The following is a 50,374-nucleotide window of genomic DNA, read 5'->3' on the forward strand; positions in this document are numbered from 1 at the left end:
CGCGTAGTTGGTCTGGCCGCGATTGCCCGCGATGCCGCCGATCGACGACACCGCGACGATGCGCCCGCCGTCGCGCAAGATGCCGCCCGCGAGCAGCGCGTCGTCGATGCGTTCCTGCGCGCTCAGGTTGATGTCGATCACGCTTTGCCAGACGGCGTCGGTCATCTTCGCGATGGTCTTGTCCTTCGTGATGCCGGCGTTGTGCACGACGATGTCGACGCCGAGCTCGTCGAGCGCGGCGGCGATCTGCGCGGGCGCTTCGGGCGCGGCGATGTCGAACGCGAGCGGGCTGCCGTTCAGCCGCCGCATCGTCGCATCGAGCGCGTCGCGCGCGGACGGAATGTCGAGGCCGATCACATGCGCGCCCTCGGCCGCGAGCACGCTCGCGATCGCCGCGCCGATGCCGCGGGCCGCGCCCGTGACCAGCGCGCGCCGGCCGGCGAGCGGCTGGCGCCAGTCGAACGCGGGCGCGTCGTGCGGCAGCGCGCCATGTGCCGCAATCCGCACCACCTGACCGGACACATAGGCCGAGCGCGGTGACAGGAAAAAGCGCAGCGTCGCCTCGATGGCGTTTTCAGCGCCTTCCTCCACGTACACGAGATTCGCGGTGATGCCGCGCCGCGCTTCCTTGCCGAGCGAGCGCACGAGCCCTTCGAGCGCGCGCTGGGCAGTCCACTGACGCGGGCTCGCGCAGGCCTCGGGCGGCCGGCCCAGCACGACGATGCGCCCACACTTGCCGAGCGAGCGCAGCGTGTCGTGGAAAAAGCCGTGCAGCGGTTCGAGCAGGCTGCTGTCGTCGATACCGCTCGCGTCGAACGTCAACGCGGCAAGCTTGCCCGGCGCACCGGCTTCGGCCGGCTCGAAGCGGCCGGTCATCAGGCCGTGGCGATGGGCGAGCGGCACCCAGAGCCCGGCGCTTTCGTGCGCGACGCTCGTCATGCCGATGGTGGCGATCAGACTCGCGAGCGCGTCGAACAGGCGCGGCTCGCGGCCCGCGCCGATCGCGATCAGTCCGTCGAACTCGGGCCGATCCGCGCGATAGCGTCGCAGCACCTCGGGCTTCGGCAGCCCGAGCGAGCGCGCGAGACGGCCGCCGAACGGCGAGTTGACGAACTTCAGGTAGGAGTCGTTCATGTTATCGGTTGCTCCGCTGGACGCGCCGCGGGCAGCCCCGTGATTTTCAAGGGCGCCGGACGTGTGTCAGTGTGCCTTGAGTTGCGTGACTCGGGTACGGTTTGCCGCGCCGGGTCGGTAGTTTTTTCTGCGTGAGCGCGGGCATCAGGCCACCAGCTCCAGCGCCTTTTCGAGCGCCTGCTTGCGCTGTTGCAAGCTCGCGAGCAGGTCGAAGTCGGCGGGGAAATCGTCGACCTTGACGACCTGCGCGCTGTAGCGCGCGTAGTCGTCGAGCACGCGCCGCTCGTCCGCGTCGACGAGGCCCTGGCGTTGCGCCGCATCGGTCCATGCGGCGAACTGCGGCAGGCTTTGCGGCAGCGGATCGAGCAGACCCTGCTTCACCGCCTCGCGCAGCTTCTGCTCGATCCGCGTGAACTGCGGATTGAGCGCGAACGCGAGCTCGCCATAGCCGAGCGCATCGACGTCGGGGTGCGGCACGTACGAGTCGGCGACGAGCCGCTCGCGCGCGGCGCCGGGCGTTTGCATCAGTTCGGCGATCTCGCTGCCGAGCCGGTCCGACGGCTCGCGATGCGGCAGGCCGAACGGGAATGCGAGCACACGCACGAGCGTCGCGGCGACCCGGTTCGGGTAGTTCGCGAGCACGCCGTCGAGCGCGTGCTGCGCCTTGTACAGCGCATCCTCGACGCCCCACCGCACGAGCGGCAGATCGTCGTGCTGTCGGCCTTCGTCTTCGAAACGCTTCAGCGTCGCCGAGATCAGGAACAGCTGCGACACTACGTCCCCGAGGCGTCCCGAGATGCGTTCGCGACGCTTCAGATCGCCGCCAAGCACGAACATCGACACGTCGGCGAGCAACGCCAACACGGTCGACAGACGCGTCGCCGCGCGATAGTACGCATGGAGCGGCGCATACGCGCGGCGCGGCTTGGCGATCAGCGCGCCGCCGCTCAGCCCATACACGGCGCTGCGCACTACGTTCGACACCGTGAAATTCAGGTGGCCGAAGAACGCCGCGTCGAACTCGCGCAAGGCTTTCGCGCGATCGGGCTCGCGCGTTGCCGTCATTTCCTTCAACACGTACGGATGGCAGCGAATCGCGCCCTGGCCAAAGATGATCAGACAGCGCGTCAGAATGTTCGCGCCTTCGACGGTGATCGAGATCGGCAGCTGCTGATACACGCGCGCCAGAAAGTTCGACGGCCCCATGCAAATACCCTTGCCGGCGACGACGTCCATGCCGTCGTTGATGACCATGCGCGCGCGCTCGGTGATGTGATATTTGGCGATCGCCGAAACGACGGACGGCTTTTCGCCGAGGTCGACCGCCTGAGCGGACAGGCGGCGCGCGGCGTCCATCACGTACAGGTTGCCGCCCATGCGGCCGAGCGCTTCCTGCACGCCCTCGAACTTGCCGACGGCGGTGCGGAACTGGCGCCGAATCGCGGCATATGCGCCGGTGCCGCGCACCGCGAGCTTCGCCATCCCGACGTTCGACGACGGCAGCGAGATCGCGCGGCCCGCCGCCAGACACTCCATCAGCATGCGCCAGCCGTTGCCGACCTGGGCGCGTCCGCCGATCACCCAGTCGAGCGGAATGAACACGTCCTTGCCCGAGTTCGGGCCGTTCTGGAACACCGCGTTCAACGGCCAGTGACGGCGGCCGATGTCGACGCCAGGGTGGTCGGTCGGAATCAGCGCGCAGGTGATGCCGGGTTCGTCGTTCGCGCCGAGCAGATGGTCGGGGTCGAGCGCGCGGAACGCGAGGCCGAGTACGGTCGCGATCGGCCCGAGCGTGATGTAGCGCTTGTCCCACGTGACGCGAAAGCCGAGCGTCTCGCGGCCCTCGTGCAGGCCCTGGCAAGCGATGCCGACATCGGGAATCGCGGCGGCGTCGGACCCGGCATACGGGCTCGTCAGCGCGAAGCAGGGGAGTTCCTCGCCGCGCGCGAGACGCGGCAGATAGTAGTTCTTCTGCGCGTCGGTGCCGTAGTGCATCAGCAACTCGGCCGGGCCTAGCGAGTTCGGCACCATCACCGACACGGCCGCGGCCGAGCAGCGCGTCGCGAGCTTCATGATCACCTGCGAATGCGCGTACGCGGAGAACTGTTTGCCGCCGTACTGCTTCGGAATGATCATGCCGAGAAAGCCGTGCTGCTTGATGAACTGCCACGTTTGCGGCGACAGGTCCTGCCAGACCATCGTGGTTTCCCAGTCGTTCGCGAGTGCGCACAGCTGCTCGCATTCGACGTCGAGGAACGCCTGCTCTTCGGCGCTGAGCATGGCCGGGCCATAGCCGAGCAGCGTGTCCCAGTGCGGGCGGCCCGAGAATAGCTCCGCGTCCCACCAGACCGTGCCCGCCTCGATCGCGTCGCGCTCGGTCGGCGACATCTGCGGCAGGATCTTGCGGAACGTGTCGAGCACCGGTTTCGTGAGCCATGCGCGGCGCAGCGGTTTGATCGTCAGCACGAGGGCGGGGAGTACGAACACGATCGCGAGCAGTGTCGTCGGCAGCGGGCCGGCCGCGCCGCTCACGAGCGCGGCGGCGACCCAGACGATCAGCGCCGCGAGCCACCATGAGGCGCGGGCCTGAACGTAGACGAGAGCGAATGCGGCGATGACGAGCGCCAGGATGAACCACGGCATGACGTTTCCTCCTCTGTGGTGACGCAATCGCCGGGCCAGCTGCGAGTCGCGCTCTTGCGTCGGGCGTTATCGTGTCTTACCGACTCGACTGACGGGCACGGCGCAGGTGCGCAACGTGGATGTACTGCTCGGGTAAGCGAACTCGTTCGGGTTCCATGTACAACGTGTGGTGGTTACGTCCAGTGATGACGCGATGTCGCCGTGAGATGTCGTCAGGCGGTGCCGTGCAGCCCATGCCGATAGCTTGCCGGCGCCGCTTCGATAGTGCCGCCGCGGCTTTTGCTGTCGAACGTGTCGCGTGCCACTGCGCAACCGGCCGCCTCGCCGCTGTTGTGTTCTTGCGCACTAGCGAACGTGCCATCCACGCCGCCGTCGGTCGCATCGCCGAGCACGGCGGCGAACGCGGCCAGTTGCGAGCCGTCCGGCAGCGGCGCCTTCAGAGCGGAGACCATCAGCGACGCAAGGCGCGCGATGAGCTGCAGATCGTTCATCGACTTGCCTTGCGAGAACTCGGCAATCAGGCTGTCGGGATCGGTGCCGGCGAGCACCCCCGACAGCGCGCCGATCGCGAAATGCAACCGCCAGCCGAGCTCCTCGCGCGGCAGATGCGGCAGCGCCCGCTGGAACGCGTCGAAGAAGCGCATCGCCACCGCTTCGTAGTGCGCGTTCAGAAAGTCGCGGATGAACGACGACGGGTCGGTGTAGGCGCGCCCGAGCAGGCGCAGATACGCTTTGCCGCCGACACGCGGATCGCGCGACAGACGCAGCGCCGGAATGAACATCGCGCCGAGCACGTGCTCGCAGGTCAGGCGCGCGCCGAGCATGACGTCGAAACGGTCGAGCAGCTTCAGGCGCTCGTGGTTGAGCTGATCGAGCCGGCGTGACAGCATCGAGTGAATCAGCGATTCCTTGCTGCCGAAGTGATAGTTGACCGCCGCGAGATTGACTTCGGCGCGCGAAGTGATCTGGCGCAGCGACATCGCCTCATAGCCGGATTCGATGAACAGCGTCTCCGCGGCGTCGAGAATGCGTGACTGCGTATCGCCGGCATGCCGGCCGGTTGTGCGAACTGCCATGTTGCCGTCTCCCAGTTGCCGGGGCTGCCGGCTCGCAAACACGCGATTCAAATCGATATTTGAAACGACCGTTTTTTTTAGGATAAGAAAGGATGGTCGGTGCGATCAAGTGACGGGCTCGACGAACTCCTCTAGAAGACCTGTCGGGGAGCCATGCTGGCGAAGCGCGGCGCGTCGTGCCGCGCGGAAAATAAAAAGACCGTTCCGAACGAATCGGAACGGCCTCGTGTTGTGTTGCGATGTGATCTGGCCTTGCGCTCGGCGACCGGGTTGACCCGGCTCCCGAAAGCCTCAAGCTCTTAAACTCGTCCTCCGACCGCGCCGCCCGTCGATTCCGCGCCGACGACTTCACGCGCGGACTGCGTCATGTCGATGCCGCGGCGCTCGCGGCTGAACGGAATCAGCGCGCAGATCACGAGCGCGACGATGCCGATCACGACCGCCATTACGAGCGCGTAGTCGTTGTTGTGCATTTCGGCGATTTTCGCTTGCAGCGGACCGTTGACCGACGCGATCAGATTACCCAGTTGATACACGAGACCGGGGAAGGTCGCGCGGATTTCATCGGGCGAAATTTCGTTCAGGTGCACCGGGATCACGCCCCAGGCGCCTTGCACCGAGATCTGCATCAGGAACGCGCCGAGCGCGAGCAGCATCGGCGTGGTCGAGAACGCCCACAGCGGCAGCACGGGCAACGCGATCAGCGCGGCGATGAAAATCGCGCGCTTGCGGCCGATCTTCTCCGACGCCCAGCCGAAGAACAGACCCCCGCAGATCGCGCCGATGTTCAGTGTGATCGTGATCCACGACACCGTGTGCGCGTCGAACTGGCGCTGTACGCGCAGGAAGGTCGGATACAGATCCTGCGAGCCGTGCGAGAAGAGGTTGAACGCGGTCATCAGGATGATCGCGTAGATCGACAGGCCGACATTCTTCTTGAGCGTCGCGACGAGGCCGGGCCGTACCTTCTTTTCGAGCGTCTGGAACGCGGGCGACTCCGGCACGTGCGCGCGAATGTACAGCACCAGCAACGCGGGCAGCACGCCGACGAAGAACATGCCGCGCCAGCCGATGTATTGATAGAACAGGCCGAACACGATCGACGCGAGCAGGTAGCCGCTTGGATAACCGGCTTGCAGAAGACCCGAGACGATGCCGCGCGACTTCGGCGGCACGGTTTCCATGGTCAGCGCGCCGCCGACCCCCCATTCGCCGCCCATCGCGATACCGAACAGCGCGCGCAGCACGAGCAGCGTCATCAGGTTCGGCGACAGACCGGACAGCAGTTCGAGCAACGAGAAGCACGCGATGTTGACCATCAGCGTCGGACGGCGGCCGTATTTGTCGGCGAGCCAGCCGAAAATCAATGCGCCGAGCGGGCGCATCATCAAGGTCAGCATGATCGCGACCGCGACGGACGGAATGTCCGTATTGAATTCCTGCGCGATATCTTTCAATACGAACACCATCAGAAAGAAATCGAATGCGTCGAGCGTCCAGCCTAGATAGGCGGCGATCGTGACGTTTCTCTGTTCCCGAGTCCAGCTCATTGATTGTTCTCCTGAGTCTCCACAAACCGCGTTTGATCGCGGACGGCACCGTAGTCCTTGCGCCTTATGGCAAGGCTTCCCGGCGAGTGTACGCCGAGCATTAAGCGCCTGCATGGTTGAAGCCGGTTTTTTCCGTGCTAATCCGGGACAGCAATTTTCGTGCTGAATTCGTATTGCATGTTTAATGTCGGAAAAATGTAATTGCCGGTTCGATTTATGTTTGTGTTTTGTAATGTTTATCGGGATTTCCCCGCGCCCATTTTTTATGAAGTTTATGGCAATGGCGTTTTGACGGGGCGACCCGTGCCGGTCCGCGCGCCGCATCGAACCTTCATGTACAGTTATTTCGCCAACTGATCGACATATCGCTATGTCCTTGACGCCATCGCCTTCGTTGCTCGACGAGATGCTCGACGCTGTCGCGCGTCGCTATCGCCTGCCGGCGCTCGCGGCGGTCTGCGCGCCGATGCAGCAAGCGAGACCCGCCACCGTGCTCGCGCTCGCGATCGAGCAGGCTCGCGAGGCGAGCGCGCGTGGCGAAGCGCCGGATGCGGCGAACCAGCGCTTCTTCGTCGAGGCGCTCGCGCGCATGATTCGGGAGGCGATGCGCGAGGAAGCCGGCGATCCGGTGTTTCAGGCGATGCTGCTACGGCATCGCAGCACGGTGGTGCGCGAGTACGCGTCGCTGGCCGCGCACGCGAGCGTCGATCGCCGGCTGATCTACGCGGCCGTCAATGCGATCGCACATCCGGCCAAACAGCAGCGGCTGCTACCCGGCCCGCAACGCGACGCGCTGGCGCGTCTGCACGCGCTGGCGTTTGCCGAAGCGTGGCCCGAACTGGCCGAAGCCGTGCAAGCTTGCATCGATACGCCGCAAATCGCGCACGACGCGGCGCTGCAACGCGGCCTCGCGCAATTGCTGGAGAGTGCCCCTTTGCAGCGCTTGCGCCGTCTTTACGCGCTCGCGTCCGACGAGCGCGTGCGTCAGTACCAGACGCTGTGGGATCGCCAGGGGCCGCGCCCGGGAAGCTCGACTGCCGTGGCACGAGGCTTGAGCTCGAAGCAGCGCGGCGCCGCGGTCGAGGCATCGGCCGCCGATGCGCTCGACGCGCTCGCGCGGCGCCTCAATGATGCGCAGGGTGCGCTCGCCTCGTACCGTGTCGTGAACTCGATGCGCGTGCCGGCCGCGATACCCGCGAGCCACGAGCGCGCGAAAACCGAATGGGACGTGGTGCTGCTGCGCCAGGCACAGCCCCCGGCCGACGCGGCGGCGTGGGACGTCTGCCTGCTCGTCGAAGCGAAGGCATCGGTCGATGCGGCCACCACCGATCTGCCGCGGCTCGTGCGTGGACTGACGCTGCTTGCGCATGCGGACCCGCACACCGTCTACCCGTTTCGGACGCAGCAGGGGACGGTGGGTTTGAGCGGCGCGTCGCTCGCCGCGCTGACGAGCGACGGGGCCGGTCTTCGCAGGACCGTGCTCTATTGCTGCGACGCACCCGTCGAAGCGGCGCCGCGCGTCCTGAGCCCTGCGAGCCGGATGCAGCTGCTGTCGGCGCACGCCAGCCTCGATTTCGCGGGCGCACTGGCGGACGGGCGCGACGCCGATTGCGCGGTGCTGGAACCGGTGTGGCATCAGTTGCTCGAATCGCCGAGATGGCGGACGGCGCTCGACCAGTACGCGACGCTGCGCGAGGTCCGCGAATTGATGGTTCATCCGGACGACTTGCGGGCCGCCGTCGGCATCGCCGACGCAAGATGGTTGAGCGCGGCGCGCTAGGCCTGCTTCGGTTGTCAGTTCGACGCGCTCAACCCATCGTCGACCGGCAGATTGACGCCCGTGATGAAGCGCGCGTCGTCGCTCGCGAGAAACGCGATTGCATGAGAGGTGGCGCGCGCGTTGCTCGTAGCGATAGATCTTCGAGCAAAAAGGAGTGGTGATGGAAACGCCGTCGAAGCGACTGTCGGACACACAGGTGCAGGTTGCCAGCAAGATCTACGGATTTCGCTCGCCACAGGAGGCGGACCGTTTCGTGCAATGTCTGCGCGACGGCGACGCGAGCCGCTGCGTCGCGGACGTTCCGCCCGAGACAGCAACCGATGCCTATCCCCCCGGAACCCGCACAGGGTCGGGCGCGGGCATGACGATCGGGCCGCCCCCGGGCGGGCTCGATAGCGACGAGTAACGCGTTTGCGCCGGGTCGCCGGCGCGGGCACGGTTCTGACGCCTCGGCGATCAGAAAAACAATCTCGACCCGGGCCATCCGTCGAACCTGCAATCACGACATTTGCGACGTGCGCGTATAGCGACGTGCGCGTCAGCGCACAGGCCCCAGCGACGCCGACAGAGAGCCGCCGCTCAGTGTCCGGTCGATCAGATAGCGGCCCTGTTCGATGCCGGCGCGCAACGCTTCCGCCTCGGTGAGCCATTCCGGCGTCACGGGCTCCACGTTGGCCAGATTGGCGGGTAGCTCCAGCGGCCGACCCTCGCGGGAAATCGACACGTCGGCGATCCAGGCGCCTCGGGAGTTCCGATGCGCGGTCACCGTGATCAGCGCGCCGCGGTGCGCGTCGTGCATCGCGTGGTGGGAGTCGCGCTCGGCGCGCGCGGCCGGCATCGCGCGGCCGTCCGCGGTAGCCATGTCGGAGCCGGTCTCGCCGATGCTGGCGTCGGCGCCGCGGTCAGTGTGATCGGTTGGGGGGAGCGGGGTCATGCTGTCCTCGGGGGGCGAATGATCTGCCTGATTCGAGCAAGACCTGTGCCGCCAAGGCGAACGCGTGCATGCATCCGTCCAGGCACGGGCACGCGGCGTGCGATCGCTCAGCGCGGGCCCGGCCCTTGCGCCGCGTTCAACGCTGGCGTCGCTTTGCTCTGTCGGCCCAGGGGAGAAGTCTTTGCTGATGGCGGCCGGCGCAAATGAATCGTAAGGAGGACGGCATGTCGATCCATGCGAAGGTCACGAGGTGGCGCAACGTCGGGCGATTCTGTGTCGAACGCGTCACCGACTATAGCGAACTGTTCGCGCTGGAAGTCGAGGAGACGCGAAAGCGTCTGGTGCGCGAGTTGAGCGCACTCATGGCGTTGGCAGTCGCGGGCCTGTTCACGCTGTCCTTCTTTTGCATCGCGATCATCGCCACCGCGTGGCAGACGCCTTACTTCCTTGCGGTGGTCTGGGGCGTGGCCGCCGGGTGGCTGCTCGTGTGCATCGTGTCTTTTCTCGTCTTGCGGGCGCAGAAACCGGCGCAATCGCTTCACGTCCTCAAGGCCGAGATTCACTCCGATCTCGACGCTCTCAGGGAGTCGCTCAAATGAGTCAGCCACGTCACGCCAATGAGCTTGCGCGGGTCACCATTCTGGAACGCATGGAGGCATCGCGAGCCGCCTTGCTCGTGGCGAACCGGACCGCCGCGTTGCCGGCGCTGCGGGCAGCCTCGCGGTCCTCCGCCGGCAATGTGCTCGCGTCGCTCGCCGAGGCGCCGCATGTTGCGCTGCTTCTCGCGCTGGTGATCGGCGGCATCGTGTTGGGGCCGCGCCGCACGCTGTCGATCGCGGGCCGTTCCGGTCTTACGGCGTGGATTGCCCGCAATGTGCGGCGGTCGATCGCGCAGTGACGCCCTGAGCGAAAGCAGCGATCGGAGAATGCAAAGCAGAATCGTCTGGTTCGTGAACCCACGGCGAGGACGCACGGGTGCTATCTGATCACGAGCGCCGCCGGTCGTCTCGATTCGGCCAGCAGGCGTTAGTGAGTCGCGGGCATGTTTAGACGTCGGGTCGCTCGCGAGCGTTTTCGGACGACTCTTCGAACCGTGTGCAACCCTTCCAGCCTGCCAGACTGGAAGTTCCCCATGCAAGCCATGGAGGGAGATATGACGACCGTCTACGTCGTAAAGACCGGCGAAAAGTTCCTCTGCACCGCAGAGGACGGCGATATCGGCATGGCACCGGAGATTAAGGAAGCCACGTCCTTTCGCTCGTACGAGGAAGCGAATAAAGTCGCGAACGAGCACGCCGACCCCGGATACGAAATCCTGACCATCGACGTTAACAAACGCTGACGACGTGTTAGCTGTTCGCGCCCAGGCGCTCAGCGAAACGAGGCTGGCAATACAGCAGGCGCCATCCGACATGGCGCTCGGGTCGGGTGCGTCCGAAATCGTCGTCATGACGGCTTCGGGCATTCAGGCGGCGGCAGCCGAAACCACTCTGCAAGCGCGCATAGCACGACACTCCACGCCGTCCCCGGCTGGGCGGACGGCATGCTCTGCATCGTCGATCTGGTCAGACGGGCAGGCTTACGATCCGCCAAAGAACACTGGCTTCATCCCACTCGTGCTGGCCGGGTGACCCATCTGCTGCGTACCGTTGGTCGCAGGGCCGTAGCCGCTGCTCTGGCCTGCGGCAGTGGCGTTGGTGGTCGGCATGTAGGTAGGAAAGTCGACGGTATTCGCATTGGCCGGATTGAAGCCGGCTTGCTCGAGCTGAGCGATTTCTGTCTGCACTTGCGCGTGCGTCAGCGCCCCGTCCGACTGCGCCAGCGATGCAACTGGCACGGCCATGAGCGCGACCGCGCAAGCTGTGTGGACTAACGTCTTCATGATGGCCCGCCTCCTTGTTGGTTACTCCGGCTGACTCGCGCTTCGCTTTTCGCGGTCCAGCTGATCAAAGATTAGGTGAGGAACCGTACAGTGGTCGTTTATTTTTCATGGTAGCGGCCGCGCATCCGATACCGTACCTTCGGACACGAGCCGACATCATCGAAGCGTGGGTCAAGCAGCCGTTCGCGGGTCGTCGTCGAACATCCGCATTCCCGCGGGTGCCGTCGTCAAGAAAGCTCAGGTGCGCGTAATCGAAACCCCGCCGTCCACCAACGAAGCGGTACCCGTCACGAAGGACGAATCGTCGGAAGCAAGGTAGAGCGCCGAGCGGGCAATCTCTTCCGGCTTTGCGACCCGCTTGAGCGCGTGCAGCCCGGTCACAAACGTCTGCGATTCGGCCGTATCGTTCATACCGCGATACATCTCCGTGTCCACCGCGCCCGGGAGGATCGCGTTGACGCGCACGCCTTGCGGGTCGTATTCAGCCGCGAGCGCCTGCGTCAGTCCGATCAGGCCGGCTTTGCTCGCGGCATAGGCGGCGGTCCCCGGGAAGGCGAACGAGTAGCCGACGAACGTCGACGTGAAGGTGATCGACCCACCGCCTTGCTTGATCATTTCAGGAATCTGATGCCTGGCGCCGACAAACGCACTCGTCAGGTTAGTGGCCAGCGTCGCCGACCAGCCCGCTTCCGATACGCCTGTGGACGGTCCCATTTCACCGAGCGTCCCCGCGTTGTTGTAGGCGATGTCGAGGCGGCCGAAGCGGCTGACGGCGAGTTCGACCAGCGCTTTCGCGAATTCTTCGGATTGCACGTCCCCGGCCAGGGAGACAGCCGTACCGCCGTCGCGAGCCGGCGTTTCTGATCGGCGAGGACCTACGCGCAGGCCGGCTCGTCCAGGTATTGCCTGAATATCGTTTGCCGGATATCGATGTGCTCGCGCTGTATCCGAGCCGTTGCCACGTGAGCGCAAAAGTTCGTGCGGCAATCGATTTCCTGGTCAACGCGTTTTCGGGCGTGCCACCGTGGGACGAGACGTGAAGGGATGTCTGATGCGTGTCGGCAATCCGGAAACCGGATGCCTGCAATTATGGAAGAGGCCGCCGGGCACGCCGCGTTCGATAGCATGATTCAACTGGAATTCGGCCTGTCACCGTTCTTTAATGTGCCGTATGGTGCGTCATGCAGGAGACCTGGCACACCCGATGAAAACTGCACATTGAATTGCCGGCACGGTCGCCCTCCAACGAGTTCATGCGGTGGCAGGTCTGGATCAGCGATGTCCCGGAACAAGAACCGACGGGAGACATTCGTGAGAACATCCGACGCCATCATGGCTGGTCTGATCTGCTGTTCATGCGCAGCCGCGGCCTACGCCGCCGACATTAAGGGAGTCGGCAGCACGTTCGCCGCTCCTCTCTACACCCGATGGGCCGCCGACTACCAGAAGTCGGGTGGCAGCAGGGTGATCTATCAGGGCACGGGTTCGTCCGATGGGCTCAAGCAGGTCATCGCCCGGGAAGTCGACTTTGCGGGCTCGGACGCGCCACTGACCGACGATCAACTGACCCGCGACGGCTTGCGGCAATTTCCAACCGTAATCGGCGGCGTGGTACCCGTCGTGAATCTTCCGGGGCTCAAAGCCGGCGAGGTGATGTTGACGGGGCCGGTGATCGCCGAAATCTTTCTCGGCAAGATTCAGTTCTGGGACGACCCGGCAATCGTGCGGTTGAACCCAAATATCAAGATGCCTAACTACCCGATTGCCGTGGTGCGTCGCCAGGATGGCTCGGGCACGACGCTGATCTGGACTCACTACCTCGCGCAGGTCAGTCCGGAATGGAAGCGCAGGGTAGGCGAAGGCACCAGCGTGCGATGGCCGCTCGGCATCGGCGGTAAAGGCAACGAGGGCATTGCCACGTACGTCGGCTATCTGCCCGGCGCAATCGGCTATGTCGCATGGGATTTCACGAAACAGAACCGCTTGAAGTACGTTGCCATGACCAATGCGGCGGGTAATGTCGTTCAGCCCAGCGCCGCGACCTTCAAGGCAGCCGCGGCGAGCGCCGACTGGTCGGGTTCTCTCTCGCAATCGCTGACCAACCAGCCGGGCAAGGATGCCTGGCCGGTCATGGGCGCGACTTATGTGTTGCTCCCCGCGGCGCCGATCAAGCCGGGCCACGACGAAGCCACCTTGAAGTTTTTCGAATGGGCGTTGAGTCATGGTGGGCCGACGGTCAACGCGCTGGATTACGTACCGCTTCCGGAGCTGGTCGTGACGAAGATCCGCGCACAATGGCCCGCCGATACAGGCGAAAAGTCGGTGCAAAAAGCGTTCGCTGTGCCGTGACCACCTTGTGGCGGATCGGGGCGTTCTGTCAATGCTCACGGCTGCCAGACGACTTTGCGCTCTTCGAGAAACGTTCTGAAAAATCGCGCAATCGTGTCTTGCGCGTGTCGATTTCTCCTATGATCATTCGTCGTAGTCACTGGAGGCGCCGTTGCCTCCAGACACTTTCGTCTTCAAAGGGAAAACCCAAATGCGCGTCATGGTCATCATCAAGGCAACCCCCGAATCGGAAGCCGGGCAAATGCCGAGTACCGAACTCCTCACGGCGATGGGGCAGTACAACGAGCAATTGGTCAAGGCCGGCATCATGCATGGCGGCGACGGGTTGAAGCCGAGTTCGGCCGGCGCTCGCGTGAGGTTTTCAGGGAAGGACCGCACCGTCATCGACGGCCCGTTTGCGGAAACCAAGGAATTGATCGCCGGGTACTGGCTCTGGCAGGTTCAATCGATGGACGAAGCGATTGAATGGGTAAAGCGCTGCCCGAATCCGATGGTCAGTGATTCAGAGATCGAGATTCGCCCGTTCTTTGAGCCTGCGGACTTTGGCGAAGCTTTTACGCCCGAGCTTCAAGACGAGGAAAATCGTCTGCGCAAGCAAATTGACGGGCAGATCCGTTGACGATTTTCACCGCATCAGTCTGCGGGTACGAGCGCAATCCAGATCCGACTGTCTGAGACGCTATGCGGGCTTCCGATACGTAGTCCGGAAGCCCGATGCCACGGGTCGATGATTGCCGTCGTCAGTGGGTGTCGCCGGCCAACCGTTCGAAGCCGGTCAGTGCGAAGGTATCTGCTCGATCTTATCGGCGCTCAGGTCGCTCGGGAAGCAATGAGGATGCTCAAAGCCCATCGGAGATCCGCTCGTTGAATAGACGATGTTATCCGTGTTGTTCGGGCCTTGGCCGGCGGGTACAGTGCCGAGCCCCGCGAGCTTGCGCATGCGATAGGCAATCGCATGATCGGCGCAGGCGCTATCGCCGCTCACGCCCAATCCTCCGATGACTTTCCCTGCTGCATAAAGCGCGACGCCGCCGCCGAAGGTAATGACGCCGCCAAGCGTGTGTCCGATGCCGCTGCCCTGTTCGAGGAAGCGCGCGTTAAAAGGATTGGAATTATTCAGGCCGTAAAGGGAGCCGCCCGGCTGGGTGGCCGCGTAGAGATTTGCCGTCGATAGTGCGAGTGCGTCGTTGCTGAAACCGTTCGCGGTATAAGCCTTCGCGATTGCAATGGCCCGGCTACCGGGCCAGGCGTCGCCGGTCACGATCACGGAACACAGATGCCCCTGCCGATCGACAATGGCCGCCCACATCCGGTTAGGCTTGAAGATCCCGCCGTTCGCATCGGGCAGGTTCACGACCGTATGCAACTGCTTTTCCACCAATGCGACCGTACCTTGAGGCAGCGTGCATCGGGCTTGTGGGACATCATCATCGCCAGAGGCACGACTTTCGTGCGAAAAGGACGCAATACAAAACGCTGCGACAGCGACGGTAAGCATCTTACGCATGACGATTCTCCTGACGATCGATTTGACAGCAGGCACGCTGTGGGCGAGAACGCGAACAACCAATAGGACAGCCAATGAAATAAACAACTCATCGCTGTTGAATGTCGGTGGCGAGTTCCCGGCAGCGAACGTATCTCGTTGATCCGGGACTTCGTGTAAATAGTGAAGACCATTATGCAAGGGCAACTGGCCAAAACAGAGTGCCCGTCAGCCATGCCTGCCTGGCGTTCGACACTGCTACGGACACGAGCGACGATCGGCTCGCCAGAGCATGGTGCGGCGACGGTTTTGATCGATTGGATGGCGCGGCATATAGTTGGCGAGTGCGCAACACTTTCGTCGGAGATCGATGCAATGCCTTATCTACAGCTTGATGTAAACGATCACTACTCTGTCGAGAGCAAGAGACTGCTCGCGGCGAAAATGAGTGAGACCTATGCTCGGATGATGTCGGTTGACGTCAGGCGAATCAGCGTAGCGATTCGCGAACTCGGTCCCGGTAGCGTGTGGCGCATTGCGGAGGCGAGCGGGGAACCGGTGCCCGTTGCGTTGATGATGCTCGATATCAGAAGAGGGCGACCGCCGGAGTTGCGCATGGAGTTGGCCAAAGCACTTTGCGCGCTGTGCATCGAAATCCTTGGCTTGCGCGAGGACCGACTCAACGTTGAGTTCACCCAGCATTCGGGCGATGAGATGTATCACCCGGCACTCGGAGGTTACAGCCCGGAATGGGAGCCGGGCGAGCGATGAGGGTCCGACTTCCGCGGCCTGTATTTGCGCATGGCCGTATGAGGTCGGCGATATGCGGGAACAACGAGGGCGCCAGGATCGGATCCTCCTCTGTTGCGCCCCAACCTGAGCCAAAGTAGGAGGAGGACCATGAGCAGGCTTGCGACATACCTGGCAGGTAATCGGCGGACGCGACCGTGGTGGATTGTCTTGATCACGACGGTGTTCTGTTTCTTATGCCAGAGCGTCGTCGCGCAAGCGGACGACGGCGCGGCTCGCCTACGCGCGAAATATCAAAGTCTGACGCAGCAACTCGCGCACAACCAGTTTCAGCGACCGCTGTACCTCGAATCGCAGGAGTTGCCGTCGGCGCTCAAGGGCGATATTTACGGGGTGCTCGACTATCCTTTCGCGGTGGTCAGCGGCGCGCTCGACGACCCGACTCAGGGCCCGGCCAACTGGTGCGACGTGCTGATCCTGCATCTGAACACCAAATACTGCCACGCGTCGACCAGCGACAGCGGTACGATCCTCACCGTGAACATCGGCAAGAAAACCGAGGAATCGCTTTCGTCGTCGTACCGCGTGCAATTCAACTTTCGTGCGGTAGCGAGCACCCCTGATTATTTTCGCGTCGAGCTCACTGCCGCCACGGGTCCGCTGAGCACGAAAGACTACCGTATCGTGCTGGAAGCGATACCGGTGGGCGATAATCGCACCTTTATTCACCTGACCTACGCGTACGGATATGGCACGGCGGGACGGTTTGCCATGAAAACCTACCTGGCGACGATCGGCAGCAACAAGGTCGGCTTTTCCGCTACGCCCGATTCGTCGACGAGCGAGCCGCAATACATCGGCGGCGTGCGCGGCCTGGTCGAACGCAATACGATGCGCTACTACCTCGCCATCGATGCCTATCTTGGCGCGCTTTCCAGCCCGCCCAACGCCCGCCTCGACAAACGCCTCGCTGACTGGTTCGATGCGACCGAGCAGTATCCGCGGCAATTGCACGAGGTCAGCCGCGCCGACTATATGGAAATGAAGCACGACGAGTATCAACGTCAGCAGATCGCCCAGTGATCCGCGCAGCGGGCGGGGATCTGATCAATGCAACGCAATATCGCGTAGAAGGTTTTTTCGAGGGGATGTCGATCTGATGGTGCGTCGATCGTCGTTACCTGGTAAGACAATTGGTCAGGAACCTTGGATCTGCCGTTTTGCGCCAAGTCCGGCCGCCATCGTCATCCGACCTGGGAGCACACTGTGAACAGACTCGACAATCCGATCCTGCAAGTCCTGGAAGGCTACAAAGCCGCGGTATTGGCGAAAGACGTGGACGCGTTCGTTGCGCTATACGACCGCGATGCGGTGGTCTTCGACATGTGGGGGACATGGTCGTACCACGGCATCGCATCGTGGCGCGCCATGGTGGAGAGCTGGTTCGGTTCGCTGGGTACAGAACGTGTGATAGTCGATTTCAGCGAGGCGCGAACGATCGTCGCCGCGGACCTCGCCGTCGTCCACGCCTTCGCGACATATAAAGCCGTCGACGCCGACGGATTGGAACTGCGCTCCATGGACAATCGCCTCACCATGACGCTGAGGCAGCAGGCCGACGGATGGAAAATTGTCCACCAGCACACCTCCTCTCCGATCGAGGTCGGCACGGCGCAGGTAATTTTCAGGCGCTAGCGGTCTGGCGGTTCGACATCGCACGTCGGTTCGCGAATAATCACGGCTGCGTGACTTTCCAATTTGCGACGTACCTTCTGTTTAAAAGCAGCCATGAAACCATTGCTTGCCGGCCGCTGCCTTTGCGGTGCCGTCCATTACTCGGTAAGAGACGAATTTGTCTATGCGTTGAACTGCCACTGTTCAAACTGCCGGCGCGCGACCGGCTCGGCGTTCAAACCCTTCGCGGGAATCGAGCGCGACAAGCTGCGCATCACTCGGGGCGAAGACAGCCTGTTGATTTTCGGCGATGAGCGAGCGTCGCATGACGTGCGCTGCAAAATATGTGGAAGCCTGATGTTCTCAGTGGTTCGTCAGGGACAGTACGTTCACGTCACGCTGGGAACACTCACGGACTCGCCCGCCATGTCTCCCACTGCCCACATGTTCGTGGGTTCAAAGGCACCGTGGTATTCGATCACTGACCAATTGCCGCAACACGACGAATTCGGGTGAGTCTCTTTCCTATCGCAACATCGACTCGAAAGATCGCACCACAGCGGCGTTGAATCGCTGATGGAACGCCGTCCGATCGAAGCCCGGCGCGCTGTCGCAGATCTCCGGGCGCAGCCGCGTGAGACGCGCATCGCAAGGTGGCAGAAAGTCGTAGTGGCCGGCGTTCGCCACCACGCGATAGTCGGGAGCGCGGGGCAGGTCGTCCCGCCCCGGCTCGTCGTACCAGGGATGCGGCTGATGACGATCACCAGCCGATGAAGCTGCGCGGGCCGGCGCCAGAGTTGCAGCACGCGGCTCTGGTCATCGAAAGTGTCGCCGGCGTGGCTGACCGCCGCCGCGACGAAGCCCGCGCGAGCCAGCGCGAGCGCCGTGCCGTAATGGGCGCCGTACCAGCCGCCGCCCCGTGCGACAGCACGATCAGCGGCAGGCGATGGCCTGCTATCGGCGCGCCGGCCGCGACGGTCTGGGTGACGTCGCCCAAGGCGTGCGGCGTGGCCGGCGCATCGGTGGGATACCAGATTCCGGCCGTGAGCGGCGGCTCGGCGCCATTCGGTATGTCGACCTTCTGAAAGCCGACCCCGGCGGCGAGGGCAGGCGCGCCAGGCGTCATGGCCAGAAGAAGGGCGACGATGGCCATCAATCTCGCGGTTTTCTCCATGACTGTCGGCGGCGGGCTGAGCTCCGGACGGCTCGAGGCTATGAGACCAAAGTCCAATTGAATATTTCAGGCGCGGGTTCAATAGTAGTGAAACGCCGCGTTCTGTCGACGACAAAGCCGGCGCGATCCTCTTCCTAAGATGCCGGAATTGCAGGCAGGCCTTGGTATTGGCGTCAAGAACGTTCCAGTGGGTTTGAGTTTTCAGGCCTATCACGGTGTCGCCGCCGAACCGCGACGCGACTGGCGGGAGAACGACTTATGCTGCTCACACCGATTCCCCAACGGACTCCGTCCCGAGAGATGCTCGACGTCCTGATCCGCGCCGGACTCGTCGCGGTCCTGGCCGTATTCTGTTTTCGGATCTTCGCGCCGTTTCTTAACCTGATGGCCTGGTCGGTGATTCTTGCGATCACGCTCTATCCGCTGCAGGTCCTGCTTCGCTCCATGCTCGGCGGCAAGGATGGCCTGATCGCCACGCTGATCGTCCTTGTCGCGCTTGTCGTGATTCTGGTGCCAACGTATGCGCTGGGTCTCGCGGTAGCCGATTCGGTCGAGAAATCGATCGCCATTGCCAGGAGCGGTAGCTTCCGGATTCCGCCTCCCGCGGAGTCGGTGGCGAGTTGGCCGCTGGTCGGCCATCGTGTGTACGACTTCTGGCAACAGGCATCGACGGACCTGACCGGTCTTGCGCATAAATTCGCCCCGCAGCTGAAGGAGGCCGGGCTCGCTGTGCTTGCAACGGTGACGGGTCTCGGTGCCGGCCTGGTGATATTTTTCGTCGCGCTGATCGTCGCAGGAATCCTGATGGCCCACGGTGAGAAAGGCTATCACAGCGCGGTGCAGATCGCCTCGCGCATCTCGGGCCCCGAGAACGGCGCTCAGATCGCCGACTTGTGTACGGCGACGATTCGCGCGGTGGCCCAGGGGGTAGTGGGCATCGCGTTTATCCAGATGCTGCTGATCGGCATCGGCTTCGTCGTGAAGGGGATACCCGGCGCGGGGTTGCTCGCGCTGGCCGTGCTGCTGCTCGGCATCATGCAATTGCCGGCCACGCTGATCACCATTCCGGTGATCGCCTTCGTGATCGTCACGGACGGCGTGAACACCGCAAACATCATCTTCTCGGTTTACGTGTTCGTCGCGGGTCTCGCCGACAACGTGCTCAAGCCATTGATGCTTGGCCGTGGCGTCGCGGTGCCGATGCCCGTCGTGCTGATCGGAGCGCTCGGCGGCATGGTGACGGGAGGCGTCATCGGGCTATTCGTTGGGCCCGTGATGCTGGCCGTCGGTTATCAGCTGTTCTGGCGCTGGGTCCGAGACCAGCCTCAACCCAGGCAACCCACGCAACCCACGCAGACCCACGAACAGAAGCAGACCTGAAGCTCGAGGATGGCTCCGTGTCACCGTTGATGCGTCCGTACGGGATCGCAGTGCTTTTCGGGGCGGCGGTTGGCCTGAGCGGATGCATGCGGGTGGGCCCGGACTTCAAGCCGCAGCATGAAGCGTGGAGCGAGCACTGGAGTAGCGAATCGATCACGCGGGTCACGCAACCGGGTGCACAGCCCGATGTGCGCCAGTGGTGGCTGATCTTCGACGATAGGAATCTCGAACGTCTGATCGCCGAAGCCGACGCGAACAACGGCGACCTGAAGATCGCCGGACTGCGCGTGCTCGAGGCGCGCGCACAGCTCGGCATCGCGCTCGCGGGACGCTATCCGCAGGTGCAGCAGGCGAGTGCCGATGCACTGGCTTCGGCGCGCAAGCGCTCGGATGGTTCCAATCCGCGCTCGGGGGTCTTCGTGCAGTACGGCGCGGGCTTCAGCATCGGCTGGGAACTCGATTTCTGGGGACGTTTCAGCCGCGCGATCGAATCGGCCGACGCCGCGTTCTTCGCCGCGCAAGCCAACCGCGACGATGCGCTGGTTCTGTTGCACGCGCAGGTCGCGGATACGTATTTCACGCTGCGGGTCGCGCAGGCGCGGCTACGTATCGCTCGCGAGAACGCCCAGTTGCAAAAGCGCAGCTACGACATCGCTCAAAAGCTCTTCAAGGCTGGCGAATCCGACGAACTCGACTTCCAGCAGGCGAAGACGCAGTACCTTGGGACGCTGAGCAGCATCCCCGATCTCGAAAGCCAGATCGTGCTTGCGCGTCATGCGCTGTCGGTGCTGATCGGGCGAGCGCCGGGTCCGCTGCCGGAACTCGACGTGCAGGCGGGCAAGGATGGCGTGGTGCCGCTGGTGGATCATGCGGTGCTGCAGGACGTGCCGGCCGATCTGCTGTTGCGCCGCCCTGACGTTCGCGCGGCCGAGTACCAGATGGCTTCGCAGTCGGCGCTCATCGGCGTTGCGCAAGCGGATCTGTACCCGTCGGTATCGTTGCTCGGCACGCTGACGTGGACCGCCAGTTCGCTCGCGGGCGCACCGAGCACACTGCTCTTTGCCGCGGGCCCGAGCGTGACGTGGAACGTGTTCGACTACGGCAGGATCACGAACAACGTGCGCGTCCAGGACGCACGGCTGCAAGAGTTGACGGTCGCTTATCAGAACACGGTGCGCGAGGCGGCCCGCGAGGCCGACGATGCCGCGACGGCGCTGCTCGCCGCCTTGCAGCGCGACACCATTCTGAATGACGCGCAGGGCGCGGCGCGGCGCTCGCTGACGCTGGCCAATACGATCTATCGGGAAGGGTATTCGGACTTCCAGCGGGTTCTCGATGCTCAGCGCGCGCTGTTCGCGCAGCAGGACGCGTACGTGGTCAATCGCAGCAATGCGCTCGGCAGTGTCATCGCGCTTTACAAGGCGCTCGGCGGCGGCTGGGAAACCGAACAGCCGCTCGTCGACGCGGCGACGCGCGCGCAGATGCGGCAACGCACCGATTGGGGCGACCTGCTCGACCAAACGGCGCCGTCTTCCGGTACGCCGGGGCAAGCCGAAGGGGCGTCACGATGAGCGATACCCAGGATACCCGCGAGCCTCGAACCGCCGCCCCGCCGAAGTCGTCGACGCCTGCCGCCGACCCTTCGGGCAGGGCGGTCAAATGGGTCGTCTGTCTGATCGTGCTGAGCCTGATCTGGTATCTGCTGGCGGACCGTTTCACGCCGTATACGCAGCAGGCGCGGATTCAGGCCTATGTCGTGCCCGTCGCCGCCGAGGTGTCGGGACGCGTGACGCGGGTGTTCGTCCATAACAACCAGGATGTCAACGCGGGGGACGTGCTGTTCGAAGTCGATAGCGAGCCCTACCGCATTGCCGCTGACCGCGCGCGCGCCGATCTGGAGTCCACGCGCCGGCAAGTCGGTGCCAGCACGGCCGGTATCGAGTCGGCACTCGCGGCGTCGCGGGCCGCCATCGCGAACGAGGTCAAGGCGCGCCAGGACAGCGACCGTCTCGAGCGGCTCTATCGTGAAGACGAGGGCACCGTCTCCCTGCGACGCCTCGAGGTCGCGCGGGCGACACATGAACAGGCGCTAAGCCAGGTCGACGGGGCCCGTGCCGAAGTCGAGCGGGCGCGGGAGCAGCAGGGCGGAAGCGAGGCGGAGAATGCGCAGTTGCGCAGCGCCGCTGGCGCGCTGGAGAAGGCCGAACTCGATCTCGCCAACGCGCGGATCAGAGCCCGCTCGAGCGGCGTCGTGACGGATCTGCGCACGGAAGTCGGTCAGTTCGCCGCGGCGGGCAATCCGGTCATGACGCTGATCGCGATCCGCGACGTGTGGGTCAGCGCCGACATGACGGAGAACAATCTGGGCCATCTCAAACCCGGCACGCGCGTCGAGATCGCATTGGACGTGCTGCCCGGCGAAGTGTTCGGCGGGCGGGTTCGCAGTGTCGGCTATGGCGTGAGCGTGGGGCAGAGCACGCCGGCGGGCAGCCTGCCCACCGTGCAGAATAGCCGCGACTGGCTGCGTCCCGCGCAGCGTTTCCCGGTAATCGTCGAATTCGACGACAGCGAGCGCGCGCGTCTGCGCGATCTGCGGGTGGGCGGGCAGGCCGAAGTGATGGCGTTTCCGACCCAGGGCAATCCGCTCAATCCGCTGGGACATGCGTTCATCCGGCTGATGAGCTGGCTCTCCTACGTCTATTGAGAAGCCCATGCAGCCCGTGACCCAGCGCCTCGGTTATCGCGCGATACGCGTGGCCATCGGAACGGCGATCGCTCTTGCCGTCAGCTTTGGACTCGATTTCCCGATACCCGTCGTCGCGCCGGTATTCACGGTTTTTTTGCTGGCCACGCAGAATCGCCCGCTATCGTTGAAGGCCGGCGTGATTCTTTCGCTGGTCGTGGCGTCGACCACCGGCAGCGGCCTGCTCCTCGTTCCGTTGCTTCGTCACTATGCGTTGGCCGGCGTCATGATCGTCGGCCTCATGCTGTTCTTCGCGTTTCGTTACGGGCTGCGTGGCGGCAACAATCTCGTCGCGACTTTTCTGGTCGCGGGACTGACGATGATTTCCGCCGCGGGCACGGCAGACTTCGAACTGGCCCTGACGGTCGTCGGCGCGCTGGCGAAGGGACTTCTGCTTGCCGTGCTGGCGTCGACGCTGGCGCACAGATCGTTTCCTGAAAGCATGGGCGCGCGAGAACAGCCCGCCGCGGCAGCGATGGCGGAAGACGAGGCGGCCTATCTCGCGCTGCGTGCCGCGCTCGTCGTCATGCCGGCCTATCTGCTCGCGATGACCGACCCGGCGAACTACATGCCGATCATCATGAAGTCCGTCAGCCTCGGCAGACAAACCTGCACGACCTCGGCCCGCGGCGCCGCACGCGATCTGATCGGCTCGACGCTGCTCGGCGGTCTGCTCGCCATCGCGTTCTGGTTTGCGCTGAGGCTGTTCGTGCATTTGTGGATGTTCTTTCTGTGGATGCTGTTGTTCGGCCTGCTGGTGGGACGCAAACTGTACGGCCTGCAACCCACGCGTTGTTCGCCGGGCTTCTGGCTGAACAGTCTCGTGACGATGATCATTCTGCTCGGGCAATCGGTGCAGGACAGCGTGGCGGGCAAGGATGTCTACACCGCGTTTGCCGTGCGAATGGGGCTCTTTCTGGCCGTAACGGCCTATGCGTATTTGATGCTTCTGTTTTTCGAGCAGCACCGCCGTGCGGAGTGAGGCGGCGCGGCATGCTGCAAAGCCGACCGGTGATCGCAACAGGAGCGTGTAATGGGAAATGCGACAGGTGATGGCGCGGTCCGTCCTCGGGCTGGTGAGATCCTGAAGGAAATGGCGATAACCCTGTGGTATCTGAGAGCGATTCTGATCGGCCTGCTTCTACTGTTCGTCCTGCTGACGTTTGGCATGTACTACTGGGGCGCGCCCGTCGAGACAGCGAACCGGACACCGTCGCCGCTGGGTGAAACCGTGTACTTCTGCGCGATCACGGCGCTCACCATCGGGTACGGCGATGTGGTGCCCACTTCGGCGTTCGGCCGGATCGACGCCGCATGCCTCGGGCTGATCGGCGTGGTATTCACCGGCTTGATCGTGGCTGCGGCTGTACGAGGCGTGCAGGAGGCCGCGCATCGGGCGGAAAGGACGGGATAGCGAGGCGCGGAACAGAATGAGACGGGCTGGACGGTTTTGAAGGCCGCAGTCAAGGCGGGACGTATTCAGGTCATTCGTGAATGAGGTTCAAGTCCCTGCCTGACTTTTTCTAAACCACATCGGCTAATTGCCTTCCGGCATTTTCGACGAATGATGGCTGGTAATCAGCCACTTGTGCCCATTCCACGCGTAGGTGAACGTATAGCGCGCCTTGACGACCGAGCCGTCCGCGAACTTGAAGGTGTAGAGCCCCGAGTCGATCGCGGTGTTGCATTCGATCATGATGTCGCGGAAGTCGATCGTGCCGACCGGTTTGTTTTCGAGGAAGTGTTTGAAATAGTCGAGTTTTTCGTCGGCGGTCAAACGCGGCTTGTTCGAGACGGTCGGCAGCAGGATCGAGTTCGGCGCGTAGTTCGCCACGACCTTCTGCGGGTCGCCGGTTTTCAGCGAGTCGTTCCAGCGATCGAACAGTGCGGAAATCTGCTTTTCCGAGGTGGGATGGCAGGCTTCGGACCTCGCGAATGCGCTGCCATGGGCCACGACCGCAACTATCGCAAAGACGACGGACGGCCCGTCTACGCGAATGCTCATGACGCCCTCCGCGATCGCTGCCGGTGGATTGTTCCGCCAGTAAATCGAAACTGCGCACGGCATATCCGCCACAGCATCGACATTAGAGGACAAGAACCCTGGTTATTTGCGTCGGTTCAGCCCGCTTCTTCGAGAACCACGACACTGCGTGCCTCCACGCGAAATTGATCGCTTTCGAGAATGCCCTGTTGCGCCGCTTGCACGATGTCATGCGGACTGTCGCGCGCGGTATCGACGATACGCCGCCAGTGCCGCTCTTCGCGGGGCGCGGGCAACTGGACCGTGCGGGCGCAATCGTCCATGTTGAACACCGCGTGCAGTGCCGGCTCGCCAGGTTCTTCGCCGCCCAGCGTGACGGCGAGAAGCCGCGCGCCTGGATCATGCCAGCCCGGCTCGTTCAGGCGCTCGCCGTGCCATCCCGCATCCGGCCGGGTCTGCCCCGGCGTGGGCCGGCCGGTCAGGAAATACCGCCGCCGCAAACTTGCGTGGCGTTTGCGCAGCGCGATCAGCTCACGCACGAAGCGCGACATGGCCGAGCCGGCTTCAGTGGGTGTCCAGTCGAACCAGCTGAGCGTGTTGTCCTGACAATAGGCGTTGTTGTTGCCGCGCTGGCTGCGCAGCACCTCGTCGCCGGCGAGCGTCATCGGCACACCCAGACTCAGGAACAGGATGGCCATCGCGTTGCGCGCCTGGCGATGTCGCAGACTGAGAATCTGGGCGTCGCCGGTCCCGCCCTCGGCGCCACAGTTCCACGACAGGTTATCGGAGCTGCCGTCGCGATTCTCGTCGCCGTTGGCTTCGTTGTGCTTCGACCCGTAGCTCACGAGATCGATCAGCGTGAAGCCGTCGTGGCACGTCACGAAGTTGATGCTGTTGTTGGGCAGCCTGCCGTCGTCCGCATAGAGGTCCGAGCTGCCCGCGATGCAGGTCGCGACCGCCCCGATGAGCCCCGGGTCGCCGCGCACGAAACGGCGAATCACGTCCCGATAGCGGCCGTTCCACTCGGCCCACGCCATGCCGGGAAAGGCGCCGACCTGATACATCCCGGCGGCGTCCCACGCCTCCGCGATCAATGGCACGCGCGACAGCACACGCGAAGACTCGATCGCCCAGGGCAGCGGTGGATCGACCATCAGCTCGCCGCGCTGGTCGCGCGCGAAGATACTCGCCAGATCGAACCGGAAGCCATCGACGCCGAGTTCTTCCACCCAGTATTCGAGGCAGCGCACGATGAACGTCGTCACCAGTGGATGGTTGCAATTGATCGTGTTGCCGCAGCCGGTGTAGTCCCGGTAGCGGCGCCGGTCGGCCGCGTCGAGGTGGTAGAAGATATCGTTGACGAGGCCCTTGAAGTTGATGACGGGGCCCGTCTCGCCCGCTTCGGCCGTATGGTTGAACACGACGTCGAGCAGCACGGCGATGCCCGCGGCGTGCATGGCGTCGGTCAGCGCGCGAAACTCCTGGGGCGCGCGCGCGGGATCGCGGCAGTAGCGAGGATGCGGGCTGTAATAGCTATGCGTGCTGTAACCCCAGTAGTTGCTCAGGCCGAGGGCCGCCGTGGCGGGCGGAACGTCCTGTTCGTCGAAGGCCATCACCGGCAGCAGCTCGACGTGGGTCACGCCAAGCTGCGTCAGGTACGGAATCTTTTCGATCAGGCCGGCGAAGGTGCCGGGATGCTGCACGCCGCTCGACGGATCACGTGTAAAGCCGCCGACATGCAGCTCGTAGATGATCGCGTCGTCGAGTCCGCGCGAGATACGCCCAGAGGACGAGGGCAGGGGTTCCGTCACGATCGCGCGGTGGGTTTTGTGCCCGTCGGGATTCGGCTGGCCGACCGCAGGCCGCGTCCACAGCACGTCGCTGACCGCGCGGGCATACGGGTCGAGGAGTTCCCTGTCGGGGTCGAACGCGTAGCCGCTAGAGCGCGTATCGCGCGGACCGTCCACCCGCCACGTGTAGTAGGTGCCGAACGGCAGCGCTTCGACCATCACATGCCAGTAGTAGAAGGTTCGGTTGCAAGCGGCGGCGAGCGTGACGATCTGGAACGGCTCGGGGCTGTCAGCCGCGTCGTACAGCAACAGCTCGACGCGCGTCGCGTGACGGCAAAAGATGCAGAAATTGATGCCGCCGGGCACCGCCGACGCGCCCACGGGAAACCGCGACCCGCAGCGAACCGCATGAGCACGCACCGATCCCGTTTCAGGGTCATTGATCAAGGGTGATCCTCATCGGGCGGATCTTCCAGATCTTGTCGCAGTATTCGCCGATGGCGCGGTCGGAAGAGAACTTGCCCGAGCGCGCGGTGTTCAGGATCGACATCCGGGTCCAGCGCCGCGTGTCCTGCCAGGCGGCGCTCACGTCGTCCTGACGCGCCACGTAGGCGGCATAGTCGGCGAGCACGAGAAACGGGTCCGCGCGCATCAGATTGTCGATCAGCGGGCGGAACATCTCGCGGTCTCCTCGCGAGAAATGACCGTCGGCGATCAGTTGCAGCACTTCGCTCAGTTCCGCGTCGTCCTTCAAATAGTCCGCGGGGCGATAACCCGCGCGCTTCACACGTTCCACTTCGTCGGCGGTCAGGCCGAACAGGAAGAAGTTTTCGTCGCCGACCTCTTCGCGGATTTCGACGTTGGCGCCGTCGAGCGTGCCGATCGTCAACGCGCCGTTCATCATGAACTTCATGTTGCCGGTGCCCGATGCTTCCTTGCCGGCCGTCGAAATCTGCTCGGACAGGTCGGCGGCAGGGTAGATGAAGTGCGCGTTCTTCACATTGAAGTCCGGATAGAAGACGACTTTCAGACGCCCGTTCACCACCGGGTCGTTATTCACGACTTCGGCGATGCCGTTGATCAAACGGATGATCAGCTTGGCCGTCGCGTAGCCGGGCGCCGCCTTGCCGCCGAATACGAAACAGCGCGGTGTCAGCGCAAGCTGTGGATCACGCAGCAGGCGCCGGTACAGCGTGACGATCAGCAACGCGTTCAGATGTTGCCGCTTGTATTCGTGGATGCGCTTGACCTGCACGTCGAACAGCGCGGCGGTGTCAACGCCGATGCCCGTGACGCCCCGGATATGCTCGGCGAGCACGGCCTTGTTCGCCTGCTTCACGCTGCGCCAATGCTGCTGAAACGTGGCGTCGTCGGCATAGGCTTCGAGCTTGCGCAGTCGCGCGAGATCAGTGACCCAGCCAGCGCCGATGGTCTCGTCGAGCAGCCGCGCGAGCGCCGGATTGCAAAGCAGCATGAAACGGCGCGGCGTGACGCCGTTCGTGATGTTGTGAAAACGCTCGGGCCACAATTCGGCGAAGTCCCGCAGCACGGTCTGCTTGAGCAGCCCGGAATGCAGTTCGGCGACGCCGTTGACCGCGTGGCTGCCGACCGTCGCCAGATGTGCCATGCGCACGAGCTTGTCACCGCGCTCGTCGATCAGCGACATGCGTTCGATGCGCGCGTCGTCGCCCGGATAGCGCTGCCGCACCTCGTCGAGGAAGCGGCGGTTGATCTCGTAGATGATTTCGAGCAGGCGCGGCAGCAGGTTGCGCATCAGCGGCAGCCCCCAGGTTTCGAGCGCTTCGGGCAGCAGGGTGTGATTGGTATACGCGAGCGCGCGCCGCGTGATGTCCCAGGCCTCATCCCACGGCACCTGCCTGTCGTCCACCAGCAGACGCATCAGCTCGGCGACGGCGATCGACGGGTGCGTGTCGTTCAACTGCACGTTGAACAACTGCGCGAAGTGTCCGACCGGTTCGCCCTTGATTTCGAGCAGGCGCAGCATGTCCTGCAGCGAGCACGACACGAAGAAGTATTGCTGCGCGAGACGCAGGCGCTTGCCGATCTCGGGCTCGTCGTTCGGATACAGCACCTTCGACAGCGTCTCGGAGATGACCTTTTCGTTGACGGCCTCGTAATAGTCGCCGGCGTTGAAGTCCTGCAGGTCGAACGACTCGACCGCCTCGCTCTTCCACAGCCGCAAGGTGTTGCACGTGTTGACGTGATAGCCGGGCATCGGCGTGTCGCAAGCCACGCCCTTGACCTGCCGTGTGGGTGTCCAGCGCACGCACAGGTGCCCCTGTGCATCGGTTTCGTTGTGTGTGCTGCCGCCGAACCCCACGTAGTACGCAACCTCCGGGCGCACGATCTCCCATGGATTGCCCTTTTGCAGCCACTTGTCGGTGGTTTCGACCTGCCAGCCGTCGCGAATCTGCTGGTCGAAGATGCCGAACTCGTAGCGGATGCCATAGCCGATGGCCGGTATTTCCAAACTTGCGAGCGAATCCAGATAGCAGGCCGCGAGGCGGCCAAGCCCGCCATTGCCGAGCCCCGGCTCTTCCTCGAGTTCGAGCAGCATATCGAGGTCGACGCCGAGCGCGCGCAGCGCTTCGCGTGCGTTGGCCTCGATGCCGAGATTGACGAGGTTGTTGCCGAGTTGCGGGCCGATCAGGAACTCGGCGGACAGGTAGCAGGCGACCCGCGCATCGCTTCCGGCGTAGGTCTGTACGGAGGTTGCCCAGCGGGCCAGCAGCCGGTCGCGCACGCTATACGCGAGGGCCATGTACCAGTCATGCGGGGAAGCGATCGCCGGATAGCGGCCCCGCAGGCACAGCAGATTGTCGAGCACGCCGCGTTGGAGCGCGGCGGCGCTCAGGCCGGTGCGCGCTGCATCCGCGCTTTGCTGCGAGGTCGTGGTGGGAGCGTCGGCCATGATGCTTTCCTCGGTGCATGCTGCGCGTGACGTTCAGAAGGGCCAGACCCAGTCGGCGACCTCGGCGCGGTCCGTGCCATGCGTGTGCGCATAGTTCAGGTTGCTGACGATCGCGTTCCTCATGTCTTCCCTGAGATGCGCGGATCTGCCCTGCAAGCGCGGCACGCGGTCGAGCACGTCGATCACCAGATTGAAGCGGTCCACCTGATTGAGAATCGCCAGTTCGAGCGGCGTGTTGATGTTGCCTTTCTCCTTGTAGCCCCGCACGTGCAGATTCTCGTGATTGCGAAAGCGATAGGCGAGCTTGTGGATCAGCCACGGGTAACCGTGGAAATTGAAGATCACCGGCTTGTTGGTCGTAAACAGGCTGTCGAATTCGCGTTCGGTCGAGCCGTGCGGGTGCTCGCTCGCCGGCTGCATCCTGAACAGGTCGACCACGTTGACGAAACGCAGCTTCAGTTCGGGCAGACGCTCGCGCAGGATCGCCGTCGCGGCCAGCGCTTCCTGGGTCGCGACGTCGCCGCACGAGGCCATCACCACGTCCGGTTCGGCGTCCTCGTCGTTGCTCGCGCGCCGCCACACGCCGATGCCTTTGGCGCAGTGCACGACGGCTTCGTCGATGGTGGTGAATTGCAGGTGTTTCTGCTTGTCGGCGACGATCACGTTGATGCAGTCGGTGGTGCGCAGACAGTGGTCGGCGACCACCAGCAGCGTGTTCGCGTCGGGCGGAAGATAGACGCGCGTGACCGAGGGGCTCTTGTTGGTGACGAGATCGATGAAGCCGGGGTCCTGATGCGAAAAGCCGTTGTGATCCTGCCGCCACACGGTCGACGACAGCAGAATGTTTTCCGCCGACACCCACGCGCGCCACGGCACGTGATTGCGGCTGATGTCGAGCCACTTCGCGTGCTGGTTGAACATCGAATCCACCACGTGCGCAAACGCTTCATAGGTATGGAAGAAGCCGTGGCGGCCCGTCAGCAGATAGCCTTCGAGCCATCCCATCAGCGTATGTTCGGACAGCATCTCCATCACGCGGCCGTCGCGCGCCAGTTCGCCGCCGTCCTCGTCCTCGGGGAGCATCTCGGCCATCCACACCTTCTTGCTGACCTCGTAGATCGACTGCAGACGGTTCGAGGCCGTTTCGTCCGGGCCGAACACGCGGAAGGTGTTCATGTTCGCGCGCATCGTGTCGCGCAGAAATTCGCCGAGTGGCCGCGTGTTCTCCTGCAGCACCTTGCCCGCGTGCTGCACATCCACCGCGTACGCGCGGATGTCGGGCAGCTTCAGTTCGCGGCGCAGCACGCCGCCGTTCGCATGCGGATTGGCGCTCATGCGGCGCGGGCCTCGGGGCGACAGCGCCTTGAGTTCGGGGATCAGCCGGCCCTCGGCATCGAAAAGTTCGGCGGGCCGGTAGCTGCGCATCCATTCTTCGAGCACTTCGAGATTCGCGGAGTTGTTGCGCACATCGGAAAAAGGCACCTGATGCGAGCGCCACGAGCCTTCGACCTTGTGCCCGTTGATCTGCTTCGGTCCGGTCCAGCCCTTTGGCGTGCGCAGCACGATCATCGGCCAGAGCGGCCGCTCGAGATTGCCGTTCGCGCGTGCCTGCTGATGAATTGCGCGAATTTCGCCGAGCACGGTATCGAGCGTGTGCGCCATCTTCCGATGCATTTCCGCGTGATCCGATCCTTCGACGAAATGCGGCGTGTAGCCGTAGCCGACAAAGAGCGCTTCCAGTTCTCTGCTGCTGATGCGCGACAGGATGGTCGGATTGGCGATCTTGTAGCCGTTCAGATTGAGGATCGGCAGCACGGTGCCGTCGTGGGCCGGGTTGATGAATTTATTCGAATGCCACGCGGTGGCGAGCGGCCCGGTCTCCGCTTCTCCATCGCCGACCACGCAGGCCACGATGAGGTCCGGGTTGTCGAGCACGGCGCCATACGCATGCGACAGGCTGTAGCCGAGCTCGCCGCCCTCATGGATGGACCCGGGCGTCTCCGGCGTCACATGCGAACCGATATGGCCGGGAAACGAGAACTGCTTGAAGAACTTCTGCATGCCCTCGGCATCCGCGCTCTTGTCCGGATAGATCTCCGAGTAGGTGCCTTCCAGATAGGTGGGGCCGAGCACGCCCGGTGCGCCGTGTCCGGGACCGGCCATGAAGACGACGTCGAGATCGTCGCGTTTGATCACGCGGTTCAGATGCGCCCAGACGAACGATAACGCCGGGCTCGCGCCCCAGTGTCCGAGCAGGCGATACTTGACGTGTTCGACTTTCAGCGGCTCCCGCAGCAGCGGGTTGTCCAGCAGATAGATCATGCCGACCGAAAGATAATTGCATGCGCGCCACCACGCATCGATCAGCTGAAGTTCGTCGCTGCCGAGCGCGGTCTGCTGCGAAGCGTCCGCCGCGGGATGTTTGCCCATACCGACGTCTCCTGTGCTTGCAGCCGCAACCCGAGGGTGTGGATCGTGTCGGGCCCGCTGCGCAGGCGCTTCGATGATTGATGGGGCCCGAATCGCGCCTGTTGGCGGACCTCTACAACCGGGTATTCTTCGCCAGCCGATGAACATCCATAACGCAGAATATGTTACTGCGCGAAGATTGCAAGGATGATCTGGCACCGTCTCGCGCGGCCTGCGAAACGGCGGCTTGTATTCAGGCCGCGATCCGATGTTCGTAGAACGGCCGGTCCCGATCATCGAGAATCGCGTACGACGCTGCCAGATCGCGCGGATCGGGATTCAACCACGCGTCGATATGCTCAGGCTTGATCGGAATGATGCAGCGATCATGGCCTGCAGCGGCCACCTCGGGTGGCGGATCATCGGTGATGGCCGCGAAGGACAATAGATCGGGCTCGCCTTTGCCGCTCCAGCGGGACCATAAGCATGCGACCAGCATGTCGTGAGGCGGATTGGGCCGGAACTCGAGCCGGACATTTTCATCTTTCTCGCCGGGCGCCGGTTCACGGCCTTCCATTCGCGCGCGCGAGACGTTCTCATAGAAAGAACTGGCCAGCACGAGTCCATGCGAATAGCCGAATAGCGCTTTCCAGAAACTTTCGAGACTGTCCCGACGAGCGTTGTACGTGCCGGGATAGCGGGTGTCGTACGATGCGGGCTTGCCGGCCAGGCGGCACTGATAGCGCATCGGTTCGACGACGCGCTGGCCATTCTCCATCACCATCACCGGCGCGTAGTAGCCTGGAAAGATGCGCGAGTCGTCTGCTTTGGGAGCGGTTCGGCCGAGGTCGTCGAGTCGCTCGAGCGTGCGGTCGATCTTGTCTTTGGCGATCCGTTTGCTCTCGGTCGCCACCTTGGTGGCTTTGGTCTGCAAAGAGCGCTCGGCATCGGCGAAGCGGGTGCGCTGTTTGAACAGTTCCTGTTCGAGCTTCACGGTCTGCTGCGATTTGAAGCGCTCGATCAGCGCCCAGACTTCCCGTTCCGCGTCGGACTGCGGTTCCGAGAAGGCGTCTTCCATCGCTTTGGGAATCCTGGCCTGACCGTCCTCTGCGCGTTCGAAGAAAAGACGCGCGAATTCCTCGATGCTCATGTGCGCGCCGAACATGCGGACGTAGCGCCGGTAGTCCGCCAGAATCTGAGCCGAATAGCACATGGATGCCTCCGTTTGCTGTTCCGATGATACGCATTTACGCGCTCGCGTCAGCAGAAGTCTCTACTCGTCGTCTGCAACTCGCCCAGCAGATGAGACATGTCGACGAGCCGCTGCGCGACGAGATGCCGTACTTCTCCCTGACACTGCCACGTGCCGTATACGGCGAGCAGCGCGGCGCCCAACGCTTCTTTGCGCTGTTTTTCGAGCAGACTCGGCCAGATGATCACGTTGACGTTGCCGGTCTCGTCTTCGAGCGTGACGAACACGACGCCCTTGGCCGTGCCAGGACGCTGACGCACCGTCACCAGTCCGCAGCCGCGCGCGAGGCGGCCGTCGCGATAGGTCCGCAGCGTCGAGGCCGGCATCAGCCGGTTCGCGAGCAACTGCGGCCGGAGCAGTTCCAGCGGATGGCGGTTGAGCGTCAGGCCGAGCGAACGGTAGTCGGCGACGATGTCGTTCGCTTCGCTCGGTGCGCCCAGTTCGGGCGTTTCGTCCTGAGTCGCCGCGGCCGCGAGCATATCCTTGTCCGGCACCGCGACGACCGACTGCCACAGCGCTTCGCGGCGGTTTCCCGCGAGCGCTGCCAACGCATTCGCATCCGCGAGCGCATGCAGGTCTTTGCGGTCGAGCTGCGCGCGGCGCGCGAGATCGTTGACGCTCGCGAACGGGCGAACCGCGCGCGCGTTCTCGATTCGTTCGGCGGCGCCGTCCTTCATGCCGCGCAGCAGCGAAAGACCGAGACGCACGGCAGGGCGCGTTGCCCCCGCACGGTGTTCGAGCGAGGAGTCCCAACCGCTGATCGTCACATCGACCGGCAACACCGTGACGCCGTGCCGCTGCGCATCCTGAACCAGTTGCGACGGCGAATAGAAGCCCATCGGCTGGCTGTTCAGCATCGCGGCGAGAAAGGCTTCGGGTTCGTGACACTTGAGCCAGCTGCTCGCGTAGACCAGCAGCGCGAAACTGGCCGCGTGACTTTCGGGGAAGCCATATTCGCCGAAACCCTTGATCTGCTCGAAGATCGCCTCGGCGAAGGCCTGGTCGTAGCCGCGCTCCTGCATGCCGAGCACGATGCGGTCATAGTATTTTTCGAGTCCGCCCTTGCGTTTCCACGCGGCCATCGCGCGTCGCAGCTGGTCGGCTTCGCCGGCGGTGAAGCCGGCCGCGAGAATCGCCACCTGCATCACCTGCTCCTGGAAGATCGGCACGCCGAGCGTGCGGCCCAGCGCGGTCTTCAACGCGTCGCTCGGATAGGTCACGGGCTCGAAGCCCTGACGGCGCTGCAGATAGGGATGCACGGCGCCGCCCTGAATCGGACCGGGCCGCACGATCGCGACTTCGATCACGAGGTCGTAGAATTTGCGCGGCTGCATGCGCGGCAGCATGCTCATCTGCGCGCGCGATTCGATCTGGAACACGCCGACCGTATCGGCGGCCGAAATCATCGCGTAGGTCGCCTCATCCTCGGCGGGGATGTCCTGCATTTCGAAACGTTCTCCGCGCTGTTCCGAAACGAGGTCGAGCGTGCGCCGGATCGCCGACAGCATGCCGAGCGCGAGCACGTCGACCTTCAGCAAGCCCAATGATTCGAGGTCGTCCTTGTCCCACTCGATCACCGAGCGGTCGGCCATCGCCGCGTTTTCCACCGGCACGAGCCGCGTGAGCTTGCCGCGGCTGATCACGAAGCCGCCCGAATGCTGCGACAGGTGGCGCGGAAAATTCAGCAGTTGCGAGGCGAGCTTCGCCCAGGCCTGAATCAGGGGCTGGTCCGGATCGAGGCCGGATTCCGCGAAACGCGCGAGCAGATCCCGACTGGTATCGAACCAGTGATGCGACTTCGCGACCGCATCGACGATCTGCGGATCGACGCCGAGCGCCTTGCCGGTTTCCCGCAGCGCACCACGCGGACGATAGGTCGACACCGCTGCCGCGATCGCCGCCCGGTCGCGGCCGTACTTGCGATAGATGTACTGGATCACTTCTTCGCGCCGCTGATGCTCGAAGTCGACGTCGATATCGGGCGGCTCGCCGCGCTCCTTGCTGATGAAGCGCTCAAACAGCATGTTGCCGCGCGCGGGGTCCACTTCGGTCACGCCGAGGCAGTAGCAGACCGCCGAGTTCGCGGCCGACCCGCGCCCCTGACACAGAATGTGCTGGCTGCGCGCAAAGCGGACGATGTCGTAGACGGTCAGGAAATACGGCTCGTACTGCAGGTCCGCGATCAGTTCGAGTTCGTGCTCGATCTGCTGCTGCACGTGATGCGCAATCCCCGCGGGAAAACGCCGCTGCGCGCCGATATAGGTTTCCTGACGAAGATACGAGGCCGGCGTATGGCCGGCCGGCACCAGCTCGTCGGGATACTCGTAGCGCAGCTCGTCGAGCGAAAACGTGCAGCGGCTCATGATGTCGACCGTCGCGGCCAGCGCGTCTTGCGGGTACAGGTTGGCGAGCCGCAACCTCGAGCGCAGATGCTGCTCCGCGTTCGGCGCCAGATCATAGCCGCACTGATGGACCGGTTTGCCGACCCGGATCGCGGTCATCGTGTCTTGCAGCGGCTTGCGCGAGCGCACGTGCATCACGACTTCGCCGAGCGCGACGACGGGCACGTCGCGGCTGCGCGCGACGAATTCGACCGCGCCGCCATGCAGGTCGTCCATCGCGCGTTGATGGAGCACGAGGCCGACCCATGCGCGGCCCGTGAACGTTTCGTCGAGCCATTCGACCTGCGCATCGAGCGCGTCTTCGCTGGCCGGGAAATCCGGCACGAGAATCGCGAGGCAGTCGGGCATGCCGAGCAGGTGGCGATATTCCTTCTCCGGCCGCGACAGATCCTGCGGCGTGAGCCGGTATTCGCCCTTGGGCGCGCGCATGCGCGCCAGCGTGATCAGCTCGGACAGATTGCCGTAGCCGTTGCGGTTGCGGGCGAGCAGGATCAGCCCGAACGCCGGCGAACCATCGGCATTGACGAGCCGGAAATACGCGCCGACGATGAACGGCAGCTTCGCTTCTTTCGCCGCGACATGCGCGCGCACGACTCCCGCGAGCGAGCATTCATCGGTGATCGCGAGCGCGGAGTAGCCGAGTTGCGCGGCACGCTCGGCCAGTTCCTCAGCGTGCGACGCGCCCCGCAGAAACGTGAAGTTGGAAAAGCAGAACAGCTCGGCATACGCCGGCAGCATCGTGAAGGTGGTGTCCATGGCCGCTCATCCGCGCATATCAGCCGAACAGGCCATGCAGGAACCAGCGTTGCTCTTCTTCCGCGTCGCGGCTGCTCACGCGCTCGCGGTAGATCCAGTAGCAGCTCTGGTCGTCGGCCTGCGCGACGAAGTAGTCGCGCGTGACGAGCTCGCCGTCGAACCAGCCGCTCTCGATGCGCTCGCCCGGCGACACCATGCGCAACGGCGAGCCGTAGAACGGGCGGTGCTGGCGCAGCAGCAGACGCACGGGCGTGTCGAGCATCCACGTCGGGCGGGGCAGATTCTGCGGCAGCGGACCGGGCTTGACCGGCTGCGACACCGGCAGCCAGCGGTTCGCGATCTCCGGACGATGATCGGCGCTCGGCGCGGGTTTCAGCACGTTCTCTTCACCGAGCCGCGCGACCAGCAGTTCGAGCAGCCGCGCGTGATCCTCCTGCGAGCCGCCCGGTTCGGGAAACAGCGTGTCGGACGCGGGCGCGGCCGACTCGACCTTCGACGCGTCGAGCCGCAACGCAATCACGGGCGCGGCGAGCTCGATACGATGCAGCCGCTCCTTCAGCAGCCGCATCAGATGTTCTTCGCGCCAGGTCGGCTCGCCGAGTGCGACGTCGATCGTGGTCGGCTCGATCGCAGCGCGTCCGCGCTCGTGTTCGAGCGACAGGCGAATGCCGGTGAGCGCGAGCTGTTTTGCGCACAGCCATCCGCACAGTTGCACGATCAGGCGCTGCGCGCCGAACACCGCGCCATCCGCGTGTTCGAGCCGGTCCGGCATCTCGATGCGCGCCGAGAACGTGGGCGGCAGTTCGAGCCAGTCGAACAGTTCGGGCGCGGTCCCGAACGCGCGGTCGAGCGAGTCGAGCAGATGTTCGCCGCAGCGGCGCTGCAAGCCGGCGCGGGGCAGGCGGCGCAGATCGGCGATGCGCTCGCAACCGAGGCCCGTGAACCAGTCGGCGAACGGGCGGACTTCGGGCACGGCGAGCATCGGCAGCGCGGACAGGCGCTGGTCGAGCGACGTGAGCTTCAGCACGCGCCGGTTGCCGAACTTCGCGAGCAGCCACGCGCCCTGGCCGGTCGGCGCGGCACTGATGCGCGCGGTGAAGCCGAGCGCGTCGAGGATGGCTTTCGCATCGCGGCACAGCGCGAGCAGGCCGCCGAAGAGCCGCAGACTCGCGCCGATCTCGACGACGACCGTCGCCTCATCGAGCAGCGCGACTTCGGGCGAGAAGCGCATCAGCGCGATACCCACCTCGCGATGGGCCGCCGCCTCGCGGCCGCTATCGCGCTCATACATCTCGGTCTGCGGCGATAGCGTCAGCACGCCGCCGCGCTTCATGCCCGGACGCACGCCCGCCGAGCGCGCGGCGGGGTCGGCCATGACCACCTTGTCTTTCTCCAGCACCGCGCAGCCATGCGCGGGCTCAGGCGACCACTTCGGTCTGAAGACCTCGAGCGGCAACTTTGGCAGATGAACGGCGAGAAAGACGCGCATGTCGGGAAAGCAGAACGGGGGTGGGTTGAAGGGGAATCGACAGGGGCTCTGCGCGAGCGGGCCCTCGTCGTTTCACGATGTCGATGGTGAGACCTTCGGCCGATGGCCTGAGCGCGAGCCGCAGCAGCGCGGGGGATGCCTCCTGCGCGGTGGCGAGCGGCCGCACCATGATGAAAAGCGTCTCCGACGACTGCGCGGCCAGATGCAAACGGCGCAGCGAGGACGCCTGCGCATACTGCGCCCAGAAGATCAGCGCGCCGCAACTGCCGGCGCGCAGGATCTGCTCGGCGGACCACAGCGCGTCGGCGGTTTTCGGCGCATTGATCCGCAGCACCTGCTGCAGCGACAGGCCGATGTAGTTGAGCCCGAGGCCGTCCGGCGTATGCGGCGGTTGCACGAAGACGAGCGGACGCTCGCCGACGGCGCTGAGCGCGGGCTGCAACAACCGCAGTTCGCCGACGCCGGCCTGCTGCACGAGCAGATCGACCAGCGCGCCGAGCGGCCAGCCGCCGCCGGGCAACTCCGCCGACAGGGCCGGATAACCGGTATCGACGCTGCGGCCGCGGCCAGCGCCAAGCTGGGACGCCCGCCACAAGGTTATTCCCCCCGACTCCGAATACATAGTTGTATCGAGGGCACCATCAATGGAGCGCGCCCGTTCTTCGGGGGTGCGTAACTGCTGTCCGGCTGTGGCAGTCAGAGTCACGATCAGGCTCCCAATAGTACTGTACAAATATACAGGTATTTTAGCCCAAGATCCCAACTTTTAGATAGGCGACACCGGGCTGTCAGGAAACCGAATTCGTTGGACTAGCGCGCAGTTAGCCAGACGCAAAAGCACGGAATTGACCGGACTGCAGGGATAAATGGAAATCAAAGGACCACCGGGCGGCGCAGTTACGTCCCAGCAACTTGCCGACGCGGCTTCGCTGAAGGAGGGTGAGAGGCGCTTGACAGTCGAGCGGTCAGAGGTGCAACGGCGGGTATCGGAGTTGAGCCGTCGCTCGATACTGCAGCTCACGGACGTCAAATAGAGCGAGACCTGCTGCCAGCAGCCAGGTCCCAGTCTGGATTCCGCACACCGGCACGCGAAGGCCTAACTCTTTGCGACGGGTGCGGGAGGTACGGGCAGGATGATCTCAGAAGCAACCTTCCAGTCCTTCCCGACCTTTATCCAGTTGATGATCATCAGAAACGGCTTGGGAGTTCCGTCCTGCCCTGCATACGAGACCGTGATGTTCACCGGCGCGTAGGATTGCGCTACGTCCGGCGTCAAGCCGACGACCTTGAGCTTTGAGTAATCCGGTCGGAGGACGACCGGGCCGGAGGTGCCGATGTCGTGCAGCTTCCGATCGATTGCCTCGTTGCCCCAGAAGCCTGCCCAGTTCCCCTCGGAGGGAATTGCGCTTTTGGCGACGAGAAGGGCCGAGGGGGATTGCCAGAACATCTCGTGCAGAGCCTTGAAATCGTGCCGGTTGGCTAATTCCATGAGCTCGCCGAACTCTGATTTGATCGTGTTCAAGGCCTGAGCGTCCAGCGGCTCCTTGTAAGCGGCAGGAGCAGCCGCGAGAGATCCGGCGGAGACGGTCAAGGTGATGGCAGCGGCCAATAACGTCCTGTGCATGGTCAGCATTCCTTTGGGGATTCCATAGCTTCGTTGTGGTGCGGAGCAATCCTACGCGGCCTTCCTGGCGGAGTTCGCCGCGCCCCAGAGCGAGCCCGGATTAGCGTGGTCGGGGTAGAGTTCGAGCATCGCGTCGTAGAGTTGGACGACCACCTCGGGACACAAGGCCCAGCATATTCGATCGGCTGATCGGAAATCTTTAAATTCCCTACGTCCGTTTTCTGGCGTGCGCTTAACTCCTCCCGCTGGGGATGCGGATTTCGGGTCATTGCGCTCGTATGTGCGCGACGTCGAGCCATGCCCGTCACCCCTTCAACTCAAAGATGCTGTCAATCTCAACCGGGATGCCCATCGGCAACGAATGCACTCCCAGCGCGCTTCGAGCCGGCAGATTGTCTTGCCCAAACAGCGTCAGCAACAGATCACTGGCGCCATTGGCCACTTGCGGATGCTGGGTGAACGACTGTGATGTACGCACGTAAACTGTTAGCCGGCTGCATCGCCGGACGTTGTCGAGTCCGCAGGCCTGTTCGACACAGGCCAAGATCATGAGCATCGTTAGGCGCGCCGCGTCTTGAGCCTTTTCCAGAGAAATATCGCGGGCGACCATTCCGACGATTGGCTTGCCATCCTCGAAAGGGCCGAGCCCCGATACATACAGTTGATTCCCCGAAACGGAAACCGTTCGATAGGACCCAAGTGGGTTGATGGGCGATGGCAATTTTAGGCCCGCTTGCGCGAGGCGTTCGGATACGTTCATGTTCGGGCTCAACGTAACGTGAAAAGGAAATGGACTTGGCCTGATGAAATTAGCGCGATGCAGTGAGCTCAACCGTCCGATACACCGAACGACGTTCGTCGGTTGAGGCTCGATACGCTCGCGGATGCTTGTCCTGCTTACGATGCATTGACGCAATCGATCAGTTCGGTCAACGCATCACGTATCAAGAAGCGTGCGAGTCCCGTTGTTCAGGCCCTGATATGTACGCACTACGGGAAAGTCAATCTCCGTGTTTGCAACGACGTTGGCGTAGTTCGTCAAGACGCTCAGTGCGATGTGCACGACAATCTCGACGATCTGCGCATCAGTGTAGCCGGCCTCCTTGAGGACGCGCAGATCTTCGTCGGATACGCGGCCACGTTCGTGCGCGACCTTCGCGGCGAACTGCACGGCAGGGGCAGCCTTTGGTTCATTCGAGCCGCCATTTCGATTGGCGGACATTTCCGCATCGTCAAGCTTCGCCACGTTCTTTCCTAAATAGCTGTGCGCCGACATGCAATAGTCGCAGCCGTTGATTTCGGCGACGGCGAGAGCAATACGTTCGCCGGTTTGTACTGGAAGTGCGCCTTTTGCCAAGGCTCCGGCCAGACCGAGGTACCCCTCTAGCGCCGCGGGGCTGTTGGCTATCAGACGAAACAGATTCGGTACAACACCCAGTTTCTTGTTGACGGCCTCCAGGAAGGGCTGAGAAGCAGCTGGTGCATCTGCGATCGTGGCGGGTATCTGAAGACGGGACATATCGGTTCTGCCTTTTGAAAACACGAGAAATTGTCGAAGACAACGGACGCGTATGCTTCTATTGGAAAGAGCATCCCGGCACAGACCATCGAAGAGCGGCCTGCAGGACGGTGCGCGGAAGCCCGGATATCGCAGCCCTCTGCCCAGAGCAACACACTCGAAGGCAAAGCGCGGGATGACGAAGCCTCCCGCCTTCGCTTCCCCGGACCGACCGTAAGCCGCCTATTTCGCAGCGGCCTCGATCGCCTTTGCCAGACCGTCGGGATCGGTGAGGAACGGCGTATGACCGGTCGGCAGGGAGTACTCGGCTCTCACGGGGGTGGCGGCAACCATCTCGGCCTGGAACGAGGGGCTGATGACCTGGTCCATGGCTGTGTGGATATAGACCTTGTCGACCTGACCAAAGTTGGGGGAAGTCACGTGTACAGGCGTAGCCAGCGGGCCGACGGGTTCATCCAGGATCAGATCCGGGATTGCCTCGCGTAGTTTGTCAGGACCTCCATTGGCAAACAGATCGGCACGTGCCGGATATTCGATGGAGGCAATGCCCTTTTCCTTATCGATATGCAGGTGCGGGCCGATCTTGGCGTCGGCATCCTTACTGGCCATTGAAACGAGCGAGTCGCCGTCTTGCGGCAGGTAGGCAGCAACAAAGACCAAAGTCTTGATCTTCTTCGGTGCCGTTTCCGCGGCGTCGGCGATGACGATGCCGCCGAAGCTGTGACCGACCACGACGGCCGGGCGATGGGATTTGTTCAGCGCTGCGACCACGGTGTCGCGATAGAGGTCAAGGCTGACTTTGTCCGGTGTGGCTGGCGCGCCCGGACGCCCTGGCAGATCAACAGCCACCACCTTAAAGCCGTCGGTTTGAAGCCTGGATGTGACATAACCCCAGACCTGGGCGTCTTCGAAAGCGCCGTGGACCAGAACGATGGAGGGCTTTTCCGCAGCCATCGCACCGGTACCAAAGGCGAATGCTGACATGGCGAGAACAGCGAGGATGAGGTTCATCTACATTGCTTCCTTGAAGAGACATCGGTGCCGATGTCGTGAATTGAAACCTGCATTTGAAAGATCCGTGGGCATGCCTCGATCTCTCGATTCCGTTTAGGAATCCAGAACTCTATTATGTTGGGGCGGAACTGAACGGCACCAGATCGACGAACTGCCCGAGATCAGCCGACGTTACTTATGCATCGCGGCATGCCCGGCCTTCATGCCGCCTATACGACGGTGAAGCTAGCGGCTCCGCTCCAGCTTCCGATCCAGACGCATGACGGAAGCGTGGGTGCTGCAACGAGAAGTGTTATCGCAAACCGTCTGGGCTGCCTGAGCATGAGAGATCCGAGCCATAGTGCGTGAGAGCCTTTCCTCCTATTCAGATACCGGAGGACCTTGGCTATCCACTCTAAAGAATGTATTCGAGACTGACCATATCTCGGCGTCTGATTTGCATGATCCATCGTACGATCGACGCACTCGGACAAGCGAGCAGATCGGCGCCGCCTGGGGACCGACGCGATGCCATTGAAAGGAAACCGCCGCAATGACAGTTTCAACTGACGAATCAAGCCAACAGTGTAAAGAGGACTCTCAAGGGAGTTCCGCACTTCGCGCGACAAAGGCCCCGGTCTGTGCGATTCGATGCGCGTCACGCGGTGGATAGCCAAACTCCTCCTTGAAGGCGCGACTGAAGGCAGCCTCCGAACCATAGCCGGCACCGTGGGCCACTTCGGTCACCTTCAGGGTCCCTCCGCTTAGCAAGTCTGCTGCGATTGTCAATCTCCAGCGTGTCAGGTAACGCAACGGTGGAAGTCCCACCACCGCCGTGAAGCGATCCGAGAACGTCGATCGCGACATCATCGCCGTCTCGGCGAGGGCCGAGACCGTCCATGCACGGTCAGGTTCCAGATGCATTGCGTTCAACGCACGGCCTACGCGTTCGTCGCTAAGTCCGGACAGCCAGCCGAGCCGATCGCCTTGCTGGCTGACCCACATCCGCAAGGTGCGGATAACGAGTAGATCAATAAGCCGCGAGATCATCAGCGATGACCCTGGGCCGGCGCTACGCGATTCCACGTCAAGGAAATGCGAGATAGAGGCCAGCCAAGGGGGCTCGCTGACTTTGTCGCATGTCAGATGAATCAGACCGGGAAGCCCGGTGAGCAAAGAGCGTAACGGCGCCCCGTCAAAATAGAATGATCCTGCGAGAAAGGATCCTGCCATGCCGTCATCAGCCGCCCATTTGAACGTCTGAGCATCTCTGCTGGGGGTAAAGTCCACCGCCGCCTCGAAGCGTTGATGTGCTTTCCGGCCCGGCTTGCTTCGAATCGTATGTCCGTCCGCATGTGGCAAAAGAACGAAGTCGCCTGACCGCAGCGTCACGGAGGGGCCATTGCGTTGAGACACCGACAGTTCGCCGGCACGCAGATGCAAAAACGTTGCCGGCCCTGGCGGAAAAATCACTTCGGTGGAACTGCCCAGCTCGCCGTGGAAAACATGATCTCCGCGAAGGCGAATCAGCCTGAGTACCTGTGACAAGACATCGGCGTGCTCGGACGGCATGGGCTACTCCTCTGGGGCATATTCACAGGGCTGCGCCCATCAACGATGTATGCGAGGTCAAGAGACTGACGGTTGCCTCAGGGCCACCATCGTACCGTACCGGCAACTGAAAATCGGGGATATCGGCCTTTCGCTCCTCGACCCTATGCCGGTGCATTGCAGCATCCGAACAAACCAGCTCGATCTCGAAAATCTGCACACCTGCCTCGAACGCCACATTTCTCCAGGCGCTACGCGTAATTTGCAACGAATTGACCGAGTCCGCGACAACAGTCGACCCAAGCCGTAAGTTATCGCCGGCAACCGCATATGCGGCCAGATAGCCGACGGCCTCGATATCCGCTTGGCCGCTTTTGCACGCCTTGATTGCCTGTTCCAATTTATCTATGCGTAGATAAACGGCAGCGAGCTTGCGTGCGAGTGTTTGCGCTACCGTTGTCTTCCCGGTGCCCGGTAGTCCGCCGAAGGCGATCAACACGTTCTATGCTCCCTGATTAGTAGACGCAGACACATTGATCCCCGGAGACCCCAACGCAGAAAGCTTTCCCGCTGTTCGCTCTCAAACTATGTACTCCACGGGTATAGGTCCACAGGCACGGGTGAATGGCTTCCGGTGCTGGCAGGGCGGCTGTCATTTGCGAAAATACCTGTATGGATATACAGTATCCTACATGGTTTTTATGAGATAGCGAAAGGCACTTTTTTGGGGGCGGGTTCATGGACATGCGAGTGCGCAAGCCAGTCGGGCATCCGATGCCGGAGATCGCGGCGTTCGTGGCCGAACTGAAAGCGGTGTTCGGCGAGCCGGGCATCGACGAAGCGATTCGCCGCGGCAAGGCGGGCGAGCCGACGTTTCATGCGCGGGAAAACGGACGCTCGGCGGGGACGGCGGCGCCGGTTGCGGCGAACGTCTGGCGCGTGGATCGCGCGGTGCGCGACCGCCATTACTGCGAGGGTTGCGACGGCTCGTGCATTGGCAGCGCGAAGTCGTGCCGTCCATAATTGCCGCGTCCCTCAACGCCGGAGAATCCTATGTTGCGCACGTACCTCGGAAGTTGCCATTGCCAATTCGTGAAGTTCGAGGCTCGCATCGATTTCGACGAGGGCACGTCGAAGTGCAATTGCAGCTACTGCAGCAGGCTGCGATTCTGGCACGTGCAGGTTCGCCGGGAAGATTTTCGCCTTCTTTCGGATGAAGCCGCGCTGAGCGAATATCAGGGGCACAATGCGGTCGCGCATCACCCGTTCTGCAAACGCTGCGGGGTCCACGTATTCGATCGCATCGATATGCCAAACGGCACAGGGTATCCGTATATCAACGTGAACATCATGTGCCTCAATGAACTCGATCTCGATGCGGCGTTGAATGCGCCAGTCACCTATCGCGATGGGCTGCACGACGACTGGGGCAATCCGCCCGCGCAAACACGGCATCTTTGATTGCACCGGTCAGGGCGCTCTTCGCGGATGGTGGGGAATGTCAGGCTGGTGGGCATCCAGTTGATGGCGTTCGGACGCGAATTGAACGAACTCGGGCTTGAACCGCGCAGGATCATCGAGCGTGCCGGCATAGAGGGTCACGATGTCCGGCGCATGATGCGGCGTAGCGAATAGCAGGCTGCCGCAATGAGCGCAGAAGTTGCGCGTCGTGGGCATTCCGCTGCCGCCGATCTTCGTATAAGGCCTGACGTCGCCTTTGAACGAAAAGCCGGCGGCTCTCACTACGACGACCGGCAACCCCGCGGAACCTGAAGCGCGCTGACAATCACGGCAATGGCAGATCAGTTGCGCGAGTGAATCACCGCGAGCTTCGTATTGCACCGCGCCGCACAGGCAGCGCCCGAGCCAGGGCATCGACATCGATCTTCTCCGGTTCAAATGATCTCGCGGTTTGTTCGGGAGCCTAAGAATAGGTGCGGCGGACCGTAGCTTAGCAGAGCTCGAACGTCGTTCAGCTATCGCATCGAATCAGCGAGCGACCAGCGCTCAAACTCGTTGCGCATAGACGTTGCACCAGCCGTCAGCGGCAACGGATTTGCCGGGGAACATCGGGCACGGTCCTGAAGGCTCGCCCGCTGCGCCGGTATAGAGTCAGGCTTTCCTGGCCGTAGCTAACGTTGATGTCGGACACGCCTGGCAGCCGCTTCATCGCGTTCTCGATCTTCAATGCACAAGACGCGCAGTCCATGCCCCCGATGCGCAGTTTCAGCGGCAGAGAAGAGTTCACCGTTTCGACCTCGACACGTTTCATCACGGTGACTACGATAGACCCCGTAGCTACTACAAAGGTCAAGCAGATGGATGAATCCGCCACGCTTTCGATCGGCCAGCTCGCCCGCGCGACGGGTACAAAGGTCGAAACGATCCGCTTCTACGAAAAGAGCGGCCTGCTGCCCGCGCCAGCCAGGACGGAAGGAAATTACCGCACATACACAAGCGCGCATCTCGGCCGTGTGAGCTTCATCCGTCGCGCGCGAGACCTCGGTTTTTCGCTTGACCAGGTGCGCGAACTGCTCGAACTTGCCGACGACCGCACGCAGCCGTGCGGCGCGATCGACGCAATTGCGTCCGCGCACCGCGCCGAAATTGAACGGAAGATTCTCGACCTGCAGGCGCTGAAAGCGGAACTCGACAGCCTGATTGATCAGTGCAGCTGCAGCACGATAGCGGAGTGCCGGATCGTCGAGTCGCTGTCGCCCGCCGGGTGATTAATACGTTCACAACCCAGATCCTTCGTGCAGCGACGATGTATCCACCACCCGACTGCCAAACGATTGATGTTTGAAGCTCCGCAAATGACCGCCTGCACGATTTCCTCGCAACGCTGGCCGATCGCGATGGGAAACTACCGAGAGGAGCGGGTCCGACAACGTCGGGCGATGACAGATGGAACTGGGTTCATGTCACACACGGAGCAAGTAAGAGTGTCCATATAGCCAGTGACTCAAGCCGATTCGACGTATTACTCGACGTCACTGTCGCGAGGTCCATGTGCTTTGCACTCACAAAGCAATGCAGCGCTAGCGCGAGCGGACACGTATGCCGGTGCCTTTGCTGTAGGGGTCGGTGAGTCGGTGCGAGGAACGTACGAGCAGCGAGAACTTGTGTAGCGCTACCCATTCCGTCGATGAGATGGGGTGGTGCGGTGACCGCTGCATGGGACATTCTCGTCGAACTGCCGGAATGCTTTTGTAGTAGGGCCCTGGCCGGCAACTTACCGTCTGCCTTTCCGCGCTGAGCGCGAAAACTGCACAGTTACGGGAATATTCAAGCGAACGCTGGAGGCTCTATGCTTCGAGCAAACCGGTCGGCGAGCGCAAGCTGAATGGCCATCACACTACCTGGCGACGGCGTCCAGATAATGTTGGGCCGCACGCATGACGTGCCGCTCGGCGAGCAGCGCGGCAAGCGCCGCATCTCCAGACTGCACCGCGCGCAGAATCGCAGCGTGCTCTTCCCAGGTCAGCCGGATTTCGTCTTCGGTCGCGTTCATGAAAAGCCTGCGCGAGCGGTCCCGTAGCGTCCGCATCAGGTCGGCCAGCATGGTATTGGCGCCGGCTGCGTAGAGGAGATCGTGGAACCGGGCATTGAGGTCGAGCAGTTTTGCCGTGTCTCCGGAGGCCAGCTGCGCGTTGCCTTCGGCAAGCACTTCGGCCACCTTGCCGGCCAGTTCCGGCGTGCAATGCTCGGCTGCCAGCCGTGCGTTCAGACCTTCGAGCGTGGCTCGGATCTGAACCATCTCGCGAGCCGAAGCCGGATCGAGAGAGGCGACGACGGCGCCATGCCGCGGCCGTACATCGACAAGACCCTCGGCAGCGAGCGCGCGCAGCGCTTCGCGAACGGGAACGCGGGAGACGTTGAGTTCCTCCGCAAGCCGGCCTTCGATCAGGCGTGCGCCCGGCGCGTAGGCGCCCGACGTGATGGAGTCCCGGATTCGCGCAGTGACCAGTTCGGACAGCTGGCGGTGAAGGATGGGATTGGAGTTGGACGGCTCGCGCTGATCTGTCGCCGCTGTTGCTGGACTATCCGACTGTACGTTCATTGTGGTTCCACACTCGTCAATTCAGGCCAATGGCCCGACCCTGCAAGCTTGGACGGATTCTAACGTATTCGCGGTATTTCGTAGACAATGCACCGGCGCGCGCGTTGACATGCCGCAGCGCTTGAAGCGTGCGAGAGCCCTCTCAAGGAATGGATACCCGGCCAGCGCGCGCCGGCCGGGCACGGGACGCCTAGCCGGCGCGTGCGCCGCCGGCGGCCATCCGGCCCAGCAGCGGGACGAGCACGGCGGCCGCGATACAGGTGAGCGCGCCGGTGACCGCAGGACTGACGCCCGGCACCTGAGCCATCCACTCATACAGTGCGGCGCTGACCGACGGGTCCGCCATCAGCAGTTCGCCCGCAATCCAGCCGAGCAGCGCCGCGCCAATGTATACCAGGGACGGAACGCGATCGAGCAACGTCAGAATGAGCCGGCTGCCGAATGCGATGACCGGAGCGCCTATCGCCAGGCCGACGAAGACGATCACGAGCCGCGATCCTTCGGGAAGCGGCTGGGCTACGGCGGCGGTTGCCAGCGCGTTGTCGAGGCTCATCGCCAGATCGGCCCAGACGATCGCCATCACCGCCCGCCACAATGCCGCCGACGGATTGACCGAAGGTTCGTCCGCGGCAGGCCGGACGAGCTGCGTGCCGATCCAGATCAACAGCGCAGCCGCGATCACGTGCATGAACGGAATCGCCAGCAGCTTGCCGATGACGCCGATCAGCACGATACGCAACAGAATGCCCAGCGTGGTGCCCAGCAGGATCCCGAGACGCTGTTGCCGCGGCGGCAGCGAGCGGCAGGCCATCGCGATGGCGATCGCGTTGTCGCCGCCCAGCAGGACGTTGACGAACACGATCTGCAACGCGGCCCAGCCTTCCTGCGCGAGCGGCGCAGGAATCAGTGAATACGTCATGTTCGGCCGTCCGTTCAGCTGATCGCCACCGCGACGAGCGTGGCCGCGACGAGCCCGCAGACCACCGGCACGAACAGGGCTCGGACCGCATCCAGAACCGGCACGCGCGCGAAGCCCGTGACCGCGATCAGCGACGACCACGCGACCAGCGTGCCGCCGCCCGTCCACACCGCGCCCATCTGCCCGATCGCGGCCAGCGTGGCAGCCGGCATGTGCACCATCGGCGCGAGCGCGCCGGACAGCGAGCCGGTCAACGGAAGGCCGGCAAAACCGGAGCCGTCGATGCCGGTGATCATGCCCGTCACCAGCACGCCGAGCGACACGAGAATCGGGCTGTGCGGAATGAACTGGCTGCAGGCCTGAACCAGTTCGAACAACAGCGACGGAACATGCGCGCCGGACTCGATGCCGAGAATCGGACCGGCGGTACTGCTGTCGCCGACGAAAAAGAAACCGGCGATCGGCAGCACCGCGCCCATCGCCTTGAACGCGAACACGAAGCCGTCGATGATGTGCCCGGCCGTGCGGTCGAGAAAGCCTTTGCGGCCGTACGAGAGCGTCGTGAGCATCATCAGCACCGCGGCCATGCCGCCGATCAGCGAAGCCGCGTCGCCGCCGCGAATGACGGACGCGCCGACGAGCTCCGGCCGCGTCATGATGACCACCACCGCGAGGAAGGTGAGCGGCGTGACGATGGAGAACACCCGCGACCACATATCCCGCCGTTGCATTGGCACCGCGCTGCTCATGGCCGGCAGCGTCAGCGCCGCCGCGCCGCCGCCGGACATCGCGGGCAAGCCGTCTTCGGCGTCGGCATGCGTGCCGTTCGTGCCGCGCGCGAGTTCCGCCTTGGCGAAGCTGCCCTGATGGGCTGCCGGCTGATCGACCGGATCGATCTCGCCCGAGGATTCCCATTCCACCAGATTGCGCGCGCCGGGCGTCTTCACGTTCTTGCGCACCGTGAAGTACCAGCACAGTCCGAGCGCGACCGCGCCGGCCACCACGGACAGCAGAAGCGCCATATTGGCGACCGCCTGCATGTCGGCGCCCGCGGCCTTTGCGCTGATGCCGGGCGCGACCTTGATCACGTAGTCCGACGACAAGGCCATGCCCTGGCCGGCGACGGCAATGGCGACAGCCGCGCCGAGCGGCGAAAGGCCCGCGTAGATGGCGGCTGGAATCAGGATCGCGCCGACCAGCGGCACGGCCGGCGTCGGCCAGAAGAACAGCGAAATCAGATAGGTGATCACTGCGAGGATCAGGAAGGCCACGTGGCCGTTGACCATGATCTTCCTGAAGGGGCGCACCATTCGCACGTCGGCGCCGATTTCGCGCAGTCCGTTGAGCAGCGCGGTCATCAGCGCGATGACGAGGAAGATGTTGAACAGCTCGTGGGCGGCGGTCAGGCTGCCCATGAAGATGGCTTGCAGACCGGTGAGCACCTTGCCCGAAAAGGCAAACGCGACGGCGAAGGTCGCGATGATGGCGGGCACGACGACATTCGCGCGCCAGATCATCGTGGCGACGATGGCTATGACACCAACGAGATAACAGAAATGCGCCGGCGTGAGCGCGGTAAGCGGATGCATGGGGACCTCGGCTCAGATAGTGAAGTGTGCGATGAACACGGTTTCCTGGGATGGGCGGATGAGACGGCCCTTCAAGGAGGTCCTGATTCTCTGCAGCGCATTCGACTGCGAATTGCCGGGTGAGGAGGTCAATCCAGGCCCGCGGCGCCAGTCAGACGATTTATACCAGGACATAATTGGCTCAGGAATCGGGGTTCCAGGTTTTCGCTGCGCTCAGGCGGCGAGCCCCAGTTGGGGCAGCGGGATTTCCTTCTCGACGTAGTCGTAGTAGAGGGCGGTGGTGTAGAGCAGGCGCATCTGTGCGCCGATCTCGCAGATCTTCAGGCAGCGCTGCTGCAGCTCGACCGTGTTGGCGTTCTCCAGAACGATCTGGTAGCCGCGCTCGCCGTGAATCTCGTCGGAGACGATGTGCAGGTCGAAGAACTCGACCTCCTCGTCGGTGAAGCGGTACTTCTCGCGCAGCGTGGGGGTCTGCTTGCGGTAGATCGAGGGCACCTGCGATTCGAGGCCGACCACCAGCGCGGCGACCGCGACGACCGGGTCTTCG

Annotated in this window: 49 protein-coding genes and 1 pseudogene (1 of these 50 only partly in view); 20 read left to right on the plus strand and 30 right to left on the minus strand. The window is 63.3% G+C overall.

The genetic code is table 11. The features are described 5' to 3' along the window. The 4 genes from HDG39_RS22570 to HDG39_RS22585 form a co-directional block, all read right to left on the minus strand. Positions 1 to 1,134 carry the 5' portion of a 3-oxoacyl-ACP reductase gene (locus HDG39_RS22570; RefSeq protein ID WP_184008775.1) on the minus strand. 282 nt of this gene lie to the left of the window's left edge, so 1,134 of the gene's 1,416 nt are visible here — the first part of the coding sequence; it begins with the start codon at positions 1,132 to 1,134; its stop codon lies beyond the left edge, outside the window. 144 nt (positions 1,135 to 1,278) lie between these two features. Next, positions 1,279 to 3,777, minus strand: a complete 2,499-nt coding sequence (locus tag HDG39_RS22575) for an acyl-CoA dehydrogenase (protein WP_184008777.1) — start codon at positions 3,775 to 3,777, stop codon at positions 1,279 to 1,281. A gap of 212 nt (positions 3,778 to 3,989) precedes the next feature. Next, positions 3,990 to 4,853: a TetR/AcrR family transcriptional regulator gene (locus HDG39_RS22580; RefSeq protein WP_184008779.1), complete on the minus strand. Its 864-nt coding sequence runs from the start codon at positions 4,851 to 4,853 to the stop codon at positions 3,990 to 3,992. Between the two features lie 299 nt (positions 4,854 to 5,152). Further along, a complete protein-coding gene (locus tag HDG39_RS22585) occupies positions 5,153 to 6,403 on the minus strand; it encodes an MFS transporter (RefSeq protein ID WP_184008781.1) in 1,251 nt (416 codons plus the stop codon). 370 nt (positions 6,404 to 6,773) lie between these two features. On the opposite strand from HDG39_RS22585, the gene HDG39_RS22590 reads away from it, so the two are divergent. Together HDG39_RS22590 and HDG39_RS22600 are read left to right on the plus strand one after the other, a co-directional pair. After that, on the plus strand, positions 6,774 to 8,183 hold the full coding sequence (locus HDG39_RS22590) for a 3-deoxy-D-arabino-heptulosonate 7-phosphate synthase (RefSeq protein WP_184008782.1): 1,410 nt from the start codon (positions 6,774 to 6,776) through the stop codon (positions 8,181 to 8,183). 160 nt (positions 8,184 to 8,343) lie between these two features. Continuing rightward, positions 8,344 to 8,589, plus strand: coding sequence for a hypothetical protein (locus HDG39_RS22600; RefSeq protein WP_018418326.1), 246 nt, complete (start codon positions 8,344 to 8,346; stop codon positions 8,587 to 8,589). Between the two features lie 132 nt (positions 8,590 to 8,721). On the opposite strand, the gene HDG39_RS22605 is transcribed toward HDG39_RS22600, so the two are convergent. Continuing rightward, positions 8,722 to 9,117, minus strand: a complete 396-nt coding sequence (locus HDG39_RS22605; protein WP_184008783.1) for a DUF6566 family protein — start codon at positions 9,115 to 9,117, stop codon at positions 8,722 to 8,724. 224 nt (positions 9,118 to 9,341) lie between these two features. Between HDG39_RS22605 and HDG39_RS22610 the strand changes: the two genes are divergently transcribed. The 3 genes from HDG39_RS22610 (at position 9,342) to HDG39_RS22620 (ending at position 10,459) form a co-directional block, all read left to right on the plus strand. Next, complete coding sequence (locus HDG39_RS22610; RefSeq protein ID WP_184008785.1) at positions 9,342 to 9,716, plus strand: phage holin family protein; 375 nt, start codon at positions 9,342 to 9,344, stop codon at positions 9,714 to 9,716. Then, positions 9,713 to 10,015, plus strand: a complete 303-nt coding sequence (locus HDG39_RS22615; protein ID WP_260328184.1) for a hypothetical protein — start codon at positions 9,713 to 9,715, stop codon at positions 10,013 to 10,015. Before HDG39_RS22610 ends, HDG39_RS22615 begins: the two co-directional genes overlap by 4 nt. Positions 10,016 to 10,270: 255 nt before the next feature. Next, on the plus strand, positions 10,271 to 10,459 hold the full coding sequence (locus HDG39_RS22620) for a hypothetical protein (RefSeq protein ID WP_018418322.1): 189 nt from the start codon (positions 10,271 to 10,273) through the stop codon (positions 10,457 to 10,459). Positions 10,460 to 10,696: 237 nt separating this feature from the next. Here HDG39_RS22620 and HDG39_RS22625 read toward each other — a convergent pair whose 3' ends face one another. Together HDG39_RS22625 and HDG39_RS22630 are read right to left on the minus strand one after the other, a co-directional pair. Further along, entirely contained in the window at positions 10,697 to 10,999 is a 303-nt protein-coding gene (locus tag HDG39_RS22625; protein WP_184008787.1) for a DUF4148 domain-containing protein, read from the minus strand. A 237-nt stretch (positions 11,000 to 11,236) separates the two neighbouring features. Continuing rightward, positions 11,237 to 11,971, minus strand: coding sequence for an SDR family oxidoreductase (locus tag HDG39_RS22630; protein ID WP_503125004.1), 735 nt, complete (start codon positions 11,969 to 11,971; stop codon positions 11,237 to 11,239). Between HDG39_RS22630 and HDG39_RS36060 the strand changes: the two are divergent. The 3 genes and pseudogenes from HDG39_RS36060 to HDG39_RS22645 form a co-directional block, all read left to right on the plus strand. Next, positions 11,911 to 12,039, plus strand: a pseudogene (locus HDG39_RS36060) (LysR family transcriptional regulator); the annotation flags it as partial. The gene HDG39_RS22630 and the pseudogene HDG39_RS36060 sit on opposite strands and share 61 nt — an antisense overlap. A gap of 292 nt (positions 12,040 to 12,331) precedes the next feature. Beyond that, entirely contained in the window at positions 12,332 to 13,348 is a 1,017-nt protein-coding gene (gene pstS / locus HDG39_RS22640; RefSeq protein WP_184008852.1) for a phosphate ABC transporter substrate-binding protein PstS, read from the plus strand. A 190-nt stretch (positions 13,349 to 13,538) separates the two neighbouring features. Then, positions 13,539 to 13,967, plus strand: coding sequence for a YciI family protein (locus HDG39_RS22645; RefSeq protein ID WP_184008854.1), 429 nt, complete (start codon positions 13,539 to 13,541; stop codon positions 13,965 to 13,967). A gap of 156 nt (positions 13,968 to 14,123) precedes the next feature. Here the strand turns inward: HDG39_RS22645 and HDG39_RS22650 are convergent, their stop codons facing one another. Then, positions 14,124 to 14,855, minus strand: coding sequence for a GlcG/HbpS family heme-binding protein (locus HDG39_RS22650; protein WP_184008789.1), 732 nt, complete (start codon positions 14,853 to 14,855; stop codon positions 14,124 to 14,126). 354 nt (positions 14,856 to 15,209) lie between these two features. Between HDG39_RS22650 and HDG39_RS22655 the strand changes: the two genes are divergently transcribed. The 4 genes from HDG39_RS22655 to HDG39_RS22670 all read left to right on the plus strand — a co-directional run bounded on the left by HDG39_RS22655 (position 15,210) and on the right by HDG39_RS22670 (position 17,774). Beyond that, positions 15,210 to 15,605, plus strand: a complete 396-nt coding sequence (locus tag HDG39_RS22655; RefSeq protein ID WP_184008856.1) for a tautomerase family protein — start codon at positions 15,210 to 15,212, stop codon at positions 15,603 to 15,605. 129 nt (positions 15,606 to 15,734) lie between these two features. Next, on the plus strand, positions 15,735 to 16,667 hold the full coding sequence (locus tag HDG39_RS22660; RefSeq protein WP_184008792.1) for a hypothetical protein: 933 nt from the start codon (positions 15,735 to 15,737) through the stop codon (positions 16,665 to 16,667). Positions 16,668 to 16,790: 123 nt separating this feature from the next. Then, positions 16,791 to 17,279 (plus strand): YybH family protein, encoded by a 489-nt coding sequence (locus HDG39_RS22665; protein ID WP_221305824.1) that lies wholly within the window; start codon positions 16,791 to 16,793, stop codon positions 17,277 to 17,279. A 93-nt stretch (positions 17,280 to 17,372) separates the two neighbouring features. Further along, positions 17,373 to 17,774 carry a GFA family protein gene (locus HDG39_RS22670; protein WP_184008796.1) on the plus strand — a complete coding sequence of 134 codons (402 nt, stop codon included), beginning with the start codon at positions 17,373 to 17,375 and terminating at the stop codon, positions 17,772 to 17,774. A gap of 244 nt (positions 17,775 to 18,018) precedes the next feature. Here the strand turns inward: HDG39_RS22670 and HDG39_RS35210 are convergent, their stop codons facing one another. After that, positions 18,019 to 18,411, minus strand: a complete 393-nt coding sequence (locus HDG39_RS35210; RefSeq protein ID WP_260328186.1) for an alpha/beta hydrolase — start codon at positions 18,409 to 18,411, stop codon at positions 18,019 to 18,021. Between the two features lie 279 nt (positions 18,412 to 18,690). Here HDG39_RS35210 and HDG39_RS22680 point away from each other — a divergent pair, with 279 nt between their 5' ends. The 5 genes from HDG39_RS22680 to HDG39_RS22700 are packed head-to-tail and all read left to right on the plus strand — an operon-like array spanning position 18,691 to position 23,969. Continuing rightward, positions 18,691 to 19,812 carry an AI-2E family transporter gene (locus HDG39_RS22680; RefSeq protein ID WP_184008798.1) on the plus strand — a complete coding sequence of 374 codons (1,122 nt, stop codon included), beginning with the start codon at positions 18,691 to 18,693 and terminating at the stop codon, positions 19,810 to 19,812. 29 nt (positions 19,813 to 19,841) lie between these two features. Continuing rightward, complete coding sequence (locus HDG39_RS22685; RefSeq protein WP_184008858.1) at positions 19,842 to 21,383, plus strand: TolC family protein; 1,542 nt, start codon at positions 19,842 to 19,844, stop codon at positions 21,381 to 21,383. Further along, a complete protein-coding gene (locus tag HDG39_RS22690) occupies positions 21,380 to 22,516 on the plus strand; it encodes an HlyD family secretion protein (protein WP_184008800.1) in 1,137 nt (378 codons plus the stop codon). The genes HDG39_RS22685 and HDG39_RS22690 overlap by 4 nt, the downstream gene beginning before the upstream one ends. A 7-nt stretch (positions 22,517 to 22,523) precedes the next feature. Next, the gene (locus HDG39_RS22695) at positions 22,524 to 23,537 is read left to right on the plus strand and encodes a DUF2955 domain-containing protein (RefSeq protein WP_184008802.1); all 1,014 of its coding nucleotides are present in this window, start codon (positions 22,524 to 22,526) and stop codon (positions 23,535 to 23,537) included. Between the two features lie 51 nt (positions 23,538 to 23,588). Next, on the plus strand, positions 23,589 to 23,969 hold the full coding sequence (locus HDG39_RS22700; protein WP_184008804.1) for a potassium channel family protein: 381 nt from the start codon (positions 23,589 to 23,591) through the stop codon (positions 23,967 to 23,969). A 123-nt stretch (positions 23,970 to 24,092) separates the two neighbouring features. Here HDG39_RS22700 and HDG39_RS22705 read toward each other — a convergent pair whose 3' ends face one another. The 14 genes from HDG39_RS22705 to HDG39_RS22770 all read right to left on the minus strand — a co-directional run bounded on the left by HDG39_RS22705 (position 24,093) and on the right by HDG39_RS22770 (position 43,755). Next, on the minus strand, positions 24,093 to 24,560 hold the full coding sequence (locus HDG39_RS22705) for a DUF4440 domain-containing protein (protein ID WP_184008806.1): 468 nt from the start codon (positions 24,558 to 24,560) through the stop codon (positions 24,093 to 24,095). Positions 24,561 to 24,676: 116 nt separating this feature from the next. After that, positions 24,677 to 26,776 carry a glycogen debranching protein GlgX gene (gene glgX, locus HDG39_RS22710; protein WP_221305825.1) on the minus strand — a complete coding sequence of 700 codons (2,100 nt, stop codon included), beginning with the start codon at positions 26,774 to 26,776 and terminating at the stop codon, positions 24,677 to 24,679. Further along, on the minus strand, positions 26,766 to 29,261 hold the full coding sequence (locus tag HDG39_RS22715; protein WP_184008808.1) for a glycogen/starch/alpha-glucan phosphorylase: 2,496 nt from the start codon (positions 29,259 to 29,261) through the stop codon (positions 26,766 to 26,768). Before HDG39_RS22715 ends, glgX begins: the two co-directional genes overlap by 11 nt. A 33-nt stretch (positions 29,262 to 29,294) precedes the next feature. Further along, positions 29,295 to 31,691: a phosphoketolase family protein gene (locus HDG39_RS22720; protein WP_184008810.1), complete on the minus strand. Its 2,397-nt coding sequence runs from the start codon at positions 31,689 to 31,691 to the stop codon at positions 29,295 to 29,297. A 232-nt stretch (positions 31,692 to 31,923) separates the two neighbouring features. After that, a complete protein-coding gene (locus tag HDG39_RS22725; protein ID WP_184008812.1) occupies positions 31,924 to 32,883 on the minus strand; it encodes an SOS response-associated peptidase family protein in 960 nt (319 codons plus the stop codon). A 47-nt stretch (positions 32,884 to 32,930) separates the two neighbouring features. Next, positions 32,931 to 36,080: an error-prone DNA polymerase gene (locus tag HDG39_RS22730; RefSeq protein ID WP_184008814.1), complete on the minus strand. Its 3,150-nt coding sequence runs from the start codon at positions 36,078 to 36,080 to the stop codon at positions 32,931 to 32,933. A gap of 19 nt (positions 36,081 to 36,099) precedes the next feature. Beyond that, on the minus strand, positions 36,100 to 37,569 hold the full coding sequence (locus HDG39_RS22735) for a Y-family DNA polymerase (protein ID WP_184008816.1): 1,470 nt from the start codon (positions 37,567 to 37,569) through the stop codon (positions 36,100 to 36,102). Beyond that, entirely contained in the window at positions 37,499 to 38,191 is a 693-nt protein-coding gene (gene imuA, locus HDG39_RS22740; RefSeq protein WP_184008818.1) for a translesion DNA synthesis-associated protein ImuA, read from the minus strand. Before imuA ends, HDG39_RS22735 begins: the two co-directional genes overlap by 71 nt. Before the next feature lie 474 nt (positions 38,192 to 38,665). Further along, complete coding sequence (locus HDG39_RS22745; protein ID WP_238325714.1) at positions 38,666 to 39,202, minus strand: hypothetical protein; 537 nt, start codon at positions 39,200 to 39,202, stop codon at positions 38,666 to 38,668. A gap of 295 nt (positions 39,203 to 39,497) precedes the next feature. After that, on the minus strand, positions 39,498 to 39,953 hold the full coding sequence (locus HDG39_RS22750; RefSeq protein WP_184008820.1) for a RidA family protein: 456 nt from the start codon (positions 39,951 to 39,953) through the stop codon (positions 39,498 to 39,500). A 177-nt stretch (positions 39,954 to 40,130) separates the two neighbouring features. Further along, entirely contained in the window at positions 40,131 to 40,712 is a 582-nt protein-coding gene (locus HDG39_RS22755) for a carboxymuconolactone decarboxylase family protein (RefSeq protein WP_184008822.1), read from the minus strand. A 222-nt stretch (positions 40,713 to 40,934) separates the two neighbouring features. After that, positions 40,935 to 41,723 carry an alpha/beta fold hydrolase gene (locus HDG39_RS22760; protein WP_184008824.1) on the minus strand — a complete coding sequence of 263 codons (789 nt, stop codon included), beginning with the start codon at positions 41,721 to 41,723 and terminating at the stop codon, positions 40,935 to 40,937. A 582-nt stretch (positions 41,724 to 42,305) separates the two neighbouring features. Continuing rightward, positions 42,306 to 43,277, minus strand: a complete 972-nt coding sequence (locus HDG39_RS22765) for an AraC family transcriptional regulator (protein ID WP_018418539.1) — start codon at positions 43,275 to 43,277, stop codon at positions 42,306 to 42,308. A gap of 22 nt (positions 43,278 to 43,299) precedes the next feature. Then, a complete protein-coding gene (locus tag HDG39_RS22770; RefSeq protein ID WP_184008826.1) occupies positions 43,300 to 43,755 on the minus strand; it encodes a P-loop nucleotide/nucleoside kinase family protein in 456 nt (151 codons plus the stop codon). 239 nt (positions 43,756 to 43,994) lie between these two features. Between HDG39_RS22770 and HDG39_RS22775 the strand changes: the two genes are divergently transcribed. Together HDG39_RS22775 and HDG39_RS22780 are read left to right on the plus strand one after the other, a co-directional pair. Continuing rightward, positions 43,995 to 44,279, plus strand: a complete 285-nt coding sequence (locus HDG39_RS22775) for a hypothetical protein (RefSeq protein WP_184008828.1) — start codon at positions 43,995 to 43,997, stop codon at positions 44,277 to 44,279. A gap of 30 nt (positions 44,280 to 44,309) precedes the next feature. Next, a complete protein-coding gene (locus HDG39_RS22780; protein WP_184008830.1) occupies positions 44,310 to 44,717 on the plus strand; it encodes a GFA family protein in 408 nt (135 codons plus the stop codon). 9 nt (positions 44,718 to 44,726) lie between these two features. Here HDG39_RS22780 and HDG39_RS22785 read toward each other — a convergent pair whose 3' ends face one another. From HDG39_RS22785 to HDG39_RS35660, 3 genes are all read right to left on the minus strand, one after another. Then, the gene (locus tag HDG39_RS22785) at positions 44,727 to 45,131 is read right to left on the minus strand and encodes a GFA family protein (protein ID WP_260328190.1); all 405 of its coding nucleotides are present in this window, start codon (positions 45,129 to 45,131) and stop codon (positions 44,727 to 44,729) included. 132 nt (positions 45,132 to 45,263) lie between these two features. Beyond that, positions 45,264 to 45,326, minus strand: coding sequence for a high-potential iron-sulfur protein (locus HDG39_RS35880; RefSeq protein WP_409259201.1), 63 nt, complete (start codon positions 45,324 to 45,326; stop codon positions 45,264 to 45,266). Then, positions 45,298 to 45,528 carry a cation transporter gene (locus HDG39_RS35660; RefSeq protein WP_409259196.1) on the minus strand — a complete coding sequence of 77 codons (231 nt, stop codon included), beginning with the start codon at positions 45,526 to 45,528 and terminating at the stop codon, positions 45,298 to 45,300. The genes HDG39_RS35880 and HDG39_RS35660 overlap by 29 nt, the downstream gene beginning before the upstream one ends. A gap of 46 nt (positions 45,529 to 45,574) precedes the next feature. Between HDG39_RS35660 and HDG39_RS22800 the strand changes: the two genes are divergently transcribed. Beyond that, the gene (locus HDG39_RS22800; RefSeq protein WP_184008832.1) at positions 45,575 to 45,985 is read left to right on the plus strand and encodes a MerR family transcriptional regulator; all 411 of its coding nucleotides are present in this window, start codon (positions 45,575 to 45,577) and stop codon (positions 45,983 to 45,985) included. A 629-nt stretch (positions 45,986 to 46,614) separates the two neighbouring features. On the opposite strand, the gene HDG39_RS22805 is transcribed toward HDG39_RS22800, so the two are convergent. The 4 genes from HDG39_RS22805 to HDG39_RS22820 form a co-directional block, all read right to left on the minus strand. Beyond that, on the minus strand, positions 46,615 to 47,319 hold the full coding sequence (locus HDG39_RS22805) for a GntR family transcriptional regulator (protein WP_018418295.1): 705 nt from the start codon (positions 47,317 to 47,319) through the stop codon (positions 46,615 to 46,617). A 190-nt stretch (positions 47,320 to 47,509) separates the two neighbouring features. Continuing rightward, positions 47,510 to 48,187, minus strand: a complete 678-nt coding sequence (locus HDG39_RS22810) for a YjbE family putative metal transport protein (protein ID WP_260328191.1) — start codon at positions 48,185 to 48,187, stop codon at positions 47,510 to 47,512. Between the two features lie 65 nt (positions 48,188 to 48,252). Continuing rightward, positions 48,253 to 49,827, minus strand: coding sequence for a hypothetical protein (locus HDG39_RS22815; protein WP_184008836.1), 1,575 nt, complete (start codon positions 49,825 to 49,827; stop codon positions 48,253 to 48,255). 213 nt (positions 49,828 to 50,040) lie between these two features. After that, positions 50,041 to 50,374 (minus strand): iron-containing redox enzyme family protein (locus HDG39_RS22820; RefSeq protein WP_184008838.1); only part of this gene is annotated, 334 nt, incomplete at its 5' end.

Origin of the sequence: Paraburkholderia lebeckiae, from assembly GCF_014201005.1 — a bacterium.
In the GTDB taxonomy this organism is placed as follows: domain Bacteria; phylum Pseudomonadota; class Gammaproteobacteria; order Burkholderiales; family Burkholderiaceae; genus Paraburkholderia; species Paraburkholderia tuberum.

Coding starts and splice junctions, on each gene's coding strand:
- HDG39_RS22590 (WP_184008782.1), top strand. CDS start 6,774: ATGTCCTTGACGCCATCGCCTTCGTTGCTCGACGAGATGCTCGACGCT.
- HDG39_RS22745 (WP_238325714.1), bottom strand. CDS start 39,202: ATGCTGACCATGCACAGGACGTTATTGGCCGCTGCCATCACCTTGACC.
- HDG39_RS22750 (WP_184008820.1), bottom strand. CDS start 39,953: ATGAACGTATCCGAACGCCTCGCGCAAGCGGGCCTAAAATTGCCATCG.
- HDG39_RS22670 (WP_184008796.1), top strand. CDS start 17,373: ATGAAACCATTGCTTGCCGGCCGCTGCCTTTGCGGTGCCGTCCATTAC.
- HDG39_RS22580 (WP_184008779.1), bottom strand. CDS start 4,853: ATGGCAGTTCGCACAACCGGCCGGCATGCCGGCGATACGCAGTCACGC.
- HDG39_RS22695 (WP_184008802.1), top strand. CDS start 22,524: ATGCAGCCCGTGACCCAGCGCCTCGGTTATCGCGCGATACGCGTGGCC.
- HDG39_RS22805 (WP_018418295.1), bottom strand. CDS start 47,319: ATGAACGTACAGTCGGATAGTCCAGCAACAGCGGCGACAGATCAGCGC.
- HDG39_RS22765 (WP_018418539.1), bottom strand. CDS start 43,277: ATGCCGTCCGAGCACGCCGATGTCTTGTCACAGGTACTCAGGCTGATT.
- HDG39_RS22785 (WP_260328190.1), bottom strand. CDS start 45,131: ATGCCCTGGCTCGGGCGCTGCCTGTGCGGCGCGGTGCAATACGAAGCT.
- HDG39_RS22645 (WP_184008854.1), top strand. CDS start 13,539: ATGCGCGTCATGGTCATCATCAAGGCAACCCCCGAATCGGAAGCCGGG.
- HDG39_RS35660 (WP_409259196.1), bottom strand. CDS start 45,528: ATGAAACGTGTCGAGGTCGAAACGGTGAACTCTTCTCTGCCGCTGAAA.
- pstS (WP_184008852.1), top strand. CDS start 12,332: ATGGCTGGTCTGATCTGCTGTTCATGCGCAGCCGCGGCCTACGCCGCC.
- HDG39_RS22625 (WP_184008787.1), bottom strand. CDS start 10,999: ATGAAGACGTTAGTCCACACAGCTTGCGCGGTCGCGCTCATGGCCGTG.
- HDG39_RS22680 (WP_184008798.1), top strand. CDS start 18,691: ATGCTGCTCACACCGATTCCCCAACGGACTCCGTCCCGAGAGATGCTC.
- HDG39_RS22585 (WP_184008781.1), bottom strand. CDS start 6,403: ATGAGCTGGACTCGGGAACAGAGAAACGTCACGATCGCCGCCTATCTA.
- HDG39_RS22720 (WP_184008810.1), bottom strand. CDS start 31,691: ATGGGCAAACATCCCGCGGCGGACGCTTCGCAGCAGACCGCGCTCGGC.
- HDG39_RS22800 (WP_184008832.1), top strand. CDS start 45,575: ATGGATGAATCCGCCACGCTTTCGATCGGCCAGCTCGCCCGCGCGACG.
- HDG39_RS22655 (WP_184008856.1), top strand. CDS start 15,210: ATGCCTTATCTACAGCTTGATGTAAACGATCACTACTCTGTCGAGAGC.
- HDG39_RS22730 (WP_184008814.1), bottom strand. CDS start 36,080: ATGGACACCACCTTCACGATGCTGCCGGCGTATGCCGAGCTGTTCTGC.
- HDG39_RS22605 (WP_184008783.1), bottom strand. CDS start 9,117: ATGACCCCGCTCCCCCCAACCGATCACACTGACCGCGGCGCCGACGCC.
- HDG39_RS22735 (WP_184008816.1), bottom strand. CDS start 37,569: ATGCGCGTCTTTCTCGCCGTTCATCTGCCAAAGTTGCCGCTCGAGGTC.
- HDG39_RS22685 (WP_184008858.1), top strand. CDS start 19,842: ATGCGTCCGTACGGGATCGCAGTGCTTTTCGGGGCGGCGGTTGGCCTG.
- HDG39_RS35210 (WP_260328186.1), bottom strand. CDS start 18,411: ATGGCCATCGTCGCCCTTCTTCTGGCCATGACGCCTGGCGCGCCTGCC.
- HDG39_RS22760 (WP_184008824.1), bottom strand. CDS start 41,723: ATGAACCTCATCCTCGCTGTTCTCGCCATGTCAGCATTCGCCTTTGGT.
- HDG39_RS22600 (WP_018418326.1), top strand. CDS start 8,344: ATGGAAACGCCGTCGAAGCGACTGTCGGACACACAGGTGCAGGTTGCC.
- HDG39_RS22620 (WP_018418322.1), top strand. CDS start 10,271: ATGACGACCGTCTACGTCGTAAAGACCGGCGAAAAGTTCCTCTGCACC.
- HDG39_RS22755 (WP_184008822.1), bottom strand. CDS start 40,712: ATGTCCCGTCTTCAGATACCCGCCACGATCGCAGATGCACCAGCTGCT.
- HDG39_RS22775 (WP_184008828.1), top strand. CDS start 43,995: ATGGACATGCGAGTGCGCAAGCCAGTCGGGCATCCGATGCCGGAGATC.
- HDG39_RS22705 (WP_184008806.1), bottom strand. CDS start 24,560: ATGAGCATTCGCGTAGACGGGCCGTCCGTCGTCTTTGCGATAGTTGCG.
- imuA (WP_184008818.1), bottom strand. CDS start 38,191: ATGTATTCGGAGTCGGGGGGAATAACCTTGTGGCGGGCGTCCCAGCTT.
- HDG39_RS22690 (WP_184008800.1), top strand. CDS start 21,380: ATGAGCGATACCCAGGATACCCGCGAGCCTCGAACCGCCGCCCCGCCG.
- HDG39_RS22660 (WP_184008792.1), top strand. CDS start 15,735: ATGAGCAGGCTTGCGACATACCTGGCAGGTAATCGGCGGACGCGACCG.
- HDG39_RS22725 (WP_184008812.1), bottom strand. CDS start 32,883: ATGTGCTATTCGGCTCAGATTCTGGCGGACTACCGGCGCTACGTCCGC.
- HDG39_RS22700 (WP_184008804.1), top strand. CDS start 23,589: ATGGGAAATGCGACAGGTGATGGCGCGGTCCGTCCTCGGGCTGGTGAG.
- HDG39_RS22815 (WP_184008836.1), bottom strand. CDS start 49,827: ATGCATCCGCTTACCGCGCTCACGCCGGCGCATTTCTGTTATCTCGTT.
- HDG39_RS22610 (WP_184008785.1), top strand. CDS start 9,342: ATGTCGATCCATGCGAAGGTCACGAGGTGGCGCAACGTCGGGCGATTC.
- HDG39_RS22650 (WP_184008789.1), bottom strand. CDS start 14,855: ATGCGTAAGATGCTTACCGTCGCTGTCGCAGCGTTTTGTATTGCGTCC.
- HDG39_RS22575 (WP_184008777.1), bottom strand. CDS start 3,777: ATGCCGTGGTTCATCCTGGCGCTCGTCATCGCCGCATTCGCTCTCGTC.
- HDG39_RS22780 (WP_184008830.1), top strand. CDS start 44,310: ATGTTGCGCACGTACCTCGGAAGTTGCCATTGCCAATTCGTGAAGTTC.
- HDG39_RS22615 (WP_260328184.1), top strand. CDS start 9,713: ATGAGTCAGCCACGTCACGCCAATGAGCTTGCGCGGGTCACCATTCTG.
- HDG39_RS22715 (WP_184008808.1), bottom strand. CDS start 29,261: ATGGCCGACGCTCCCACCACGACCTCGCAGCAAAGCGCGGATGCAGCG.